Genomic DNA, 57,671 nt, shown 5'->3' on the forward strand with positions numbered 1-57,671 from the left:
GAGCGCGTCACATCAAGTTCGGCAGTCGGTTGGATACTTGGTGGATGTGGCCCGGGTATTTGTAGAGGGAACGAACCGAATTTGTAAGGCTGCATCCGATTTGTAATCGATTGTTCAGTGTGGAAGACCTTTTCGCACGAAGATTGGAACGGATGCGACAACGTAGAGCTGGTTTCCTCGCAAGCGGCGGGGAGGCGCTCTGTCGCTATTCCAGGTTTTATAATTAAATTGCGGGAGTGAAATTCGTGAAGCGAGTGGATTTTGAATTTTATCGTGACTGGTATCCGGAAATCAAAGATCTGAGCGATGGTGAGATCGTCAATCACTGGCGTGCCAGCAATAACCTCACGAGACACGTCCGCAATATTTTCGGGGTTCGCCATCGTGGCAACGGGAAAAGAACACACTCGTCGTTCTCGGATCTGACCGAGTCGCTCAATCTGAGCGTGTCGAATATTCCAAATGATTTTGATTGGAAAAAATACATCCTGCTGAACAGTGATCTGCCTCAGTCGTGGAGTCGTTGGCATGCGATGCTGCATTATCTGCAGTATGGCATCGCGGAACAGAGAAGCTACAGAGAGCAGGGATTCTCCGAGGTAGGTGCCTTTGTCGAGTTCAATGCTGACTGGTATGCCAAGATTTATAATCTGGCAGATGACCAACAACCGGTCCGGCATTATCAGGAGGTTGGCAGGGTCAATTTGCTTGCTCCGAATGCTGAATTTTCGCCGATTAGTTACTGGAAATTCAACCCGGATGTCGCTCACACGTTGACTGACCCTTTGCTACATTATGTGTCACACGGTCATGCGGAGCAGCGGGAGTTTTCCCGAGTGGATATCCCGTTCGAGAAATCACGTAAAATCTACTCTCCGGAAGAAATTGCCGCGGCTCGCCAATTTTTCCAATTCAATTCAGATTTTTATCTCGAAAATAGGCCGGATCTGAAAAATGCCGGTGTGGATCCCTTTGAGCACTATATGGTGTTCGGGGAAACCGAGCGTGCTCAGCCGTCCAGATTTTTTGATCCGTCCTACTACAAGGAAAAATATTCGTCGAGCCTGGAGCGTTGGCCGCATTCCGCGCTTGAGCATTTCCTTTCAATTGGCATGTTGACGGGTCATTTTCCGTCGCAAGCGGTCGCCGCTGGGGCGAGACGACTGAACTATCACTCGGCAATCGAGTGGGTTCGTCATTGGCTGGGGTTGAGTGAGTCAGCCCAGGGCAAAAAAGAGTTGCACCCGCTCGAAGGTGAAGGCGGCTACGCGGAAGCCAAGTACGAAAAATCCGCAAAATCTGCCGGTACGAAAACGCTGAACTGGGTAATTCCGCTGTTCTCGAAGGGGGGAGGCGGACACACGACCATTTTTAGATGCGCTAGAACGTTGGCGCGGCTGGGTTGGAAGTCGGTGTTCTGGGTCGATGACGCGACCAATAGCGCTCAAATCGATGCGCTGTATTCTGAATATATCGGCCATTTTCCGAGTACGAATGTCTCTTTCCGCCTGATGGAGAGCGGGTTCAAGTCGATTGAGAACGAGTTCTTGATCGCGACGGCCTGGACAACCGTATATACCGTTGCCGAGAATGTGAAGTCGAATGTCAGGCTGTATTTTCTGCAGGACAGGGAAAGTCTGTTCCTGCCGGCGGGAACGGATGCACTTCGCGCCGAGTACACGTTCAAGATGGGGTTGGACTTTGTGTGTGCAGGGAATTGGCTTGAATCGCTGATTTCCGATCAGGAAGGTGATCACACGCATTTTGAATTGTGCGCGGAGTCGGTTTTCCAGAAAAAGGATCCCAAACTGGAGGAGCGCGATATCCTCGCAGTCATATACGTCCGCGGGCATACGAATCGACGCTGTTCGGACTTGATGATCGACGTGGCAAATCGACTTTCCAGGTTAGGAATGGGCGAGGTTGTAATTTTCGGCGACGACGAGCCGGGGCCTCGTGTGTCGTCGGCTGTCACGAACGCTGGGATACTGAGCGTTCAACAGATGGCGGAGTTGTTTCAGCGAGCGAAATTTGGCCTTGCGGCTTCGGCGACCAACTATTCGATCTTGCCGGTGGAACTGGCGGCGGCTGGAACAATCGTCATTCAGCCGAGATCCGAGTCGACGCAGAAAACTACCGATATTCACGGGGCGATATCTGTCGCGCCTACGAGCGAAGCAGTCGTCGGGAAAATCCTTTCGTTGGCGAAGAATCTTGATCAATCGAAATTCGATGAGCTCCGCAGTGAGTACATGAACTTCGCACGCTCAATTTCATGGGAAAGCGAATTCGAGAAACTGTCGAGCTGGCTTGATGGAAAATTGAGCCCGAATCATCGCGGCGCTCCCGCTGTCGTTGTGAAAAAGAGTGTCGGTGTCGTCATACCTACGTATTACCCAGATATGGATTTCGAAGGAGTGGTTGAGGCAATACACGGGCAATTGACGTCCTACAACACCGAAATTCAAATTGTCGATACGCGGAAAGGCGGGGAAGTATCTCCGGTCATCGAAAAAATCGAAAGACTCGGTTTGGCGAAGGTTCATGCGATTGATGTGTCGCAGTTCCAGCATGGCGACACTCGCAATCTCGGGGCGGAGTTGCATCAAGCGGATTATTACGCTTATCTGACACAGGATGCGCTTCCGGCAACCGAATATTGGCTGGAATCATTGGTGTCTCCGCTTGCCATGTTGCCGGACTGCGGGTACTCGTTTGGGGCGCATCGGGCCTATCCGCAGCACCATCCGATTTACGATTACGACCTTTCCCAGCATTTCGGCAATATTGGGATGCAGTTTGGCATTTTGACGGACAGAAGGCGCTGGGGCGATCGATATCAAAGCGATCAATTCTTCAGGGCCGGACTGTGCTTCAACAGTGACAACAACGCTGCCTATCGGGGGGATTTGCTCAGGCACTACCGTTTCCCGAGCGTCGAGTTTGCGGAAGATCAAGGGATCGCGAAGCGATTGCTCGATGCTGGGTATTCTCGAGCGTATTGCCCGGGTGCTGTCGTGTTTCATTCCCACGACTACACGAGCAACCCCACGGAGTCGTTCAAGAGAGGGACGGAAGAGGCGGAAGCTTTGTTCCAAAATTTCGGGATCGTGAGATTTTCTTCCGTAAAGGACTATCTGTATTCAATTCGACACATCGAACGGGCAGTCATGATGGATGCCGCTCAACTTGGTCTGGCTCAATCTGATTGCGCCGGGATTATCGAGGCTAAGAAAAAATACATCGACGGGCTGTGGTTCGTTTCGAGAAATCTTCTCGAAAAACGCGACACTGTGAAGATGTGAATTAAATGATTTCGTGTGCGGGGTACGCTCTCCGTGCACGATATCGGGTAGATCCGATATATCGTTAGTTAACTCCGGGGAGTGCTGGGCGGTGAGTCGACGGGCAGGGTGCAAATGAGATGGCGTCCTGTCTTGTGGATGAAGCTGTGAAGCGACGATCGTCGAGGCCATTCGGGATCCAAAGCAAGCCTCGCTTCCCGGACCTTTCACCTGTATGTCGGATTGTCTCCATGAGCCGAACGCAGCAGATTTACCGCGAATGCCAGGTTCGCTCGGGGAACAGGTTAGGCAGGCGCGCAGCGCTCCCGGTCAAACCCTCGCGTCATGTCATGCGACGGCGAGAAGAATACTTGACGACATGAAACGTGGCGCGATCCACAAGCGGATCCGTGCCTCGCTCCATTGGGCGGCGAGCGCTGGATTGCGCTGCGAGTTTCCGCGTACCGCCTTGAGTGCACGGTGGCTGGCGGCCGGGCACAACTTTTCCCTCGCATTTCTCGTCCAGGCGTTTTCATGTGTGCTGGCGCGGGGCATCGTGCCGAGCTTTTCCGCTTCAATGGCCGGCGCTTCGTCACGTGCGCTCAGGCTGCCCTATGGACGTCTTCAAAGTTCATCTACCATATCTCATCGTGGCAGGGTTATCCGGCGAACGCCTTCCACGATGCCCGCGGCTGTGGCGGGAGCGGTCGCTCCGCGATGAACGACTCGATGTCTGCCGCGTGCCACGTCCTGGATATTTTTCCACGCAAGCCTGTACTGCGCCGCGGTCGTGTAATGGCGCCGCATGCGATGGCGCGCGGAAACGGAGTCGAGGTGGCGGTTTCGGAACCAGCGCGGGAACAATGGACGGTAACGCGCCGGGGTGCGCATTCCGCGGTGGCGCCGACTCGTACTTCGACGCACTCGATGGCGCGACAGCTATCGCTGTTCGGAGAGCGACATCGTTGCTCGAAAGCCCCGACGGGTCCGCTGATTTCGGTCGTACGTGGCGGCCGGTGGCCGGGACGAGTCGTGAGACGAGCCAAGCAATCAGCATGACCGTCTGTTCGGCGAAGTGTTTGACTGAAATGAATTTCGGTGAGTGGCAATTTTGTTGATTCAATCTAATGGGAATGTTCGGTGACTAAGATGAGTGGCGCGGGCGATGAAGGACATCTCGTCTCAATAGATCATCTAATGGAGGCGCGCGACGAGCTATTTGTCAGCCTTGCATTCAAGTTGCTGTTCAAGCGGGCGGTGGATGCCGTCGGGCTGGCATATTACTCCGGTCGTCTGCGCAAAGGCCACTCTCGTATGTCGATCCTGGATCAGTTGATCCGATCGGCGGAAGTAAGGCCCGATTGGGAGAGTGTGCCCGGCCTTTCGATTGCGGTTGCCCGCTTTCGCAAATCGCGTCGCCTTGGCGGGTGGCGGCTCGCGCTGTTCGATTCCGAGCTTGGTGTGACGCCCGCTCATCGAAAGGCACGAGCGCGCGCCAATCATGCTGGCAGGCAGCAAAGGGCACCGTCTGTTCCCGTGAATTCCAGGGCGCGTGGTTCTGAAGAAGCAGAAGAATTGGCCGGTTGGTTGGGGGTCGATGAGGAAGAAATTCGAAGCGAACGAAACAAGGTCGAGGGAATATTCGACCCTGACTGGTATTGCATGATGTATCCCGACGTGCAGGAGGGGGGAGTCGATCCGTTATTGCACTATGTGGTCAATGGCACTCGAGAAAATCGAAATCCCGGCCCGAAGTTCGATACGAATTTCTATCTACTCACATACCCAGACGTATCCGGTACTGGATTGAATCCTCTTGTTCACTACATAAAATTTGGGCGACAGGAGGGACGAGCAACCAACGCACGCCAACTTTACGGTGGGCTGGTGGCGGAAGCGCGAAGCGTGATCGTGAAGGAAATGTGCCTCGCGCCTCGTGGCGAGGCCGCGCTTCTTGTTACCCACGCTCCAGCGGGACGATTGAAGCCGCATGTGCTGCCGTATATTCAGCAGTTGCAAGGGGCGGGTTTGAAGGTCCAGCTTGTCGTTGTCGTCTATCGACCACTGGAATTGCGCGATGACGAGGTTGCGGCCGCAGATGGCATCATCGTTCGTGACAACGTGGGCTACGACTTCGGCGCGTGGGCCCATGCGTTCCAACTTTGTCCCAGCCTGTTTGGCGCCAGTTTGTTGGTCATGACCAACGACAGCATCGTTCCTACTGCAGATAGCGCGACCTTCCTCGAGATGATGGACCGCGTCCGCTCTTGCCCCTCCGATATCGTTGGCCTTACTGCGAGTCATGAACATGGCTGGCATGTAGAGAGCCACTTCATGGGTGTCAAACCCAGGGCGCTCAGCTCGTGGGTTTTTCAGCACTTCATACGCGACGTCCGGCGGATCGATAATGAAGGCGATGCGATTCGCGTCTATGAAATGCCATTCGCGATGCAGATGCGAAAGGCCGGGTTAGCGGTGAGTGCACTGTTTAGTGGATCCTCTCCTGTCAATCCGACGTTTTTCAGTTGGCGTGAACTGATCGACCAGGGCTTTCCGTTCATCAAGATCGAGATATTGCTCAAACGATTTGCCGAGGCAACCGACCAGTCCGAAATGCTTCAGGAGATACATGAGAACTGGCCGCAGGTACTTGCGGGAGCCGGCTTTGATGTCAATCTCGTTCGAGCATCACTCCGTGCCGGGGACGTGGCGCGTCAGCCTGCCGATGCCGACGAGGCGCTGCTCGTCAATGCCAGGGAGTACGAGGCGATTACCAACGATCATCCGTTGCGCGTGGCTTATTTCGGTCCTTGGAACTACGAGAACGGTCTGGGGGCGGCGAGCCGAGAAATGCTTTGCACGTTGAGGCACACGAATGTTCAGCTCAACGCCTATCCGGTGACCAAGCCGTTTCATGTTCACCGGCTCATTTGCCCGGCCGTCGAGACACTGGATTTCGTGGGGATTCCTGATATTGCCGTCGTTCATCTCAACCCGGATTCCTGGGAGGTGCTGACGGACGAGCAGCGCGAGATCATTCAGTCCGCCAAGCAGAGGATCGGCTATTGGGTCTGGGAAACGGATCGCATTCCGCCGGCCTGGCAAAAAGAGTTGCACTCGGTCGATCGCATTTGGGCGCCGAGCCGATATTGCGCTGATGTCTTTTCTGCTGAAGTCAAGGTTCCCGTCGACGTCATCCATCATCCGGTTCGTGTGCCGACGCGGATTGCTTCGGGTCGGGATTCGATTCTGCGGCGATTTGGAATTGACCCGGAGAATCGCGTAATTCTTTATATTTTCGATGCGGCCAGCTATCTGATTCGAAAGAATCCTGAGGGATTAATACGCGCCTTTAGGGAATCCGGGCTGGCAAAGCAAGGCTGGAATCTCGTTCTCAAGACAAAGCATCTTTACGACCGCCCGGACGCAGGCAAAGCGCTTTATGCATTGGCCACGAGCACGCCGGGGGTGAAGCTGCTGGAAGTTTCGCTTCACGCGGATGAAGTCACCAGCCTGATGGCTGCCGCCGACATCTATGCGTCACCCCATTGTTCGGAAGGGTTCGGTCTGACGGTTGCGGAAGCCATGGCGCTCGGCAAGTCCGTGGTCGCGACAGATTTTGGCGGTACGCGAGACTTTGTCAATTCGGACTGCGGCTATCCCGTAAAGGCTGCGCCTTGGGTACTGAAAGAGGACCACGGCCACTATCTGGCCGGTCACGGTTGGGGCAAGGTCGACGAAAGCGCTCTCGCCGTAGCGCTTGTCAAGGCCGCGACGGCGATCGCGAAGGGTGATCGCACGATGAACGAGGCCGCTCGAAAGAATATCGAACAGCTTCTGTCGTATGACACAGTGGCACGCGCGGTTGAGGCGAGCTTTGCTGCGTCGATCGCAGCTTCTGCGGCCAGTGCTGCCGGCCCATCCGGTCACTTGGTTGTCGATATTCCGCCGCCGCCGCCGGTCATTTCCGTCAACGTTGCCTCGGCTCGACGCTTCGCGGACTTTGCGCCAGGCGATGGCCTGATTCCTGTCCCATTGGCCGATGACCTCTCATGGTCCGCGGCACCGCTTGCCGATGGCGATCCCGACGACTGGTTGATTTTCGCCCCGGGTGAGGCCCGCATTTCTCCTGATGCCAAACAGGCATTTCTGAGTGCAGCCGCCAACCGCCCCGATGTCGTCGTGTTCTATGCCGATGATGTCGCCGCAGACGAAGATCCACTGGATCGTGTTCGGTTGAAGCCGGATTTCAATCCGACGCTGCTTGTCGCACAGGACTACATTGGCGCACCAGTTTCGATCCGACGCAAAACGCTAACGGCAATCGGAGGGTTGAACGTGCTGCGCGGAACGGCGGTGCTTTATGACGTCGTGCTGCGTGTCGCTGAAGCTGGCGGTGCAATCAGTCGCATCCCCAAGGTCCTGCTCGGCTTCGAGGGCAAGCGTCCAGCCGCGGACAATGGTGCGCGGCTCGCCGCGCTGTCGTCGCTCGAGGGGTTTGCCGATATCGGGCTTTCCGACGAACCAGTGAGCAAATTGCTGTTCCAGCGCCGCCGCTTCGCGGATATCGGCTATCCCCCGGTGACCATTGTCATCCCCACTTGCCGAACCGCTCGGGTCGGAGCGGATGTGAGCTACATCGAGCAGCTGCTGGAAGGTATTTCCGAGGTTCGGTGGGCCATGGACCGTCTGACGGTTATCGTAGGAGATGACATAGCGGGGCGTCCCGACTGGATGAATCGAGCATGGCCGTTCCGGTTGAAACGAATCGAGACGGTACGGGATGCCGGCGAGCCTTTCAACTACGCAGCCAAGATGAATCAGCTGTGGCGGGCGGCAACGGACGAACAGGTCGTCTTCATGAATGACGATGTCGTTCCGGTCGGCAGGGACTGGCTTGCTGCACTGCTTACCTTCGCAGTTGACGAACGTGTCGGCGGTGTCGGCGCGCGTCTCTACTTCGAGAATGGCCATATCCAGCACGCCGGCATGTTCCCGACACTTCGCACCATCGCCCACGCATGGCTCGGATGGCCGGCAGATGCCAAAACCTACCAGAATTGGGCTCTGGCGCAGCGGGAATGGTCAGTCGTTACCGGCGCCGTGTTCACGACGCGACGATCCATTCTCAGCCAGTTGAATGGCTTCGACGAACGGTTCACTCTCGAATTCAACGACGTCGATCTTTGTTTGCGGATTCGAAATCTTGGCTACCGTATCGTTTACAATCCGGACGCGCAATTCACCCATGCCGAGAAAGCTTCGCGTGGAGAAACCATTCCGAATGGTGCGGAGGTGGCGTTGTTCCTTTCGAGATGGGCCCGATGGCTCGATAGCGATCCGGCATCTCATCCGGGACTGGCGCAGAACAGAATGGATCTGGTTGCCGAGCCTGTGTCCAGATCGTGGTACTTTTGACGGCGATTTAAAATTATCAGGGAGTTGCTCAAAGGAGCAATTTCGAAAGCCTTTTTAAATCACAGTGATTGTTGTTCTGCCCACAATTGTCTTGTTATGCTGGTATGGCACCTAAATCTATGGCGCAATTGAATGTTAATAATTCCGGCGACTCTTGTCCGCCGACTCTTATCGTCGTTCTCGGTATGCACCGAAGTGGTACCAGCACACTGACGCGAGCTACCGCCGTGCTGGGAGCGGAATTCGGAAGCAATCTGATGCCCGCGCTTCCCGGTAACAACGACAAGGGATTTTTCGAGGATCTCGACGTAGTTGCGCTCAATGTCGACCTGTTGAATGCGGCTGGGGGAGATTGGCATTCGATGGCCCCTATCGATCTCGGCGTCCTTCAGCCCGAACAGCTTGACCAGTTTCGGGTTCGCGCCATCGATTTGTTGCGTGCGAAATGCCGAGAGAACCGGATCCTGTCTGTCAAGGATCCTCGGCTCGCCAGGCTGCTGCCATTCTGGAAACCGGTCTTCGCTTGCATCGGCGTACGTGTTTTGTATCTCATTGCGGTGCGAAATCCGATCAGTGTCGTGCAGTCGCTCGCGCGGAGAGATGGCTTTCCGGTAGAGAAGTCCTATATTCTTTGGCTCGCCTATGTCGTGTCGGCACTCAATCTGACGCAAGACGTGCGTCGGGTACTGATCGACTACGATCGCCTCATGGACATGCCGCGTCAAGAGCTTGAAAACATATCCGATTTTTTTGATTTGCCATTGATTGAATCTAGACTCGAGGAATTTGAGTCTTCCTTTCTCGACGACAAGCTACGGCACACTCGCTATACCGTTGATGATCTTCAGTTGGTAAATTCGGCGCCTCGACAGGTCAAGGCGTTGTATTCGGCGCTCAGTGAGGCGGCATCCGGGGTCCCTGATTCACCAGCCTGGCAACGCGCCTTTCTGGAAGCCAAAACTTATCTCGACGATATCGCGCCGCTTTTGCGTTACGAGTGGCGTCTGGAGCAGGAGATGAACGATCTTCGCGCGCCCAAGGTAGAGTGAGTTGATGCGAAGAGTACGGCCGGGAAGACCCATCTCGATGTCGGAACCGCAGGATTGAAATAGTGCTCTTTGTCATCTTGTGGTCGAAGCGAAATTGAACTTCACACGACCTCTGCTGTTGTGCGACTTGTGACCTAGGGACGGAAATGAGGTGGTCGCAAGCCGAATTTGAAATGATTTTTGGAATTGTGCGGAGTATATATGCTTCTCGTTACGGGCGGTGCTGGCTTCATCGGCGGAAATTTTATTCTTGACTGGCTTGCCGGTTCCGATGAGCCTGTCATCAACCTCGATAAATTGACTTACGCCGGAAATCTCGACACGCTGAAGTCGCTGGACGGTGATTCGCGGCATCACATTGTCCGGGGCGATATCGGCGATCGACAATTGGTTTCGCAGTTGCTTTCCGAGCATCGGCCGCGTGCGGTAATCAATTTTGCAGCCGAGTCACATGTCGATCGCTCAATCCACGGCCCCGGCGATTTCATCCAGACGAATATTGTCGGAACGTTCAATCTTCTCGAATCGGTACGCGCCTACTGGTCGGAACTTGTGGAAGAAGAGCGTCGTGCATTTCGCTTCCTGCATGTCTCCACCGACGAAGTGTTTGGTACACTCGGCGCGAACGATCCGCCATTCACCGAAACCAATACATACGAGCCGAACAGCCCGTATTCGGCGAGCAAGGCTGCGTCGGATCACCTGGTGCGCGCGTGGCATCATACGTATGGATTGCCGGTGGTGACGACCAATTGCTCGAACAATTATGGGCCGTATCATTTTCCCGAGAAACTGATTCCGCTGATCATCCTGAATGCACTTGCAGGCAAGCCGTTGCCGATCTATGGCGATGGCCAGCAGATCCGTGACTGGCTCTACGTCAAGGATCACTGTTCGGCGATCCGCACTGTTCTGGCCAATGGTGCGCTTGGCGAAACCTATAACGTTGGTGGCTGGAACGAAAAGCCGAATATCGAAGTCGTGCATAAGATCTGCGCGATCCTCGACGAACTGCGGCCGCGTGATGACGGCAAGTCGTATGCGGAGCAGGTCAGCTTCGTGCAGGACCGACCGGGCCACGATCGTCGTTACGCAATCGATGCGCGCAAGCTTGAGCGCGAGCTCGGCTGGAAACCCGCTGAAACCTTCGATACCGGCATCCGCAAGACGGTCGAGTGGTATCTGGCGAATCAGGCCTGGGTGACGAACGTCACAAGCGGCCAGTATCGTACGTGGATCGAACGCCACTACGGAGAATAACAATGCCTCGCATCCTGATTACCGGCTCGAACGGGCAGGTCGGCTTCGAATTGCGACGCGCGCTTGCGCCGCTCGGAGAGGTGGTTGCGCTGACTCGCCGCGACGTGGATCTGGCGGATCCCGCAAGCCTTGTCGCGGCGCTGGACCGTCATCAACCCGACCTGATCGTGAATCCCGCGGCCTACACGGCCGTGGACAAGGCCGAGAGCGAGCCGGAGCAGGCCCGGGCAGTCAATGCAGCAGCACCCGGCGTGATGGCTCGATGGGGGGCGGCCCGAAATGTGCCGCTCGTTCACTACTCGACCGATTATGTATTCGAAGGCATCGGAGTGACGCCGTACGGCGAAGATGCGCCGGTCAATCCTCAATCGATCTACGGTACGACCAAGTGTGAAGGCGAAGTTGCGGTTCGGCAGGCCTTCGCGCAGCATCTGATTCTTCGGACGAGCTGGGTCGTTGGCGCGCATGGCGGCAATTTCCTCAAGACGATCCTGCGCCTCGCCCGGGAGCGGGACCAGCTTCGTATCGTTGCCGATCAGACGGGCGCGCCCACTTCGGCCGCGTTGATTGCCGATGTGACGGCACACCTCGTTGGCCGTTATTTCGCGGATCGCGAACACTTTGAGTTCGGCACATACCACCTCGCGGCCTCCGGCGAGACGAATTGGTGCGAGTATGCGCGTCACGTCGTGGCGCTTGCGGAAGCGCGAAGCCTTGATCTAAAGTTGCGCTCGGCCGATATCTTGCCAATTGCGACGCATGAGTATCCGCTTCCTGCAAAGCGACCCATGAATTCTCGGCTCGATTGCCGCAAGCTGATGTCGACGTTCGGGATTTCGCTGCCCGACTGGCGAAACGGCGTTGATTACGTCTTCGAGCAACTGCACGACTGACACGGAAAAAACAAGCATGAAGCGCAAAGGCATTATTCTGGCCGGAGGGTCGGGTACCCGTCTCTATCCGGCGACACAGGCGGTCAGCAAGCAATTGCTGCCGATTTACGACAAGCCGATGATCTATTACCCGTTGAGCACGCTGATGCTGGCGGGGATTCAGGATATTCTGATCATTTCGACCCCGCAGGATACGCCGCGTTTCGAGCAGTTGCTGGGTGACGGATCTCAGTGGGGAATCAGGCTGCAATACAAGGTGCAACCCAGCCCTGACGGGCTTGCCCAAGCGTTTCTGCTGGGTGAGTCGTTCATCGATGGCGACCCTTCCGCGCTGATTCTCGGCGATAACATCTTCTATGGCCATGATCTCGGCGGTCTTTTGAAGGGGGCGGCCGACAAGACCTCGGGTGCACAGGTCTTCGCATATCATGTCCAGGATCCGGAGCGATATGGCGTTGTCGAGTTCGACTCGGCCGGTAAGGCAATCAGCATCGAAGAAAAGCCCGAGGTTCCGAAATCGCATTACGCGGTGACGGGGCTCTATTTCTACGACGAGCAGGTAGTGGATTTTGCGAAATCGTTGAAACCGTCGCGGCGCGGCGAGCTGGAGATTACCGATCTCAACGCGCTGTACCTGAAGGATGGCTTGCTCAACGTGCAGACCATGGGGCGCGGTTTTGCCTGGCTCGATACCGGCACGCACGATTCGATGCTGGAGGCCTCGCACTTCATCGCCACGATGGAGCATCGGCAAGGGTTGAAGATCGCATGCGTCGAAGAGATTGCATATCGGTTCGGCTATATCGACGATGAACAACTTGAGCGTCTCGCTCAGCCGCTCAGCAAAAACGGCTATGGCCGTTACCTGCAGAACATTCTGAAGGAAGGAAAAGTCCGGTGAACGTAATAGCGACCGCCATTCCCGACGTAAAAATTTTCGAACCGAAAGTATTCGGCGACGCGCGTGGTTTCTTCTTTGAGAGTTTCAACCATCGCGTGTTCGAGGAAGCGGTTGGGCGTTCCGTCGAATTCGTGCAGGACAATCATTCGAAATCGGCGAAGAACGTCGTTCGAGGGCTGCACTATCAAATCAATCACGCACAGGGAAAACTGGTTCGGGTAGTCGCCGGGGAAGTGTTCGATGTCGCGGTCGATATTCGTCGCGATTCGTCGACGTTCGGTCGGTGGGTCGGTGTCGTGCTGTCGGCTGAGAACAAGCGACAACTGTGGATTCCGGAAGGTTTTGCGCATGGCTTCGTCGTCGTTTCCGACACAGCGGAGTTTTTGTACAAGACCACCGATTACTGGTATCCGGACGCCGAACGAGCGATTCGCTGGGACGATCCGACGCTCGCGATCGAATGGCCCATCTCCGGTGAGGCGCTGGTGTCTGGCAAGGATGGCGCTGCGCCCGCGTTCAAGGATGCCGAGTACTTTTGAGCTGCTTTCCGCAAGTCCATGTTTGACTTCAACGCCTTGCGCCTGACGTGGGGGATGCCGTTCCTGGTCGACCGGTCCGATGCCGCGTCGCATGTGTCGGCAGATCGACCGGGATCCCGGGTGTATTGGGTCAACGTCCAGTTGCTGCCGGGTTGGTACATGATCGAGCTTCGCATGAGCGGTCATGCCGCGCAGTCGCGAGCCCGGTTGCGGATGCCCGGCGGGGCATCGTCTGCGACGCTCGCGATGGAGCTCAGCGCACGGCAGGTGAGCAAGCGGCTTGTCCGTCTTCCGACGCGTGGAAAGATCGAAATCGAGATTGATTGCGGCGATCGGGCGGTCGATCGAATCGAAGCGTTCCGCCTTGTCAGGGTCACGACGCGATTTGCACGCTCGCGCATCATGACCAAGCTCGGTGCGCTGCACCCAAGGTACAAACCATGCGGCGACGATTACGACCTGACTGATGGCGGTCATGGTCGTGCCGACATGGCGCAAGCGTGGCGCGATTACTGTTGCCTGTTCGACGAATCGGAACTACTGGTCGGATACGCGGACTGGGTCCGTCACTTCGATACACCGAGCCCTGCCACGTACAGCGTGATGCAGGGCAACCTGCGCTACTTCGACGGTGGCCCGCTGTTCGCGATCGGCATGGAGGTGTCCGGCGCAACTTCGCCACACTGGGAAACGGCAATCCGTTCGATCGCTGCGCAGATTTACCCGCACTGGCAACTTCTGATCGTCGATCGACGTTCCGGCTCCGATCGCACTGCATTGATTCCCAGGGAGTTGCTTGCCGATACGCGCATCCGCGTCATTTCGGCCAGTTCTTCAGCCGAAGCGCATTCGGCGCTTGATCGGGCGCTCACCGAAAGCGGTCGTTGGGTCATGTTCATCGGGCAGCACGATATGCTTCCTCGGCACGGCCTCTACGTCGTAGCTGATGCGATCAACCGTCGCCCCGATGTCGACTTGATCTATGCGGACGAAGACAGTGTCGGCATCGACGGCGTTCGCCACAGCCCGCGCTTCAAGAGCAACTGGAGCGAGGATGTGATGCTCTCGTCGAATCTGTTCACCGGTCTTGGTGTCTACAGGCCTGAAGTATTCGCGTCATCCGGTGGGCGGGACCATCGCCATGGAATCGCGTCGTGCTATGACATGACGCTTCGCTGCCTTGCGTATACCGGTCCCGACAGGATCCTGCACATCCCTCGTGTGCTTTACCACGTCCGCATCCAACCCGAAGCGACTCGGGAACCGGGGGCGCAACACGATGCGCGCGATGCAAGCCGGATGGCGGTCGTACGTCACCTGTCGCGGACGGGCGTCCGGGCAACGGTCTCGTTAACGGAGCATGGCCGTCACATTCGGTATCCGTTGCCGGAAAAGGCACCGCTCGTCACGCTCGTCATCCCGACTCGCAACGGGTTTGCGCTGCTCAGTCGTTGTGTCGATTCGATTATCGAGAAGACACGCTATCGCGCCTTCGAAATCATTGTTGTCGATAACGGGTCCGACGATCCGGAAACCCTCGACTACATGGAGCGGCTTTCAGTCGATCACGGCGTACGCATCCTCCGGGACGATCGTCCGTTCAATTATTCCGCGCTCAACAATCGCGCGGTCGAACTGGCGCAAGGTGAGTTCGTCGCACTCGTCAACAACGACGTGGAAATCATCGACGGAGACTGGCTCGACGAGGTAATGGGACATGCGTTGCGTCCGGAGGTCGGCGTCGTCGGTGTCAAGCTGCTTTATTCGAACGGAACCGTTCAGCACGCGGGTGTCATCGTCGGGCTCAGCGGCTGCGCCGACCATCTGCATCGCGGGCTGGGGCGCGACGAACCTGGATATCTGGCGCGCGCGGTAACGACACAGTCCATGTCTGCCGTAACGGGTGCATGCCTCGTCGTACGGCGATCCCTGTATCGGCAACTGGGTGGGCTGAACGAACGCGATCTCGCCGTTGCATTCAACGACGTCGATTTCTGCCTTCGCGTCCGGCAAGCGGGTTACACGGTGCTCTGGACGCCGCACGCCGTGCTGTATCACCACGAATCCGCCACGCGAGGTCGCGATGATACTGAGGAGAAGATGGCCCGTGCCACTCGCGAGATCGAGTACATGCGTGAACATTGGCATGACCTGATCGCGAACGATCCGGCTTATAACCCGAACCTGTCGCTCGATCGATTCGATTGTCAGCTTGCTTGGCCGCCGCGTGTCGCGTCTCTCAGGCGTCTCGCCCTCGATGTGCCCGGAGCGGTGGCTTCTTGAGTGCAGTGTGTGCAGATACCTGGCAAGCAACTCGTCCAATGCTTACCTTGAGCTGATTTACCCGATCGTCGGCCGTTCGTGCAAGTGCGAGACGGGAACGGTTGCAAGATAGTGTGTAGGCTAGCGAATGGTGCCTGCGGGCCAATCGTGATTTCTCTGTTCGAGATGGCGCGACTCTGCAGTCTGTTTCAGCGGGTCGCCTTGCGCCTTCGTAAAAATTTCCTCCGTGGGGTGGGCCGGGTTCGCGTGTCTGCTCGTCATGCCGTCGATCCGGATCCATCCATTTTCGATCAATATGAAAGATTCTCTCCTGTCGCTAGTTCGCCGAGCCGTTCGATTTAAGGTCAATCCGGTCCAGGATCTCGCCTTGTCGGGAGCGACGCCTTTCGACTGGACGTCGACGGGAGATCATCCGGTTTTCGACCTCGAGCCGGAGGGCAGGGGGGAGGTTGTGCCCTCCGGCTGGGTCTATGTCGAATCCAGGATGATTCGACGGGGCGCACACCTGGTGGCCCGGCTTTATGTGGATACGGGCTCGGGTTTTTCGGATGCGGAATCCTTTGTCATCCCGACGGCCCGCTCGGGAAATATCAAGCAGGTCATCAGGATTCCGCGCAATACGCGCCGTTTGCGTCTGTCGCCAATGCGGGGTGAGGGTGCTGTCAGGCTGGAATTTTTTCGAATAACAAAAATATCAAACGTGGAAAGAGTTGCCAGAATGGTTGAGTGGGCCATTGGGGATATAATAAAATTCAGAGATACCGGGCGCGCGAGAAAATACAATATAACTTTGAGGCGCTTGTTGACGGACCTGAGTGGGGTGTATGCGGATTGTGCAAAACTGCGGTTCCATTCTGCGCCTTTGGATTACAGGTCGTATGTGGAAAAATTTGATGTGCTGCGTCAATCCGATATTGCCTCGATTCGACGACACATCGATTATTTTAAGAAGCGGCCGTTGATTTCCATTCTGATTCGGGTGCATGGAGCGTCCCTCGGGTATCTCGAATCTGCCATCCAGTCGATTTTTACGCAAATTTACGGGAACTGGGAGCTGTGCATTGCTGTCGATGACGTCGATGTATCCGAGGTCGCTCAGTTTTTGAAGTCCATATCTGAAAAAGACGATCGAGTGAAGATCGTTTTTATGAGCTCCGGTGGATATGCATCGATTGCTGTGAATGCGGCACTGGGTCTGGCAACTGGGGAGTTTTCTACGACTCTCGGCCAGAATGACGTCCTTTCACCTCTTGCGCTCTATCTCATTGCCTTGAAAGTCAATGAGGTTGATGATCTTAATTTCATATATTCTGACGACGACGAAATAGACGAGCACGGCATTCGGGGTAACGTGCGATTCAAGAGTTCGTGGAACCCGGATTTATTCTTTTCTTGTGACATGATTTCTCGCTCGGCTGCTTATAGGACGTCGCTCCTGCGCGAGATAGGTGGATTTCGGGTTGAGTATGAGGGTGGTCAGGATATTGATCTCGCGCTCCGCTGCGTGAAAAACAGCACGCCGTCTCAGATTAGCCATGTTCCGCGCGTGCTCTATCATTTTCGTCAATTCGGTGAGACTGGTTTGACCGATACGGATGAAGAAGGTGATGCGTGCAACGCGAAAGAAAGGGCACTTTCCGAATTTTTCGAAGGGCAGCCCGGGGTGAAGGTCTCGCGCGGCGAACTCGCTGGAACCTATCGGGTGCGATACTCGATACCCGCTCCCGCACCCAAGGTCACCGTCATCATTCCGACCCGAGATGGCGGGCCTTTGCTGAAAAAATGCATCTTCAGCATATTCGATGGAACCACCTATGAAAACCTGGAAATCGTTGTTGTAGACAATCAAAGCAAGGGCCGGGAGACGGTCGATTTTCTGCAATCGTTGTCACTGAGAGGCAATGTCACCGTATTGAAATACGATTTTCCTTTCAATTATTCGGCAATTAATAATTTTGCCGAAAAGCATGCGTCTGGTGATGTGTTGTGCTTTCTCAACGATGATGTCGAGGCAATCGGGCCGGATTGGTTGAAGGAGATGGTTTCGCACGCGCTGCGCCCGGATATCGGCGCCGTGGGGGCAAAGCTCCTTTACGCCGATGGGTTCGTTCAGCACGCAGGTGTCGTGATGGGGATCGGGGGCTTCGCGAGCCACGCGCACCGGTTATATCCGTCGACGCACCCTGGATATGCCGGAAGAGCGGCACTTGTTCAAAATTTTTCGGCAGTCACGGGAGCCTGTCTAGTCATGCGTCGGGAAGTGTTTCGTGAGGTCGGTGGTTTTGATGAAGAAAATCTTCCCGTTGCATTTAATGATGTGGATTTGTGCCTCCGTGTACGAGAGGCGGGCTACAGGGTGGTGTGGACGCCATACGCAGTCCTGCATCACTTCGAGTCCTACAGCAGAGGAGACGATCAAATGTCTGCCGAGAAGCGTGCCAGATTTAACAGAGAGAAGAGATTTATGCTTTCGCGGTGGAAGACCGATCAACTGGATGATCCGTACTACAATCAGAATTTGACGCTTGATCGAGAGGATTTTACTATCGCCGATTTTCCGAGAATGTACGCTCCGTGGAGCGCCTGGGCGGCATAAATTTTATTGTGATTCCCTCGTTTATGTTGTGTGGTCTCTTTGAGGTGTCTCGAGGTAGACCGAATAAAGTAACGCGGAAGGAATATTCATGGATGTAAAAAAACGCCTGCTGCCGGGCATTCCACTGATCGAGTCGCCACTTTTCGATACCGAGGTTGCCGAGGCGGAACTGACGTCTGACGAGCGTGAGATTGCGGTTGCGCTTAACCGGAACGGTTATGCCGTGATCGACTTTCCCGATCCAGAGCTCGATGCGCGGATTGCGCGTATTCGGGAGCGCCTGACCTCGCGGTTTGCCGACACGGGATTGGGCGACGATGGCGTGTTCTACGCGGCCGGTCGTATTCAGGATGCGTGGATAAGCGATCCGGATGTCAAGGCGATCGCTACTAATGGTCAGATGCTGGATTTGCTTGGGCGCTTGTATGGCCGCGCTGCATTTCCATTCCAGACGCTCAATTTTCGGGTCGGCACGCAGCAAAAGATGCATACCGATGCGGTGCATTTCTCGTCGATTCCCCAGCGTTTCATGTGCGGCGTGTGGATCGCACTGGAAGACATTTCCCCGGAGGCCGGCCCGCTTCAGCTTGTTCCCGGATCGCATAACTGGCCCATGATCGACAATGCGGTGGCCGGTCGGCGTGGGTTTGGGGTGTCCAGCGAGTCGGCGCAATTGCCGTATCAGGAAATCTGGGACGCGATGGTGGAGGCAAAGGGGGCCAGTACCAAGACGTTCGAGGCGCGAAAAGGGCAGGCGCTGATCTGGTGTGCCAATCTGCTGCACGGGGGGAGTCCGCAGATCAATGCTGCGATGACGCGCTGGTCACAGGTGACGCATTATTTCTTTGACGACTGTGTTTACTACACGCCGGCGTTTTCCGACGAATACTTGGGACGTTTGCAGCTTCGCGACTTGGTCAACATCGTCGATGGATCGCGAAAGCGCAATTCCTATCTGGGGGAGGAGGTCGTATCGCCAGCACGCACCGCGCCGCGTGAGTCGAGAACCCTGACGGGAAGATTGCGTAAGTGGATGACTTCTTCTTGATCCCACTCGGGTGATCGCGTGATTGAATGTGTTTCCTGTAACCGGAAAAAGATCCTGGTTTTGACGCGGAGCACATGAAATGGAGTTCACCCAGCTTCAGCAAACGGTGGCGCCCCACGGGCGCCCATTTCTCGGCATAGTGGAGCCAGTGGTGGTGTCGCCCAGTACCCACCTGTAGCCTTTGCTCGCTAGGAAAGGGCTCCACCGCCGGGAGAGCGAACCGGTGCACCCACTGGCGTGCATAGCTCCCTGCGCTCACATCGGCCCGCTTTGCGATCCGCGGCATGCGCGCTTGCGCAGCAGTTCGATGCCGTTTCCGCTACCTGCTCGCCCCCATTTACCCGGCGCAACCTTGCCTTCTTGCCGCCGTGCCTGCGTCTCCTTTGCTCGCTTGCATTCATCCGGGGTGGGTGCTCGCTCGTGTGTCGCCGCGTAGGCTGGATGGGGGGCAATGAGTGGCACGAGTCCGTAGGAGGCGTCCGAAGCCTCACCGATTGCGCCGTTGAAACCCAGTTTTGCGGTGTTTTGGCGCGGCATGTTCGGCCGCGTGCTGCCATCGTCTCGCTCCAATTCCGACAAACCTTTGGTGTGGCCGCCAGTCCGTTCCTTCAATGTCCGCAGGCGTTTTTCCAAGGGGGCGTCGCTCAGGTTCGGGCCGGCAAATGTGGTTTCGATCCAGCATGGGGCCTTCACGGGCGCAGCATTCGCGAAAAAACCGGAGTAAGTGCGTGCTATCGGCGCCATGTAATTAAACGTAAAAAAATGCGGCTTCGGTGATCGACACCAAACGCGCGAAGACATGTATAAGCCGACTGACTATTCATCCTGAGTTTGAGCGCATTCATCCCGTTTGTCGGGCTGACTGGCACGTGTCAAGTGCACCTGGCAGACATGTCATCGTGCGTGGCTGGATTGCAACAAATGGACCGCGCTTTGTTACGTTTCTTTTATTTTTGTTGAGAAACATTTCTTTGTTGGGCAAATGTATGTAAATTGTAAAGCTCTTCATAGTGAAATCATAAGTCTGTAGGCAACCCGGTTGGTCGGACGGTCGGATTGCTACGGCAACCGAACGGGGGCGAAATCGCGGTGTGCAGCTACGGCCTGCGCGATCGTGACAATCGAGAGATCATGAGCATCAGCGAAATTTTCCGAGTGGTTGGAACTGACATCACCGAAAGCGGGCGGGTTCCAGTCTCTGCTTTGCGAAAGCCCAAAATTTTGAGCATCGGGGGCTGCGTTACCGAAGTTCTCGCCGGGAGAATGAATCGGCTCGCGGATGTCACGCATCTGTGGCGCGTAACTGTGCCTTGCCTGATGTCGAAGAAGGTGGAAGGGCGCACTTACTTCGAATCCGATGACCACCAATTATCCGAGCGGATAAATTTTGAACTGACGAAGCAGGCGCTACGAAAACTCAAAACGGGCGGATACGAATTTCTGATTTTCGATCCAACCAGTGATTTCAACAACGATTATTACGAGAAAGACGGTTGTATCATTTCCGACATGGAGACGATAGGGCTGGCGCCGAACTGGAAATGGCCTGACGGGTTTGTAGGCGCGGGGTGGGTCAAGATTTCGCCGGGGAGCTATCATTATCTTGAGATTTATTTTCATTATCTCAAGGAATTAATTGAGCTTGCCGACGAAATTGGTCTTCCGCTCGTAATTATGAAGCGGCGAACGTGCGTCAATAAAATCACTCACGATGGTGTGACCGGGTTGGGTGACCCCAGTTCGGCGGAAATCAATTGGTGGGTTGACCTGCTCTGGAAGAAAATTGACAGTCTCTTGGGACGGTTGAATGTCCTTGATCTAAATGGTCGGTTCGCGGTCACATCTTTTGATGTGCCGTTTGGTGAAGGTAAATTCCATCCGATCGACGAATTTTATGACTATGCCGCGTACAAGTTAATGGGATTGATGAGATTGGGCGATGATCTGATCTCGGAGGTCATGTTCAACGTATACCGGGATAGAGCAAGTCGCCGTTTAGCTATTCATACCGAGCGAGAAGAGTTGATTCGCGAGCGAGATGAATTGGTTCGTGGAAGAGAAGGCTTGATTCGCGAGCGGGATGGCCTGGCGCAGGATAGGGATACCCTCCGCTTTACTCTAGATAACCTCATGGTGGAGCGAGATTCCATACTGGCTCGCGAGACCGAAAACGCACGTATTGCAAGCGAGGAATATAGTCGGGAGTTGACGGCGCTTTCGGAGGCCCGAGATGCGGCTCTCACCGAAAGTGCGACCAATGCGCTGGCGCTTGGGAATTTGCAGAAATCCTACGAAGAGCTTTCGCGTCAACATGATGAACTGTGTGTTCAACAGAGCCGTCTTTTCAACGATTTAAGGTTGGAAGGGGGGCCAATGGCTTTGCGAGATGTGCTCCCGCTGGCCAGAGCATGGCGGCCGATAATCCGGCGTATTGGGAAAATCAAGCAATTCTTTCGGCGATTGACGGGGCGCAGCAGTGATGAGCCGGCGCATCGTAGCGAACTCCAAGGGCACTAAGGTGCTGCAGGTAATGCGCGATTTCGTTGCCGACGAGGCGCGCTGAGAAAGCACATGCAGCCCAATTGGAAATTGGGCTTGCTACCGATGCCCCTCGGAATTGATGCGAAAGTTGCGCCGAGCGGCAATGGCATGAACTGTGCCCGCCGCATTTTTACAGGTGCGGCGGCGTGCGCGCAGGCGCGTATTTTTGACGCAATGTGGAGTTCTCAATCGCACGATCGTAACGTCCAGGCATTGCGACGACGAAGTGCTCCACGACGTGCCGTGGTATCCGCGATTGTTGATCTGAATGACTCGAGTCGTAGTTGACGGGGTCTCGATTTTCGTGCCCGGTTCGGCCAAGCGCGAAGACCGCAATCCCGCGACCATGCCGTGCGTCAGGGGACCGAGGGGCATCGCATGTCACCGTTGGCGGCATCATGGGTGCAAATGGCCGCTCGATGTCACGCTGGATCACTCTCAGAAATGTGACGTGAGTACGAATCGGGTTCGATAGGCACCAGATGTCGTTTTTTTGACGACGCTGGATATTTCGCATTTGTGTTGCGATGCGGTATCCTCCACTCCTCCGGCGGCCATCGTTGCCTCATTCAGCTACTGAGTCTGGTTCGGAAAATTGCGTTTGTTACATTTTGCTTTCGGCGATATTGCGCAGACATTCCGCTTCCCTCGGACTTCCATTCAATAACCTAGATGCCGCGCTCGTTTCTCGTGCTGCAAGGCACTGCCTCGCTTTTTTTCTATCGGCTTTCACGCGCGCTCCAGGACAAGGGGTTTGCCGTCTATCGCGTCAATTTTTGTGGCGGTGACTTGTTGTATGGCGGGGTGGGGGCCGTCTTGAATTATAGTGGCGAGGTTGGGAATTTACCGCAATGGTATGACGATATCGTGCGACGAGAAGCGATCACCGACGTCATCATGTTCGGTGACTGCCGCGATATCCATCGCGAGATGCTGTCGGTCTCGACGGCACACGGCCTGCGCGTCCATGTATTCGAAGAAGGCTACGTCCGTCCGCACTGGATCACGCTGGAGCGCCATGGCGTCAACGGGCGCTCGCTACTGCCGCGTGACCCCGCATGGTATCTGCAGCAACGCAGCGTGACGCCACCGGCCAAGCAATGGCAGGCCACTGGCTACAACCTGTACGAGCGCGCGTTTCACGACATCACGTATCGCTTTGCGAACACGGTATGCTTCCCCCGGTTTCCGAAGTACCGCAGCCACCGACCGAGGAACGGCTTTCTCGAATATTCGGGGCTCGCCGTTCGGATGCTGCTGCAGCGCAAGCATCGACGCGAAGCGGAGATGGTTACGCGCGAATTGCTCGATGGGGGGCGGACTTACTACCTGTTTCCGCTGCAATTGAATTCGGATGCGCAAATCGTCGTGCATTCATCTTTTGATGGAATTCGCGCGGCGATCCGTCATGTTTTGGAGTCGTTCGCGCGACATGCACCGCAGGATGCGTTGCTGGTCATCAAAAATCACCCGCTCGATACAGGCCTGATCGAGTATCGTAATTTTTCGCTTAAAATTGCGCGTGCCGCAGGCATGGAGAATCGGATCCGTTTCATCGATGCCGGCCATCTTCCGACATTGCTCGAACGCGCACGCGGGGTTGTGGTTATCAACAGCACGGTTGGTCTGTCTGCACTACATCACAAGCGGCCACTGGTTGCACTCGGCTCGGCTATCTACAATTTCAGCGGTCTGACCTGGCAGGGTGATCTCGATGACTTTTGGCTTGGCGGGGTGCCCCCTGATATGGATCTTTATCACGCGTTCCTCGACTACGTGATGCATCACACTCAAATCAATGGTGATTTCTACACCCGGTCCGGTATCGCAATGGCCATTGCCGGCGCGGTCGAGCGGCTAGAGCGTGCGGATGGCTAGGGCGCCGGTCCGGAATGTCGTCGTCACAGGTGCAAGCGCAGGCCTAGGACGTGCGCTTGCGCTTGCGTATGCGCAACCCGGTGCCGTGCTCGGCATCGTTGGCCGGAACGAAGCGCAACTCGAATCGACCGCGGCGGCCTGCCGCGCGCGCGGCGCGACAGTGATCTTAGGTATTGTCGACGTGCGGGACGCCGAACCGGTTCGTGCATGGATGCATCGATTCGACGATCAATATCCGATCGACCTGCTCGTCGCCAACGCAGGCGTCGCAAGTACGCTGTCCTCCGCGTCCGACTGGGAGGACCTCGACCGTACCACTGAAGTAGTCGACACGAATTTCTACGGCGCGATGCACACGGTCCTCCCGGCCGTCGAGCGCATGCGTGCCCGCAAGCACGGCCGCATCGCTGCGGTCAGTTCCCTGGCTGCGCTTCGCGGTATGGCCATTTCACCCGCGTACTGCGCGAGCAAATCGGCGGTCAAGGCTTATGCCGATTCCGTTCGCCCTCTGTTGAAGCGTGACGGTGTCGGCATCTCGGTCATCCTTCCTGGCTTCGTCAAGACTTCGATGAGCGACGTGTTTCCCGGCGACAAGCCATTCATGTGGACTGCCGATCAGGCTGCCGCATACATTCGCAGAAAACTCGATGCCGGCCGCGCGGAAATTGCATTCCCGGGCCTGCTTGCATTCGGCATGCGCCTCCTGACCTTGTTGCCCGTCACGTTGGCCGACACGATCCTCGACAAGCTTTCGTATCTGCCCGGCAAGGAAGACGTAAATTGACGGGCGCAATTTGGCTCACGTTCGCCGTTGCGGCCGGCGTGTCGTTCCTGCCGGACCGGATCGCCGTCCCGCGTGTCCAGTCGCTGCGTCGCGCCGATGCGCTGCTTCTACACGTGCTGACCGTCGTGTTCCTCGCGTCGTTGATGCTGCTTGCCACCGCGCGCCCGATCTTCTCTGCGTCCGTTGCGGTCGCGCTGGTCGGGCTTGTCGCGGTCGTCAGCAACGCCAAATACGAATCGCTGCGCGAGCCGTTCGTTTTTACCGATCTCAGCCTTTTCAGTCAGTTGTTCTCGCACCCTCGGCTCTATCTGCCGTTCCTGAGCGCAGGCAAGATCGTGGCGATCGGCGCAGGGATCGTGCTCGTCATCTTTGGCTATCTCGCCGAGGCGCCGGTCACGCCGCGTCCGGTGCTCGCGCTGGCGGCTGTTGTTGCATTTACATTCTTACTGGCGCGATACATTGCAGCTCGCCTGCCATTGGAGCTCGACGCCGAGGAAGACCTGCGCAGTCACGGTTTTTTCGCAGTCTTCATCGCATACTTGCTGAACGGCATGCGTCCCGCGACATTCGAAGCGTTCCAGCGAGTGGTCGAAGCGGGGCCCTTCGTCTCAGGTACGTCGGTGCAGCACCCCGACGTCATCATGATCCAGAGCGAATCGCTCTTTGACGTGCGGCGCATTTCACCGGCGGTTGCGCCAGCCGTGCTCTCCCAATTTGATCGAGCGCGAAGCGAAGCCGTATGCTACGGCGAGCTTTCGGTGCCGGCATGGGGCGCAAACACGATGCGCACTGAATTCTCGATGCTGACCGGCCTGCCGTTCGAGCGCCTCGGCTACGCGCGCTTTTATCCGTATGCGTTCTTGCGCCGTGCGTGCGCATCGATCGCTAGCTGGTTCGGTCGCGGCGGTTACGAAACGCTGGCGATTCATCCGTACTACGCCGATTTCTTTGGCCGCAATCGTGTCTTTCCGTTGCTCGGATTCGACACATTTCTCGACATCGAATACTTTGCCGACGCGCCGCGTGCCGGTCCGTATATCTCCGATGCAGCCGTGCTGGACGCAGTGATCGCCGCGCTGGAAAGCGAGAGCGAGAAACCGCGCTTCATTTTTGCAATGACAATGGAAAACCACGGCCCATTGCATCTCGAGCAGGTTTTGCCTGGAGAATCGTCTTCGAGGCATACTCTTGGCGAAGATGCCTGCTGGCGCGACCTGACTGCATATCTGCGGCACATTGAAAATGCAGACGCAATGATCGGGCGCTTGCTCGATTATTTGCGTACCCGCGATCGTGAAACAGTCGTTTGTTTTTACGGCGACCATGTTCCCGCATTGCCTCATGTTTTCCAGAAGCTGGGCGTTACCCCGCAACACAGCGACTACTTCATTTGGCGAAATTACGGCACAGACACTCCCGAATGCCGAAATCTGGCAGCCGAAGAGCTCGGTTCGGTACTTTTGCATGTGGTACAAGATGACGGAAATCGTGCGGAAGAGCCGTGCGCATCCGAGAAAGCGACATAAAAGATGAACAGTAAGATTGCAATAATTGGGGTGGCTTGTCGGTTTCCCGGGAGCGCTAACAATCTTGGCGACTTCTGGCAACTGCTGCGCGACGAACGCGACGCAGTGACCGAGATCCCCGCCGACCGCTTCGGTACCGATTTCTACCAGCACCCGTCCAAGCGCGAGCCGGGCAAAAGCTATACGTTCGCGGCCGGCGTGCTCGACAACGTCGCCGGCTTCGACGCCGCATTCTTCGGCATTTCCCCGCGCGAAGCGGCCCAGATGGACCCTCAGCAGCGCCTGCTGCTCGAACTCGCGTGGGAAGCGTTCGAAGACGCGGGCGTGCGCCCGGCCGACATGCGCGGCAGCAACTGCGGCGTCTTCGTCGGCGCCGCCAGCATGGATTACGGCAACCGCAACATGGACGATCTGAACGTGATCGATCCGTATTCGGCGACCGGCAACACCCTGAGCATCGCGTCGAACCGCGTGTCCTACTTGTTCGACCTGCGCGGCCCGAGCATGTCCGTCGACACGGCCTGCTCGTCGTCGCTCGTCGCACTCCACCAGGCCGTCAAGGCGTTGCAGTCCGGCGAAGCCGAGATGGCGCTCGCGGGCGGCGTCAACCTGCTGCTGCATCCGTTCGGCTTCGTCAGCTTCTCCAAGGCGTCGATGCTGTCGCCGCGCGGCCGTTGCCGCGCGTTCGATGCGACCGGCGACGGCTACGTGCGCTCGGAAGGCGGCGCGTTCGTGCTGCTCAAGCCGCTGGATCGTGCACTCGCCGACGGCGACACGATCCATGCAGTCATCGCCGGCTCCGGCGTGAACTCCGTGGGCCATTCGCCGGGCGGCATCAGCGTGCCGGGCGCGGCCGCGCAAGCGTCGCTGCTGCGCAGCGTGTACGCGCGCGCCGGCATCGATCCGCAGTCGCTCGCGTACCTCGAGGCGCACGGCACCGGCACGGCAGTCGGCGATCCGATCGAGGCGCGCGCGCTGATCGACGTCGTGTCGGGCGAGCGCCCGGCGGACCGTCCGCTGCTCATCGGTTCGGTGAAGACCAACATCGGCCACCTTGAAACGGCTTCCGGCATGGCCGGCCTGCTGAAGGCCGTGCTGTGCCTGAAGCATCGCGCGGCGCCGCGCTCGCTGCACTTCGTCACGCCCAATCCCGGCATCGATTTCGACGGCGGGCGCCTGCGCGTCGTCGATCGCTACATGCCGCTCGACGCGGGCGACGCGCCGCTGACGGTCGGCGTCAACTCGTTCGGCTTCGGCGGCACGAATGCGCACGTCGTGCTGACCGAGGCACCGGTCGCAAACGACGTGTCGACGGTAGCGCCCGAGCCGGTTCAAACGCAACTGTCGCCGCTCGTGCTGACCGCGCGCAGCGCGAATGCGATCGCCGCACTCGCGGGCCGCTATCTGGCGATGCTCGACAATGGCGGCGACTGGCAGGCGCTTGCCGCCGCGGCCGCGCGTCGCCGCCAATGGCTCGAACATCGCGCGATCGTCGCACCGGCCGACGTGGCCGAAGGCCGCGCGGCACTTGCCGCACTGGCCCAACCGGCACAGGAAGGCCTGCCGGCCTGCGTCACAACCGGCCAGGCGCCCGCCGACGCGTTGCGCACCGCGCTCGTGTTCTCCGGCAACGGTTGCCAGTGGGTCGGGATGGGCAGCGAGCTCTATGCGGAGAATGCCGTTTTCCGCGCGGCGCTCGACGAAGTCGATGCGCTGTGGTGTGCCGACGGCAGCCCGTCGCTCGTCGACGTGATGCGCGGCGGCCCGAGCGCGGAATGGCTGGCCGGCGCGGGCGCCGAATGGCTCGCCGCGACGGAGAACGCGCAACCGCTGCTGTTCGCGATCCAGGTCGGCATGATCCGCGTGATCGATGCACGCGGGATGCGTTACGACGCGGCGATCGGCCATAGCGTCGGCGAAATCGCCGCGGCGTGGGTGACGGGCGCGCTGTCGCTCGCCGACGCGGTGCGCGTGATCAAGATCCGCAGCCGCGCGCAGGCGATGACGCGCGGCAGCGGCCGGATGGCGGCCGTCGGCATCGGCGACGCGGCGGCACGCGAGCTGATCGCGCGCCACGGGCTCGCGCGCCGGGTCGAGATCGCCGGCATCAACAGCCCCGATGCAGTCACGCTCGCGGGCGAGCTGCAGGGTTTGCAGGCGCTGGAGGCGGCGCTGCGCGGCAGCGGCAAGTTCTTCCAGATGCTGGATCTCGACTATGCGTTCCACAGCAGCCACATGGATCGCATCGAGCCGGTCGTGCTGGCCGAACTGGCCAGCCTGCGACCGCAACCGGGCAACGGCGCGTTCGTGTCGACCGTGACCGGCGGCGCGCTTTCCGGCACCAAGCTCGACGCGCGTTACTGGTGGCGCAATATCCGCGAGCCCGTGCGCTTCGGCGACGGCATCGCATACCTGATCGAGCAGGGCGTCCGGCTGTTCGTCGAAGTGTCGCCGCATTCGATCCTGCGCACGTACGTGAAGCAGGCGTTCGCCGCAGCCGGCGCGACCGGCGCGGTGCTGCCGACGCTCAAGCGCGATCACGGCAGCGCGGCGACGCTGCGGCAGGCGATTCTCGCGGCGATCGCGCACGGCGCGAGCGTCGATCCCGACCGCTTTGCACCGGGCACGTCGCGTGCGGCATTGCCGTCCTATCCGTGGCAGCGCGACCGCTTCTGGCTGACGCCGACCGTCGAAGGCTACGGCCTCGTCAATCGCCGCCGCGAACATCCGCTGCTCGGCTATCGCCTGCACGAACATGCGTTCGGCTGGGAAAACCAGCTCGATCCGGCGAAGCTGCCGATGCTGGCCGATCACGTGGTCGATGGCGGCGTGGCATTCCCGGGCGCGGGTTATGTGGAAATGGCGCTCGCCGCGGCGCGCACGTTCTTCGACACGACGGACGCGGCACTCGAAAACGTCGAGATCCGCACACCGGTCGTGTTCCAGCCGCAGCAGGCGAAGCTGTTCCGGCTCGTGATCGAGCCGCGCACCGCGACCTTCACGATCGAGACGCGCGACCGGATGTCCGACGGCGCATGGACGCTGAACGTGACAGGGCGGATGCTGGAAAGCGGCAGCGCGCTCGGCGCGGCGCGCGTCGTGCCGTCCGGCACGCTGGAGCGCCTGCTCGCGCTGCCGGCCGCCGACGGCGACACGCTGTACGCGAACACCGCGGCGATCGGCCTCACGTACGGGCCGGCGTTCCGCTGGGTCCGCACCGTGCGGGTCGCCGCGGGCGACGATGCGGCGCTGGCCGACGTCTCGGCACCCGCCGCATGCGGCGATGCACGGGCGCTGTCCGCCTATCTGCTGCATCCGGCGCTGATGGACAGCGGGTTTCATCCGCTGTTCGCGCTGCTTGCCGCGCACGCGCGCGACGGCGAACATCCGGCTTACGTGCCGGTGCAGATCGGCCGGGTCGACTATCTGCGCGGAGATACGGTCGCGCGCGTGCTCGCGCGGATCGATCGGCGCAGCCCGCATTCGGTCGTCGCACATTTCGAATTCCTCGACGCGCAGGGCGCGATTGTCGCGCGGCTCGGTGCTTGCCGGTTCCGGCGCGTCGATCTCGTCGGCCGCCGGCAGAACCTGCCCGCGCGCTTCGTGTACCGCCTCGAAGAGGCGCCGCTGCCGGGCGACGTCGATGCCGCCGGCCTGCCGGCGCCCGACGCGCTGCTCGCGCAAGCGGTCGCCCGGCTCGATACGGCCCAAGACGACGGCCGCCGCACGCAGCATCTGACCGAAATCCTGCCGCTGCTCGATGTGCTCGCGAGCCTCTACGTGCTGCGTGCATTCGATGCGCTCGGCGCATTCGCCGCTGCATGGCAGCCGGCGCCCGGGCGCGCGGCGCTGGCGGCACGTCTTGCCGACATGCTCGTCGAAGACGGCCTGGCTCATCGCGACGGCGCGCACCTCGTGCGCGACGACGCGGCGTGCGCGGCGTTGCCGCCGCTCGACGAGCTGTGGCGCGGGCTGCTGGCCGAATCGCCGGGGCACGTGGCCGAGCTGACGTTGCTTGCGCATTGCGGCGCGGCGTTGCCCGACGTGCTGAGCGGCGCGAAGGACGGCACCCGCTGGCTGTCGCCGACCGGGCACAGCCTGGTCGAGCAACTCCTTGCCGCATCGCCGACCTGGCAGCACGTGCACGCACTGCTGACGGCCGGCGTCGAGCAGGCGGTGGACGCGTGGCAGCCGGCGCGCCGGCTGCGCGTGCTCGAACTGGGCGCGACGGACGGCGACGTGCTGCAGACGCTCGGCATGCATCTCGCGGCCGCGCGCTGCGATCACACGATCGCCGCGACGGCCGGCCAGCTGGCCGGGTTCGATACGGACGCGGAAGTGGCGGTGCGCACGGTGGCACTGCAATCGGGCGAGCGGCTGTCGCTGTCGGCCGACGATGCCGGGCCTTACGACCTGATCGTCGCGAACCGTGCGCTGAGCGGCCGTCACGATGTGATCGATGCGCTGAATGCGATGCGGTCATGGCTGGCGCCGGGCGGATTGCTGCTGCTGGCCGAATCGCGCCACGGCCGCTTCTCCGACATCGTGTTCGCCCCGCAGGCGGCGTCGACGGAAGTCGATGCGCCCGCGCCGCTGGCACCGGCTGATCTCGAGGCGGTACTCGCACGCGCGGGCTACGTCGACGTCGTGCGGCATGTCGAGCAGTCGCTCGATCTGGACGGCACGCCGACGTTCGTCGTCGCGCGCAATCCCGCGAGCACGATCGCCGCCCAACGTGGCGGCGACCCGAGCGATCTCGATACGCTGGCACGCAACGAACAATGGCTCGTGATGCACGCGCCGGATGCGCTCAACGGTTTCGCCGGGCAACTGGCCGATGCGCTTGCGCTGGCGGGCTATCCGGCCGATATCGTGGACATCACGCACGCGGCCGACGCGATCGCGTCGCTGCCGGCCGGGCAGCCGGCGCACGTCGTGTTCTGCGCACCGGAGACGCCGCTCGCGGAAGCCGCGACGGGCGACGGCCTGATGGCCGCGCAGCGTTACGGCGCGATCGCGCTGGCGGCACTCGTCCGCGCGCTCGGTGCGCAGCCGCACGCGGCCACGCGATTGACCGTCGTCACGCGCGGCGGCGCGCCGTTCGCCGGGGCCGCGAATGCGCACCCGGAGCAGGCGACGCTGTGGGGCCTCGGTCGCGTACTCGCGAACGAGCATCCCGAACTCGCGTGCCGCCTGATCGACGTCGATCGCGCGGCGGCCGGGATTCCCGATGCGCTGATTCGCGAGCTGACCGGCTCGGCGGTCGAGGAAGAGGTCGTCCTGAGCGCACGCGGGCGGTTGGTGCCGCGCATGCTGACGGCTGCACAGGCAGCAGCTCGCGACGATGGCGCGATCGCACGCGCGTCGGTGCTCGCGTTCGACGCGCCGGGCTCGTTGCGCAATCTCGAATGGTTTGCGTTGCCCGAAAGCGCGTTGGGCGAGGACGAGGTGGAAATCGAGCCGGTTGCCACCGGGCTGAATTTCCGCGACGTGATGTATGCGATGGGGCTCCTGTCCGATGAAGCGGTCGAGACCGGCTTCGCGGGCGCGACGATCGGCATGGAGCTGTCCGGCCGCGTCGTGCGGGTCGGCCCCGCCGTGACCGCATTTGCGCCGGGCGACGCGGTGCTCGGCTTCGCGCCGGCATCGTTCGCGACGCGCGTCAGGACGCGCGCGCAAGCGATCGCGCTGAAGCCCGAACGCCTGTCGTTCGAGGAAGCGGCGACCGTGCCGACCACGTTCTTCACTGCGTATTACGCGCTCGTCGAACTCGCGCGGCTGCGCCGCGGCGAACGCGTGCTCGTGCACGGCGGCGCGGGCGGCGTCGGGATCGCCGCGATCCAGCTCGCGCGCCACTTCGGCGCGGAAGTGTTCGCAACGGCCGGCAGCGACGAGAAGCGCGAGTTCGTGCGCCTGCTCGGCGCCGACCACGTGCTCGATTCGCGCAGCCTCGCGTTCGCGGACGAGATCCGTGCGATGACGGGCGGGCAGGGCATCGACATCGTGCTGAACTCGCTGGCCGGTGAAGCGATGGTGCGCAGCATCGACACGCTGCGTCCGTTCGGCCGTTTCCTCGAGCTCGGCAAGCGCGATTTCTACGAGAACAGCCATATCGGGCTGCGGCCGTTCCGCAACAACATCAGCTATTTCGGCATCGATGCCGACCAGTTGATGGGCGCGTTGCCGGAGCTGACCGAACGCCTGTTCGGCGAAGTGATGGCGCTGTTCGCGGCAGGCGTGCTGCATCCGCTGCCGTATCGCGCGTTCCCCGCCGAACGGGCCGAGGATGCATTCCGCTACATGCAGCAGGCGCGCCAGATCGGCAAGGTGCTCGTGACCTATCCGTCCGGCACGCCGGCGCCGACGCGCGGCGTCGCGGGCGCGGGTTCGCTCGTGCTCGATCCGCACGGCGCGTACCTGGTGGTCGGCGGCACGGGCGGGCTCGGTTTCGCGAGCGCGCGCTGGATGGTCGAGCGCGGCGCACGCCGGCTGACGCTGGCGAGCCGCTCCGGCGAACTCGCCGCCGCGGCATGCGACGAAGTCGCATGCTGGCGCGACGTGCTGGGCGTCACCGTCGACGTCGTGTCGTGCGACGTGACCGATGCCGCGGCGGTCGACGCGATGATTGCCGCGATCGTCCGGCGTGGTGCGCCGCTGAAGGGCGTGCTGCATTCCGCGATGTCGATCGACGACGGCCTCGTGCGCAATCTCGACGATGCACGCATGGCCGCGGTGCTCGCACCGAAGGTGGCCGGCGCATGGAACCTGCATCGCGCGACGCGCGGGCTGCCGCTCGACCTGTTCGTGGTCTATTCGTCGGCGACGACCTATCTCGGCAATCCGGGGCAGTCGAACTACGTCGCGGCCAACACGTTCCTGGAAGCGCTCGTCGAACATCGCCGCGCGGCAGGGTTGCCGGGCACGTTCATGGCCTGGGGGCCGCTCGAGGACGTCGGTTTCCTCGCGCGCCATGCCGATACGCGCGAAGCGCTGCAGTCGCGGATCGGCGGTGCGTCGATCACGTCCGACGAGGCGATGGTTGCGCTCGAGCGCACGCTGGTCGCGGGCGCGGCCGGCGAAGCCGTGGTCCGGCTCGACTGGCACGCGGTCGCGCGCGGCATGCCGGCCGCGAAGGCGCGCCGGTATTCGCTGCTGCAATCGAACGCGAGCGGCGGCGATGCGCGCGACGGCGGCACGCAGCTGCGCGAAGAGGTGCTCGCGTTGCCGCGCGACGAAGCGGTCGCGCTGGTGGCGCGGACGCTGCAGGCGCAGATCGCGCGGATCCTGCACATGACGCCCGATCGCATCGCGCTCGACAAGTCGGTGCTCGACATGGGCATGGATTCGCTGATGGGGATGGAACTCGGTCTCGCGGTCGAGGAAGCGTTCGAGGTCAAGCTGTCGGTGATGGCGATTGCCGAGGGCGCGTCGGTGACGACGCTGGCCGCGCGCATCGTCGATTCGATCGGCGCGTCGGCCGATGCGGGTTGCGATGGCGCGTCGGCAACCGATGCCGCGCACGAGGCCGTCGCGGCGCTCGCCGCGAAGCATGCGATCGACGGCGAAGCGCGCGCGATGCTCGATACACCGCAGGCGCCTGTCGCTGGGCATGCGTCGCCGACGCTCGAGGTCGCGCGGTGAGCGCGCCGGCCGGCTGGGCGGCGCGTCAGGGCACGCTGGCACGCCCGCTGACGATCGACGGGCATGGGCTGCACACGGGGCGCCGGGTGGGTGTGCGGATTCTGCCCGCGCGTCCGGAAGACGGCGTGACGGGCATCGCGTTCCGCCGCATCGAGCACGGGCGCACGCTCGCGACGCTGCCGGTCGATCCCGCGCTGCGCCGTGCGCAGCCGCTCTGCACGATGCTGCGCAATGCCGACGGCGTCGGCGTGCGCACGATCGAGCATCTGCTCGCGTCGCTGCTCGCATGCGAGATCGATCATGCGATCGTCGAGCTCGATGCGGAGGAAGTGCCGATTCTCGATGGCAGCGCAACGCCGTGGGTCGACGCGATCCGCGCGTGCGGCCGCGTCGCGCTCGATGCGCCGAAGCGCTTCATCCGCGTGCTGCGGCCCGTCGTCGTCACGGACGGTGACGGCGACCAGCGGCGCGAAATGCGGATCGAGCCGGCGCCGCGTTACGAGCTGAGCGTGCGCAACGACCTGCGCGGCTTCGGCGACATGCATTGGGACGGCGCGCTCACGCCGGCTGCGTTCGAAACCGAAATCGCGCCGTCGCGCTCGTACGGGCGTGTGAAGTGGGCCGTGCCGGCGATCGTCGCCGGCTATCTGCGCGGTGTGCCGATCCTGCGCGGCGCGCGACCGTCGTGCACCGCGTCCATCGTCGGCAATCGCGTGCTGGGCGGGATGCGGCTGCCGGAGGAATTCGTCCGGCACCGCGTGCTCGACCTGGTCGGCGATCTCGCGCTGGCGGGCGCGCCGCTGCTGGCGCGCGTGAGCGCGTTGCGGCCGAGCCACGAGATGAATTTCCGGCTGGTCGATGCGCTGCTGGCTGCGCCGGACGCATGGCAGTGGGCCGAGTTTTCCGACGCGTGACACCACGCTTTTTAAAAATACGCGGCGTAACATAGCGCCTTTTCGAGATACAGCGAAGGAAGCAATGGCACTGGGAGAGCATCTTCGCCAGCAATTGGCGGCGAAAGCGCTGAAACGGCAACTGGAGCGCGCGACCGACGCCGCGGCGGCGCCGGGCGTGCCCGGCACGCCGGCTGCGCAGATCGCGTCGGCGCGCAGCCGCTTCGAGTCGATGCCGCAGTATCAGCAGGTCCGGATCATGCGCGAGATGGGCGAGAAGCTGCGTGTCGACTCGCCGTTTTTCCGTGTGCACGACGGCGTCGCCGGCGCGACGACGCAGATCGGCGGCCGCGAATACCTGAACTTCGCGAACTACAACTATCTCGGCCTGGCCGGCGATCCGGACGTGTCCGCGCGCGCGAAAGCCGCAATCGACCGCTACGGCACGTCGGCATCGGCGAGCCGGATGGTCGCGGGCGAACGCCCGGTGCAGCGCGATCTCGAACGCGCGCTGGCCACGTTCTACGAAACCGACGACTGCGTCGCGTTCGTGAGCGGCCACGCGACCAACGTGACCGTGATCGGCGCGCTGTTCGGCCCGGGCGACCTGGTCGTCCACGATGCGCTCGCGCACAACAGCATCGTGCAGGGTGCGCAGCTGAGCGGCGCGAAGCGGCTGAGCTTCGCGCACAACGACTGGCAGGCGCTCGACGAATTGCTGTCGCGCGTGCGCCGCGAATACCGGCACGTGCTGATTGCGATCGAGGGGCTGTACAGCATGGACGGCGACTTCCCCGACTTGCAGCGCTTCGTCGACGTGAAGACGCGCCACGGCGCGTTCCTGCTGGTCGACGAGGCGCATTCGCTCGGCGTGCTCGGCGCGACCGGCAAGGGTATCCGCGAGCATTGCGGCGTCGCGCCCGACCAGGTCGACATGTGGATGGGCACGATGAGCAAGACGCTGGCCGGCTGCGGTGGTTTCATCGCCGGCTGCCAGCCGCTCGTCGACATGCTGCGCCATCTGGCGCCGGGCTTCCTGTACAGCGTCGGGCTCGCGCCGACGCTCGCCGAGGCGTCGCTGGCCGCGCTCGAACGCCTGCAGGCCGAGCCGGCGCGCGTCGCGCAGCTGCAGGCGCGCGGGCGGCAGTTCCTGACCGAAGCGCGTGCTGCCGGGCTGAATACGGGTACGAGCGCGGGCTATGCGGTCGTGCCGGTGATCACCGGGAGTTCGCTGAAGGCCGCGCAGTGGGCGAACGCGATGTTCGACGAAGGGATCAACGTGCAGCCGATCTTCTATCCGGCCGTCGAGGAAAAGGCCGCGCGGCTGCGCTTCTTCATCTGCTCGACGCACGAGCCGGAGCAGATCAGCCGGACGGTTAATGTGTTGTCGCGGCTGGCGGGACGCAGCGCATGACGCAGGCCGCCGCGTTTGCGCAAGCGGTCCCGCGCGCCGGTGAGGCCGCGCGGTTTCGCGCGGCCGATGCGGATGATGCGGCTGCGTGCGGGCCGCTCGTGTTTGCGTCCGGCGTGGCCGAATTCGGCTTCTTTCTCGGCGAAAGCGACGCGCGCTGCATCGCGTTCCTCCAGCAGGCGTTCCGGTCGCGTCACGGGCGTTTCTCGTGGCGCCGGCATCGCGTCGCGGTCGACGACGATGGCACCGTGCTTGCCTTGATGGCGATTCACGACGGGCGGCGGACGATGTTCGACGACGTGCATGTCGTGTGGGCACTCGCGCGCTTCTTCGGCGTGCGCCGCACGATCGGCCAGTTGCTGCGCGGGCTGATCCTCGAAACGGAACTCCCGGCGCCGAAGCGTTCGCAGATCCTCGTCGCGCATTGCGCGACTGACGAACGGCAGCGCGGCACGGGTATCTTCAGTGCGCTGTTCCGCGATGCGCTCGATTCCGGCGCGTTGCCGGCCGACGGCAGCCGCGAAGTCGTGCTCGACGTGCTGACCCGCAACGTGCGCGCCCGCGCGCTGTACGAGCGGCTTGGGTTTGCCGCGTTGCCGCGGCGGCGCGCCCGATCGCGCCGGCTGCCCGCCCAACTCGATTCGATCCGGATGCGGTTTTTGCGCCGCGCCTGACGGCGCGTACGGCTGCTGCTGCAGCGCGGACACGCCCGTCATTCGTTTGGGCGGCGGCGAGCCGGAAACCAGGACTCGATGGCTCACATCCGGTGATGTCAGTCGTTCAGCGGCAGTTTCCGGATGATCCTGTCCACGCACTCCGACGGACCGATTTCGGCCGTCTTGACGTGTACGTCGGGGGAGTGCGGTCGCTCGTACACGGAATCGATGCCGGTGAACTGGCGAATCGCTCCTTGCCGGGCCATTGCATAGAGTCCCTTCGGGTCACGCGCTTCGGCGACCTCTAATGCAGTGTCGACAAAGACCTCGATGAACGTGCCCGCGTCAAAGCGCGCGCGGGCCTTGTCACGCGCTTCCTGAAATGGCGAGATCAATGCCGCGATGACGACGAATTCGGCATCCACCAGCAACCTGGCCACTTCGGCGGTACGCCGGATATTTTCATGACGATCGGCATCGCTGAACCCGAGATCTCGGTTCAGCCCCTCGCGCAGACGGTCGGCATCCAGCAGATAAGTGCGAAGTCCGCGTGCATCGAGTTGTTCCTTCAGCAGGTTCGCGAGTGTCGATTTTCCTGCGCCGGAGATCCCGGTCAGCCACACCACAAAAGCTCGATTCTGTTTCGGGCGAGGATGTGCTGATTCACGGTCCGTCGGCTTGACGGGTGGCCAATTCTTGGAATCTTGGGTCATTTCCAATTTGAGGTACGGACAATCGCTCGGTTACTTTGTTCGGAGTCTTGTCGACTTCCGTTGACAATTGTAACGTGCCGGAATGTTTGTAATCCGTTACTTTTTCGGCGAATTCGTTCTTCCGCATACGTTTGGCATCCCCTCCCGACGCCATCAACGGCGCCGCCCGCTACTTATGCCGCGGCGCGAACGGCCGCTGCTGCACATCCGCGCCATGCGCGACGATCGCCATCCCTTCCGGCACTTCCTCCCACGCGCCGCGCAAGTCGACGAGCGGTTCGGACACGACCATGAACGCATCGTCGCCGGCTTCGGCGATGCGCGGGTTATGCGGATACAACTCGTGCAGGTGCTTGAACGACGTGCTGTGGAACAGCGAGCGCGATTGTCGTTCGCTCGAATAGCGCACCGCGATGATTCGGTCGCCGTCGGTCGCGCAGATCGTCATGTTGAGCGGATCGGCCACGCGATGCCGCGCGGCGGTTTCCTCGACCATGCCAACCATCCGTTCGAGCGCCGGCAGCGGCGTCTGTTCGAGGCCGTAGGTCAGCGCCAGACGGAACATCAGCTCGGAATCGGTCGAGCCTTCAAGCGTCGGGAACAGCGCGGGATCGACCTTCATCGTCAGGTCGCGGCGCAGCTTGTGGAAATCCCGGATCAGCCCGTTGTGCGCGAACAGCCAGCGACCGTGGCGAAACGGGTGGCAGTTGGTTTCCTGCACCGGCGTGTCGGTCGCCGCGCGGATATGCGCGATGAACATCCGCGAGCGGATCGCGCGCGCGGCTTCGCGCAGGTTGCGGTCGTTCCATGCGGGATGCACGGAGCGATAGCGGAACGGGAGTTCGTCGGGGCGCCCATACCAGCCGATCCCGAAGCCGTCGCCGTTGGTGGTCGTGGCGCCGAGCTCCGAATGCAGGCTCTGGTCGATCAGCGAATGCTTCGCGCGGAACAGCACGGTTTCCAGATGGATCGGATTACCCGTATAGGCGAGCCAGCGGCACATGGAGCGCTCCTTCACGATGGATCGTTCGCGCATGGTAGCCGACTTCGCAGCGTGTCCGCGTCCGCGCGTGGCGCGAAGGCTGCCGGCGCGAGCACGCCGGCCAATCTTCATACATCGCGAGGCGGATGGCCGCCCGGCCAGGCGGCCGGGCGCCGCGCAGCAGGGCGGCCCGCGACGGCGCCGTGGTGACGGTCAGTCGCCGAGCGCGTCCATCACGCGCGCCGAATAGACGAGCGCCGCGCCCGCATTCAGCGCAATCGCGACGCCGAGCGCTTCCGCCACTTCCTCCTTGGTTGCACCGTGCTTCGCCGCTTCGGCGGTGTGAACGGCGATACAGCCGTCGCAGCGCGTCGTGACGGCCACCGCGAGCGCGATCAGTTCGCGCGTCTTCGCGTCGAGATGGCCGGTCTTGGCGCCGGCGCCTGACAGCGCCTTGTATCCGGCCAGCGTATCGGGCGACAGCTTGGCGATTTCGCCGATGCGCGTCGAGAGTTCCTTCCGGTATTCGTTCCAGTTCAGCATGATGCGTCCTTTTCGAGAAGAGGTGAGGAGGGCGGCGGGCGCCGCGATCTCGGGCGATGCAGACCTATTCTGATCGCTCGCGCTGAGGGTTTCGATACGCTACAGTGTCAATTTTTAGCGCGATCGTCTCATGGATGCATTGAGTCAACTGCTGTCGCTGGGGCGCAGCCACGTCGAACTCGACGTGCGCTGCCTGCTCGATGGGCCATTCGCGATGCCGCACGATCCGCTGCCGCCCGGCGAGGCGGCGTTCCACCTGGTGCTGGCAGGCACGTGCCGGCTGCGCACGGTCGACGGCCGCACGCTGCAGCTCGCCGCAGGCGATTTCGTGCTGCTGCCCGCGGGCGGCGCGCACGACCTGCTCGATACGGGGAGCGGCCGGTCGCAGCCGGCCGTGCCGCTGCGCGACGTCGGCGCCGGCGGCGGCGCGGTGCTGCCGGTCAAGTCGAATCTCGATCCGGCCGAACCGGGCGGCGCAAGCGTGGATCTGCTGTGCGGACGGTTCGTCTATGCGCGCGGCGCGGGCGAGCTGTTGATGCGCACGCTGCCGCAGGTGCTGCACGTCGAATTGCGCGAAACATCGGGGGCCGAGCCGCTGCAACTGCTGACGAGCGTGCTGCGCACCGAGGCGTCGAACGTGCAGCCGGGCGCAGGCGCGATCGTGAACGCGCTCGGCCAGGCGCTGCTCGCGTATGCGCTGCGGGCCTATGGCCGCGGCGCGCGCGTGCCGTCCGGCTGGCTCGCGCTGGCGGCCGATGCGCGGCTCGGCCCGTCGGTCCAGGCCGTGCTGCAGGCGCCGGAGCAGCCGTGGACGGTCGAGTCGCTCGGCAACGCGGCGGCCATGTCGCGTGCGACGTATGCACGGCATTTCCGCGAGAAGGCCGGGATGAGCGTCGGCGCGTTCGTCGCGCAGATCCGGATGATGCATGCGTGCGCATTGCTGCAGGACACGCAGCGCGGGCAGGCGGAGATCGGGCAGGCGGTCGGCTACCAGTCCGAGGCCGCCTTCGGCAAGGCGTTTCGCGCGGTACTCGGCACGACGCCGGGGCGCTGGCGGCGCGCGCAGCGCGGCATGTAAGACTGCAAGTACGACTGTCGTGGCGCGCACCAAAGCTGCTACCATGCGCAAAACGCAGTTCAACGAAAACGATTTCGAACAAGAAGAAAGAGAGGGCAAAGCAATGAACCAGACCACCATCCAGCAGCCGTCGTTCGCGTTCGTGGCCGCGTCGTGGGCCGCGCTGCTCGCCGGCTTCGCGGCCTTCCTGATCGGCCTCTGGAATGCCGGCATGCAACTCAACGAGAAGGGCTACTACTTCACCGTGCTGGTGTTCGGCCTTTACGCGGCGATCTCGTTGCAGAAGAGCGTGCGCGACCGCGCGGAAGGCATTCCCGTCACGGGCATCTACTACGGCCTCAGCTGGATCGCGCTGCTGCTGTCGATCGCGCTGCTGGTCGTCGGCCTTTTCAACGCCACGCTGCAACTGAGCGAAAAGGGCTTCTACGCGATGTCATTCGTGCTCGCGCTGTTCGGCTCGGTGGCCGTGCAGAAGAACACGCGCGACCTGCAGAACGCGAAGCCGCGCTTCACCGACGCAGACTCCGCGCCGTCGATCCAGGAGTGACGTCGCGCAAGGCGGGCGCCTGACCAGGTGGCCCGCCGGGCGACGTGATCCGCGGCGGCCCGCTTTCGCCGGCGCGCCGCTGGCCACCTTCCTGCCGTTTCATCCATGCCGTCGCGCACGACGGTGGAGATATTCCGGATGCCGAACTTCAATGAAACCGCACCGCGTACGCGCGCGGCCGCTCGTTCCGTGGCGGCGAAGGCCGCGTTCGTGCTGGAGACGAACAACCTGCGCGGCGGCGCGGGTCTCGCGCAGGCCGTCGACAGCCTGAAGCGCCTCGTGTCGGCGCTGTCGAGGCAGACCGTGCCGCCGGCGGCACTCGCGCAATGGATCATCACGCACGACGGCCTGCCGGCCGACGCGCGCACGGAAATCACTGCGCTGGCTGGCCGTCCGATCGATTTTGTCGAAATCGGCGCGAGCACCGGCTACTACGATGCGAAAAACGACGGCTTCGATCGCGTCGACGCGGACCGCTGCGACATCGTCGTGTTCGGCGATGCAGATTGCCGCCCGGCCGACGACTGGCTCGAACACCTGCTCGCGCCGTTCGCGCGGGAGTCGGGCGACGCACCCGTCGCGGTGGCGGGGCGCACCAGCTACGCGCCGAACGTGCTCGGCACCGCGCTGACGTCGATCGATTTCATGTATTTCCCGAGTCCGCTGCGCGCCGGTGCGACGCGCAACTTCTATGCGAACAACGTTGCGTTCCGGCGCGATGTATTCGCGCAATTCCGCTACGAGCCGCTCGACGGCGTCTATCGCGCGCATTGCCAGGTGATGGGGTTGCGGATGCAGGCAGCAGGCGTGGCCGTCGAGTTCGTGCCGGATGCACACACGGAGCACCGGCTGCCGGACACGCATTTCGAGTCGCTGAAGCTGCGCTGGATGCGCGGCGAGGACAGCGTCGGGCTGACGCCGTATCTCGTGAACGCGTACCTGCCGCGCCGGTGGCAATGGCTTGGTCGCAGCGGCCCGCTCGGCCCGTTCTGCGTGATGGCGATGCGGCTCGGCTACAGCCTGCGGGCGCTCGATCATCAGCAGTTGCCGCAACTGGGTGCGATTCGCTATCTCGCGGCCGTCGGCGTCACGATCGCCGCGTCCGCCGTCGATACGCTCGGCGCACTGGCGCGCGGGTTCGGGCTCGCAGGGCGAGCGTCGGCCCGGCGCGATCTCGATGCGCTGTCCTATCACCGTCATTGAAGCAGCCCCACGTTACTTCGACATCCTGAATCCATTCCGACGACGACCATGCCTTCATTCGCCACCCGTGTTGCCTGCCTCGCCCTGTTTGCCGCCAGCACCGGCGCCCATGCCGCGTCGATCGATCACGCGGGGCGCGGGATCTATCACTTCGCGTCGCAAAGCGGCTGCCCGTTCGCGAGTGCAGCCGCGACGGACTGCAACCGCATCGCGCTCGATGCGCCCGACGTTCACGCGAGCATCGATACCGATGCGCACGCGATCGTCTTCTCGAGCGATGCGAACCGCCGCACGAAGGACGTGCTCGGCGACGTGCTGCTGCAGGGCACGGGCGTCGACGGCGACGGCCGGCGCGTGCCGCTGAGCGTGCACGTGCTGCTGCGCCGCGACGGCGCGAAATGGGACCGCGACGTGTATGTCCACGCGCCCGTGCGCGGCAAGTTCACCGATGTGCGGATCGATCCGTACCGTGTGCGCGTGAAGGAGGGCGACGGCGAGCGCGACGTGCTGACGCCGGATGAAACGCTCGCGCTGTTCGCGCATCCGTCGCTGGCGTCGCGGCTCGCGCGGCATCTCGTGAAGGTGAGCGCGACCGATCCGAAGCGGCCGTCCGCGGACGACATCACGATCGCGCTCGGCGTCGGCGGCCTGACGAAGTCGGTCGCACGTGCGAGCTTCACGTCGAATGCACCGCGCGATGCGGACGTCGATCGCGCATTGGCGTCGGGCACGTGGTCGATCCGTTTCGACGCACTGAGCAATCACATTCCGGTGTGGGTCGCGCAGCGCGAGTTGTTCCTGTTCGGTCTCGACGGCAGTGCGCTGCTGAAAGACGTGCGCGAGCGCGGTTTCAAAAAGAACGACCGGATCGAATTCGGCGCGCGCGACGGCAACGGCTATCTGCGCGTGAACGGCCATGAGGAAGCGTTCGCGGGCGCCGCAGCGTCCGCGCATGCGTTCATGCAGGAAAGCTTCGTCGGCCTGATTCTCGGCTGGCGTCGCGATCCGGCCGCCGCGGCGGCTGCTGCGACGAAATCCGTGTCCGCACGGAGTGTGCCGGCATGAGTGCGGCAGGCGAACTGCACGCGTCGCCGCAAACGGCGGACGGCGCGTGCTTCGACTGTCTCGATGTACCCGTGCCGCAGGGTGCGGCGCGGGTGCGTGCGTATCTCGTCGATCGCATCAAGCGGGCGGCGATCCGGCGGCTGCATCGCAGCGCGCACGGCGAGCGCTGGATGCTGCGCATGTACCTGATCGGCGAAGAGGCGACCGAGTGCGCGTTGCATGAAGACTGGACCGGACAGCCGCCGGCCTGGCTCGCGCCGCGGATCGAGCAGCATCTCGCGGACGAGCGCCGTCACGCAGCTGCATTTGCCGATGCGCTGCGCCGGCGCGGCGCCGAGGCGTCGGCCGGGCCGCACGAACCCGACTGGCTGAGCCGGCGCAAGATCATGAGATGGCGAAGGCTCGCGCAGCGCCATGCGCCGCATTTTGCGCAAGGCGTGCTCGTGCCGGCCTATGCGACGGGCCTGTGCGCGGAACAGATGGCGATGCGCGTGCTCGCACGCCACTGCGCGACGATCGGCGACACGCATCCGCTGCGTCCGTTGCTCTCGCGCGTGCTCGCCGACGAGACGCGGCACGTGCGGCTCTGTTCGGATACGTTGCGTCGTCTCGTTGCGCCATCGGAGGCCGCGCATCTCGCCGCGTTGCTGCGCGAAATCCGCGCGATCGAAGCCGGGTTCGGCGTGACGGGCGCGCTGGCGATGTACGCAGCCGGCTGGATCCAGTCGCTTCGTCCGCGCACATGATGCCGCGGATCGTCTATCTCGCGACAGCCGATGCGCGCGGCCACCTGATGCGCGCGCAATTGCTCGTGCATGCGTTGCGTGCGGCCGGCGCGCAGGTCGACGTGTTGACGACGTCCGATGCGGGACAGGCGTTCCTGGCCGCATTCGGCATCGATGCGCCGGTGCTGTCCCGTCACTACGCGGTGCAGTTCGACGAGCGGCAGAACATGCTGCGCGACGCGACCGACCGCAACGTCGCGCACTACGTGTTCAGGCCGACGCGGATGCTGCGCGACATCGTGCGGCTGCGTGCGATCGTTCGCGATGCGGATCTCGTGATCAACGATTCGTTTCATCCGGCGCTGCTGTTCATGGGCGCGGTGCCGGGCTGGCGCCGCCGCGTCGTTCACGTGTATGGCGGCAGCCTGCGCCGTGCGTTGACCGGGAATTTCGATGCGCGGCTGCCGCGCATGCTGGCGCGTGCATTCGCGCGGATTGTCGACTGGCAGATCGATTCGGCGCTGGGCTGCATCGAACACGATTTTGCGTACGACGCGGCCGACGATGTGCCGCAATCGCGCGGACACTACCGGCTGCCGACGCCGTTGCCGGTTGTCGCCGAACTGCCGGCGCCGGAACAGGCTGCCGCGGCCGTTTATCTGAATCCGCACTTCCGCGACGTCGCGCTCGCCGATGCGCTGTCGGCCGGCATGCGCGACGCGGGGCTTGCCGCGCATCGCGTGGGCGAGGGCTACGCCGGGCACGACGGCTGGACCGGTGTCGATGCCGACTGGGTGACGCGCGCCGCGCATGCGCCGCTGATCGTATCGGCGCCCGGCATGGCCGCGCTGTCGATCGCGCGCGTCTATCGCCGCCCGATCCTGCTCGTGCTGACCGATCAGCCCGAGCAGGCGAGCAACGCTGCGCGCGCGGCGCGGCTGCAACTCGTGCACCGCGTCGTCACGTGGCGTGGCGATGCTGCGGCATTCCGGCAGGCGATCGGGCAGGCCGTTGCCGACCTGATGCGCAATCCGGGCACGCCGGCAGGAACGCGCGCCGGACGCGAGCAGGCGCGTGCGCGCGTGGACGCATGGACGTCGCGCATCCTCGCACTGCGGTCGCATGCGCGGCCGGCCGACGCGGAAACCCGATGCGAGGCGCCGGCACCGCGATGAAGACGTTGACGCTTCATGACGATCGCCGGCTCGATGTCCGGCAGATGCTGGCCGCGGCGTTCGGCATGGCTGCCGGCCTCGCGATCTTCTTCGTGCTCGAGCGCGGCGTTACGCCGCGCTACGTGCTGGCCACGGCGATCGATGCGCGGATTCCGTTCCTCGCATGGTCGTGGTTCGTCTATGTCGCGTTCTTTCCGTTCGTGATCGTGCTGGCCGCCTATGCACGGCCGCCCGCGTTTGTTGCGTTCAAGGAGGCCGTGCTGATCGCGTTCGTACTCGGTGTCGTCTGCTTCCTGCTGTTTCCGGAAGCCGTGCCGCGGCCCGACGTCGCGGAAATCGGCAACGCGTTCGTGCGCCATCGTCTTGCGCGCATGTGGCAGCTCGATCTCGCGGCCAACGGATTTCCGAGCCTGCATGTCGCGGTGACGTGCCTTGCGTGCCGGACGCTGGTGGACCGGCGCCGGATCGTGGCAACTGCGGTCGGGCTGCTGATCTGCGTATCGACGCTGACGCTCAAGCAGCATACGGTGGCCGATGTCCTCGGCGGCGTGGTGCTCGCGATGGTCAGTGCGATGTGGGTCGAACGGCGTTCGCTGCGCAGGAGGTTCGCGTGACGGCTGCCGATCTTCGTCAAGGTGTGCCGAATGAGGAGCTTGCGCGGTTCGAGCCCGATCCCGCGTTGTTTCGCGTGGATGCATCGCGTGTCGCGATGGCACTGGCCGGCGACTGGTTGATGATTGCCGCGGCGTTCGCGGTGGCGATCGTATTGCCGCATCCGTTCGTGTACGTGTGTGCGGCGATCGCGATCGCGCGCAGCCAGCTTGCGCTCGCGGTCATGATGCACGAAGGCGCGCACGGGTTGCTGGCGAGGAATCGGCGCATCAACGACTTGCTCGGACAACTGTTCGCGGCCGGTCCGTTGTGGCTGTCGCTGCGCACGTACCGTGCGGGTCATCTCAAGCACCATCGCGCGCCGATGCAGCCGGACGATCCCGTCGCGCTGCTGTTCGGCGTGCACGACTATCCGGTGACGCGCGGGCGGTTGGTCGGCCGCCTGCTCGCTTATGCATGCGGAGTCGGCTACGTGACGAGCATCGTGAAGCTCGCGCGCGGCAAGTTCGCGCATGCGTTGCCGAAAGTGGAAAAATCGCGCGCGTATGCAGCATGGGAGATCGTGTCGATGCTGGCCTGCAACGGTTTGCTGTTCGGTGCGCTCGCGTTGGCTGGACATCCGTTGCTGTATGTCGCGTTGTGGATCGTGCCGTCGGTCACGCTGTTGCCGCTTGCCGGGCAGGTGCGGGCGATCTTCGAGCACGCGGGGTTGCCGGCCGGCGAGGACCAGAGCCGCAACGCGCGCACGATCGTCCGGCGTTCGTGGCAGACGTTCCTGTTCGGTCCGCATGCGATTCATTTCCATATCGAACATCACCTGTTCGCGCGGATGCCGTTCCATAGCCTGCCGGTCGTGCACCGGCAACTCGCGCAGCGGCAGTTGCTGCCCGACGGCAATCTGTACGCGGGATACGGGGCGGTGCTGCGGGACGTGAGTGTGCGCTGACTGCGCGTCTGGCGCCGCGCGCGACTGGGCGCGTGGCGCGCATCGTCGATGCATCCAGGTTCGAACGGCCAGAAGACAGACGCAAAAAAGCCTCCGCTTGGGAGGCTTTAATTTGCACTATCAAAGATAGTTGGTAGGGTGGGAGGGACTCGAACCCTCGACTCTCTGATTAAAAGTCAGATACTCTAACCAACTGAGTTACCACCCCACGTTCTTGAAACCTGTTGGGTTGTTGCTTCAACAACTTTGGAAGCGACCCAAAGAGCAAAAGATTATAGCGACGGGTTGTCAGGGTGTCAACAGCCCGCCGCGATAATTATTTGATCGTTTCGAGCTTGCCCTGCGCCGTCTGCGCCGCGTTCGATCCGGCGTACTGCGACACGACCTGCTCGAACGTCTTCTTCGCGGCCGCCTTCTGGCCTTGTTCGAGCTGGTTCGTTCCGATCGCCACGAGGGCATCGGCCGCGCGCGGATGCTGCGGGAACTTGCTGACGATCCCTTGCCACGTCGCGGTCGAGCCGCGGTAGTCGCGCAGCGCGTATTGCGCATTGCCGTACCAGTACTGCGCGGTCGGCTGGTAAGGGCTCTGCGGATACTTCGCGATGAACGCGCGGAACGAAGCCGCGGCCGCCTTGAAGTTGCCGTTGCGGAACTGCTGCTGCGCCGCGCTGAGCGCATCCGTTTCACCCGGCTGCACGGTGCCTTCGACACCATCGATCGTCGTCTGCTGCGGCTCGAACTTCTTGAGCCGCGTGTCGAGATCCTGGTAGTACTCCTTCTGCTGCCGCTCGAGCGTCGTCAGCCGGTTCGTCAGATCCTCGTTTTCGCCGCGCAGCGTCGCGACCTGCTGGTTCAGCTGGTCGAGACGGCCGGATTGATCGAGGATCGTACGCTGGGCGGCCGACAACTGGCTCGCCAGGTTGTCGGTTTTGCTGCGCAGATCGAGCACGGCGCGGCGCGCTTCGTTGTCGTCGAACACGCCGGCGTGCGCCGGCGCGGCCGACCACGCCGCGCCGGCGACGCAGAGAGCTGCGGCTGCACGCAGCCAGGTTACACGGTGCGTCATACGGCGATTCTTCCGTTACTTACTGTTGGTAGACGAGGTCGGCGCGACGGTTCTGCGCCCACGATGCTTCGTCGTGACCTGCTGCCTGCGGCTTTTCCTTGCCGAGGCTCACGGCTTCCATTTGCGAATCGTTCACGCCGAGCAGTGCCATCGCACGACGGACGGCTTCCGCACGCTTCTGGCCCAGCGCGAGGTTGTACTCGCTCGTGCCGCGTTCGTCGGTGTTGCCCTGGATCAGCACGTGACGCTGCGGGTGGCTCTTCAGGTACTGAGCGTGCTGCTGCATCAGCGGCTGGTACTCGTCCTTCACCGAATAGCTGTCGAAGTCGAAGTAGATGCTGCGCTTCGCGAGCGGGCTGTTCGGGTCGTTCAGCGGATCGACGTTCACTTGCGCGACGTTGTCGGCGCTCGGCTGCGTGCTGACTGCGCCCGCGTTGTTCGCCTTGTCGTCGAGCTTCACGCCCGACTTACATGCGGCGAGCGCGCTGATCATCATCACGGCCAGGGCCAGACGAGCTTTATTCGACATCATGGTTACTCTCCTTGTGGTCATTGCATGAAGGGCCCCCACGACGGCTCGCGAACGGAGCCGCCCTGGACGGACAGGATTTGCGGCGGCGCGCTGCCGTCGGAGGGCACTGCAGCCAGGACATTGCGCCCACCCGACTGGGTAGCGTACAGAAGGTACTGGCCGTTTGCCGCGAAGCTCGGCGATTCGTCGTGACTGGTATTCGTGACGGCGTTCGCCGCGCCGGATTGCAGATCCTGAACGTACAGCTTGAAGCCCCCACCCGTGCGGGAGATGTAAGCGAGCAGCTTGCCGTCCGGGCTGATACGCGGACTCGTGTTGTAGCTGCCGGTGAAGGTCACGCGCTGCGCGGCACCGGCGCTTTCACCCTGTGCGGGCATCCGGTAGATCTGCGGCGCACCGCCGCGATCGCTCGTGAAGTAGATCCAGCGGCCGTCCGGCGAGTAGAACGGCTCGGTGTCGATCGAGCTGCTCTGCGTGAGGCGGCGCAGGCCGCCGCCCGTCGAGTTGACCGTATAAATTTGCGTATTGCCCGTCAGCGACAGCGCAACGGCGAGCGTGTTGCTGTCCGGCGACCAGGCCGGTGCACTGTTGTTGCCCTTCTGGTCGGAGACGATGTAGCGGCGGCCGGTCGGCAGGTCGTGGATGTAGACGATCGGCTTCTTGCGCTCGAACGAAACGTACGCGACCTTCGTGCCGCTCGGCGACCACGACGGCGAGATGATCGGTTCGGTGCTCGACAGCGCGATGCGCGCGTTCTGGCCGTCCGAATCCGAGATCTGCAGCTGGTAGCGGTTACCGGTCTTGATCACGTACGACAGGCGCGTGGCGAACACGCCGCGCACGCCGAGCAGCTTCTGGTAGATGTAATCGGCGATCTTGTGGCCGGCCGTGCGCAGCGTGGTATCGGTGGCCGTCAGCGACAGGCCGCCGAGGCTTTGCTGCTTCACGGTGTCGTACAGGATGAAGTTGACCTTGTACTGGCCGTTCGCTTCGCGGTTCACGCTGCCGGCGACGAACGCATTCGCGCCCTTGGCCTTCCATGCGCCGAGATCGACCGACGCGGTCTCGGGCACGGGCGTGCTGCCTGCGTCGACGTTGGTGAATTTGCCGCTGCGGGCGAGGTCGGCACGGACGATCGACGTGACCTGCTGCGGCAGGCCCGCCTCGTTCGCGAAATTCGCCGTGGCAATGGGGAACTGGGTCGACCCGACACCGGTGATCAGCACGTTGACCTGGGCGTTAGCGGCGCTGCCCGCCGTAATCAGACACGAGGCCACGAGTGCCCTGAAACCTAGCTTTGTCATCAAACTCATGCTTCTTGCTTCCCGTATGGCTTGGATCGCTGCGCAACCGCAGAGACAGTAAAAATACCCGATTCGTTCCCGTCTGACAGCGACGCCGGGAGTGTAAGCGCATTTCCGCTCACTCCGCTGCCTTGAAGGTAATCGTAATGTCCGACGGGGTACGACCGTTAGAATCGGGCGGCAACGGGACCGATGCGTGGATCGCATTCACCACGGCTTGATCCCACCCCGAATTCCCGCTCGAGCGGGAGACCGATGCGCTCAATACGTCACCGGACGGCGTGCACCGAATCTTGACGACGGTGGTCAGGCCTGCTCGCTCGCCGCCCCAAACGATGTTCGGTTTGACGCGGCGGCGCACCTTGTCGGCATAGCCGGGCGTCGCGGCATTGCCGCCGGAACCCGTGCCCGTGCCGCTTTTCGCGAGGCCTTCGCCGCCGCCTTCACCGGCGCCGGACAGGCCCTGCATCTGTGCGAGACGCGCGTTGCGCTCGCGGTCGAGCTTTGCGTTCGCCGCCGCGCTGGCCTTCGCGCGCGCCGTGGCTTCGGCCTTCGCCTTGGCCTGCGCTTCCGCCTTGGCCTTCGCGGCCGCGTCGGCTTTTGCCTTCGCCGCCTGCTGCGCTTCGAGCTGCGCCTGCTTCTGCTGCTGGAGTTTCTGCTGTTCGAGCTTCTGCTGCTCGGCGAGCTGCTGTTGCTTGAGCTTGTCGGCCTGCTTCTGCCTGTCGCGCTCCGCGGCCTTCTGCGCGGCGAGGGCGGCGGCCTGCTGGGCCGCGAGCTGCGCGCGCCGGGCTTCGTCTTCCTCCCGGGCTTTCAGTTGCTGCGCGCGGCGTTGCTGATCGAGCAGCGCTTCGCGCGCGGCCGCTTCCTGCTGGCGCTTCTTCTGCTGCAGCGCGATGTCGGCCTGCTCGTCGCGCACCGGGGGAGCGGGCGGCGCGACCTTCGCGGGCGGCGTCACGACGGGCCGCGGCGCGGCGACGTCGGGCACCTCGGTCCACAGCTCGGCTTCGGCGCCGGCCGGCGTGCTGTTCTGCCACTGCACGCCGTGATAGAGGAACAGCGCGAGCAGCACGTGCATCAGCGCGGCGAGCGCGAACGCGCGCCAGGTGCCGCGCTCGCGGGGAGGCTGAGGCGGGTAGGCGGAGCTGCGCGTGGATTGCTGCCGGTTCATTGCGATTTGACGAGGAGGCCGACGCGCTTGACGCCGCGCGCCTTCAGATCCGACATCACGGTCATGACGGCATCGTACTGCACGGTCTTGTCGGCTGCGATCACGACCGGCTGGTCAGGGTGATCGGCCTGCCGGGCCGAGATGAAGCTGTCGAGCTCGGCCTTCGTCATCGTGTCTTCCTGGGTCGAGCCCGAGTCGCCCTTGTACTTGACGCTCATCGTGCGGTCGGCCTTGATGTTGACGACGACGGGCGGCGTCTGCTCCTGCGGCGCGGCATTGCCGACGGTCGGCAGGTTGATGATCGACGGGGCGACGAGCGGTGCGGTGACCATGAAGATCACGAGCAGCACCAGCATCACGTCGATGTACGGCACGACGTTGATGTCGGCCATCGCACGGCGCGAGCGGCCGCCGCGCATGCTGGATCGGATGGGACTTCCTGCCATGGCGCGCTCCTTACTGGGCCTGACGCTGCAGGATGTTCGAGAACTCTTCGATGAAGGTCTCGAAGCGGATCGCGAGGCGGTCGATGTCGTGCGCGTAGCGGTTGTACGCGACCACCGCCGGAATCGCGGCGAACAGGCCGATCGCGGTGGCGACGAGCGCCTCGGCGATGCCCGGCGCGACGTTCGCGAGCGTGGCCTGCTGCACGTTCGCGAGCCCGCGGAACGAGTTCATGATCCCCCAGACCGTGCCGAACAGGCCGATGTACGGGCTGACCGAGCCGACCGACGCGAGGAAGGCGAGGTTCGCTTCGAGCACGTCCATCTCGCGCTGGAACGACGCACGCATCGCGCGGCGGGCACCGTCGAGCACGAGGCCCGGATCGCTGATGCGCTTTTCCTTCGCCTTCAGGAATTCGCGCATCCCCGATTCGAAGATCCGCTCGAGCGCGCCGATCGTGTGGCGATTGTTGGCCGCGCTCTGGTACAGCGCCTGCAGGTCGCCGCCCGACCAGAAATCCTTCTCGAAGCGTTCGGTCTGCGCGCGCGCGCGGCGGATCGCGAACCACTTGCGGAAGATGAAGGTCCACGACATCAGCGACAGCAACAGCAGCAGTCCCATCACGGCCTGGGCCAGCACGCTCGCGTTGAGGACGAGGGAAATGATCGACAGGTCTTGAGAAGTGTTCATAGAGGTTTGAGTAACGGCCCTTCGGGGCGCCCGGTATGCGTGCGGCGCGGCGCGCCGGCCATGCCTGACGCCGAACCTTGCTTAGTATCGAATCAGAACGGCAAGTTCATAGGCTTTGACTAAACGGCGCTCATGCGCGCTTCGTTGACACTGGAGTGTGCCCGGCGTCGATGACGGGCCCGCGTTGCAGCGCGTCGAGCACGGCCGGCGGGATGGCCGCGGGCCGGATACCGTTACGGTCGACGCAGCCGAGGCGAATGTGCCCGGCTACGAGCAGCGTGTTGCCACACCAGGCTTCCTGCGTGAATTCCACCGAGGCGCGGCCGATGCGTCCGGGCCGGCTCGTGATCGTCAGCGTGTCGTCGAGTCGCGCCGGCGCGCGGTAGTCGAGCGACGTACTGCGGACGATGAAGATCGCGCCGGTATCGTCGGCGAGCTGACGCTGGTCGATACCGCACGCGCGTAACCACTCGGTGCGGGCGCGCTCGAAGTACTTCAGGTAGTTGGCATAGAAGACGATGCCGCCTGCGTCGGTATCCTCGTAGTACACACGCACCGGCCAGGTGAAGCCGGAAGGCGCTTCCGGGGAGCGGGTAGGCTGAGTCATGGCGCGCATTCTACCGGAAGGCAGGAAGCCGATTCGTAACCGATTCGTAACGGAATGTAGTATGCCGTAGCACACCGCGGGCCGGCCGGAGGCGGGCCCGCGGCTGCGGGCTGTGCGTCAGCCGCGATGGATCGTGAGGCCGGCCGGGGCTTGCGCGACCGGCATCATTTCGATCGTATTGATGTTGACGTGCGCGGGGCGCGTGGCGATCCAGTAGATCGTGTCCGCGATGTCCTCGGCCGTGAGCGGCTGGACGTTCTGGTAGACGTTCGCCGCCTTTGCATCGTCGCCGCGGAAGCGGACGTTCGAGAACTCGGTACCACCGCACAGGCCCGGCTCGATGTCGGTTACGCGCAACGGCGTGCCGATCAGGTCGGCGCGCAGGTTCAGGCTGAATTGTCTGACGAAAGCCTTGGTCGCGCCGTATACGTTCCCGCCCGGATACGGATAGGTGCCGGCCACCGAGCCCAGATTGAAGATATGGCCGCGACCGCGCGCGATCATGCCGGGCAGCAATGCGTGCGTGACGGTCACGAGGCCCGAGCAGTTCGTGTCGATCATGGTTTGCCACTCGTCGAGGCTCGCCTTGTGGGCCGGTTCGACCCCGAGCGCGAGGCCGGCGTTGTTGACGAGCACGTCGAGCGCCGCGAATTCGGCGGGGAGGGCGGCCGGCACGGCCTCGACGGCCGCGCGGTCGCGCACGTCGAGTTCGAACGGCAGAAGGGCGTCGCCGAGTTCGGCGGCGAGCGCGTCGAGACGGTCCTTGCGGCGCGCGGTTGCGACGACGCGATGGCCGCCCTTGACGAAGGCTCGGGCGATGGCGGCGCCGAAGCCGGCGGACGCGCCTGTGACGAACACGATCATTGCTGCTCCTGGTCGATGACAAAATAGCGGGTAGTATCCCGCAAGCCTACTGAGATTGCCGCACCGCGGCAAGGCGGCAAAGCGTTTCGGCACGGGCACGTAGAGTCTGGCCCCAATTGCATCCGGCGCACTGCCGTGCGGTTGCCTATTCATGACGCATCCAATACACTAACGCGCTCATCACCCCTGCGTGACTGGCGATAGAACCCGTTCGGGTTCAAGGTGGAGCATCCCACCGTGAAGCGCGGGGCGCCGTTTTTGCCGTTCGCCTGGGCAGCCGTTGTGCGCCGTCGCGTGCATCGCCGGTGGCTGTCCTGCCTCGCGTCATTCGGATTCTTCCGCCACGTCGAGCTGGTCCCGCCAGCAGCGCACCGTACTCGGCCACTCCGGTCAACCTGTACACACTTAACGGAAACCGTATGTTTGACAGAGCCCAAAGCACCATCGCGAACGTCGATCCCGAAGTCTTTGCAGCGATCGAGCAGGAAAACCGCCGCCAGGAAGATCACATCGAGCTGATCGCGTCGGAAAACTACACGAGCCCGGCCGTAATGGCCGCCCAAGGCTCGCAGCTCACGAACAAGTACGCGGAAGGTTATCCGGGCAAGCGCTACTACGGCGGCTGCGAGTACGTCGACGTGGTCGAGCAGCTCGCGATCGACCGCGTGAAGCAGCTGTTCGGCGCGGAAGCCGCGAACGTGCAGCCGAACTCGGGTTCGCAGGCGAACCAGGGCGTGTTCTTCGCGATGCTCAAGCCGGGCGACACGATCATGGGCATGAGCCTCGCGCACGGTGGTCACCTGACGCACGGCTCGCCGGTCAACATGTCGGGCAAGTGGTTCAACGTCGTGAGCTACGGCCTGAACGAAAACGAAGACATCGACTACGAAGCGGCCGAGAAGCTTGCGCAGGAACACAAGCCGAAGCTGATCGTCGCGGGCGCGTCGGCGTTCTCGCTGAAGATCGATTTCGAGCGCCTCGCGAAGATCGCGAAGTCGGTGGGCGCGTACCTGATGGTCGACATGGCGCACTACGCGGGCCTGATCGCGGCCGGCGTGTACCCGAACCCGGTGCCGCACGCGGATTTCGTGACGACGACGACGCACAAGAGCCTGCGCGGCCCGCGCGGCGGCGTGATCCTGATGAAGGCGGAGTACGAGAAGCCGATCAACTCGGCGATCTTCCCGGGGATCCAGGGCGGCCCGCTGATGCACGTGATCGCGGCGAAGGCGGTGGCGTTCAAGGAAGCGCTGTCGCCGGAGTTCAAGTCGTACCAGGAAAAGGTGGTCGAAAACGCACGCGTGCTGGCTGAAACGCTGGTGAAGCGCGGCCTGCGGATCGTGTCGGGCCGTACGGAAAGCCACGTGATGCTGGTGGACCTGCGCGCGAAGAACATCACGGGCAAGGCAGCGGAAGCAGCACTCGGTGCGGCACACATCACGGTGAACAAGAACGCGATCCCGAACGATCCGGAAAAGCCGTTCGTGACGAGCGGCGTGCGCCTGGGTTCGCCGGCGATGACGACGCGCGGGTTCGGCCCGGCGGAAGCGGAGCAGGTGGGCAACCTGATCGCCGACGTGCTGGAGAACCCGGAAGATGCCGCGACGATCGAGCGCGTGCGTGCGCAGGTCGCCGAGCTGACCAAGCGTTTCCCGGTCTATCGCTGATCGCCGATGCGCTGCCCGTTCTGCCGGCATGACGACACGCAGGTCGTAGACTCGCGCGTGTCCGAAGATGGCGCCGCGATTCGCCGGCGCCGTCGCTGTTCGGCTTGCGACAAGCGCTTCACGACGTACGAGCGGGTCGAGCTGTCCCTGCCGTTCGTCGTGAAGAAGGACGGCAGCCGCACGGAATTCGACCGTCGCAAGATCGTCGCCAGCATGCAACTCGCGCTGCGCAAGCGGCCGGTTGCTGCCGACGCGATCGACGCGGCGGTCGCCCGCATCGAATATCAACTGCTCGCGACAGGCGAGCGTGAAGTGCGTAGCGAGAAGCTCGGCGAACTCGTGATGAACGAGTTGCGCGGCCTCGATACGATCGCTTATGTGCGCTTCGCATCGGTGTATCGCCGGTTCGAGGACGTTTCCGAATTTGCCGACGTGATCGAAGAGTTCCGTCGCGCCTCTCCCGCCAAGACTCCGCGTAAGCGCTGACGCGCTGCGTTCGTTCATCGTCTTCTCCGTTGGTTCAGTTCGCGCCGATTGTGTCGGTCGCGACCGGATGTCGCCAGTCGGCCGTTCGGCAAATGGCGCGAGTCCGCACGCATCGCTACAGTCGTCTCCTCACTCTGGTGGAGGACGATGGCGATGGGGCTGCGCGCTCAACCTTTGAAAAATCCATTGGCAGGCTCGGGCGGGTTCACGCTCGTCGAGCTGATGGTTGCGCTCGCGCTGGCGGCCGGGCTCGCGCTCTACGCGGCGCCCGCGTTCGACCAGTGGCGCATGCGTGAGCGTGTGGATGCACGCTCGCGTGCGTTGCTCGGCGCGCTTTCGTTTGCGCGTACCGAGGCGACGCGTCTTGGCACGCGTGTCACGCTGTGCCGGGCCGGGAACGGCGGCACCTGTCTGCGTGCCGGCGAGCGGTGCGATGCGGCCGAATGGTCGTGCGACTGGATCGTCAGCGGGCAGGTCGACGGGCAATCGCGCGTACTGCGACGCTATCCGCGCGATGCCGAAGTGGCCGTCGCGGGCGCCGCGCACGATCTGGCTTTTGCGCCGCCGGCCGGCCAGGCGATCGGCGGAATCCGGCGGTTCGAATTGCGTCCGCGGCGCGGCGTGTCCGACGCGGAAGACGCACGCGTGTCGCGTTGCGTGAGGATTGCGGCGGGCGGCCGGGCGCGGGTGGTCGCCGGCCGCTGCGGCTCGGCGTGATCGCGATGCGCAACGCCATGCGCGGCACGTCGCTGATCGAGGCGACGCTGGCCATCGCGCTGCTCGCGACCGTGATGCTGGCCGTGGCCGGCAGCCAGCTCGCGATGGCGCGCGCCCAGCGGGCGACGATCTGGCGCGAGCGTGCGCTGTGGCTGGCCGACGCGCGTATCGAGCGCCTGTACGCAGGTGCCGGGACAGACGATGGCCTTGCGGCGCTGGCGGCTGCGTCGCTGCCCGGCGGTGCGATGACGCTCTACGACGGGCCGGGCGGCGTCCGCTATGCGGTCGTCGGCTGGCGTAGCGGCAACGCGGCTGCGTCGCCGCGATGCGAAGCCGCGGGTGTATCGGGGCAGCCGCCCACGTGCGTCCGGATTCCGTTTCGGGAGACCGATGCCGATGCACGCTGATCGTCGTATGCGTGCACACACGCTGCTCGAGGTGCTGATTGCGATGACCGTCGGTCTCCTCGTGCTCGCAGCGGCAGGCGCGCTCTATCACGCGCAGCGCATTGCGCAACGGCGTGCGGAAGATGCATTCCGGATGCGCGATGCGGCAGGCACCGCGCTGATGTTGGTCGGCCAGCAGATCCAGATGGCGGGGTTCCGGCCGCTCGATATGGAAGGCGCGTCATCGTTGCCGCCGGTGTTCGGCTGTTCGACGGCGCGCGTGCGGGGCGATGGCGCACAGGTGCGGTGCGAGTCGGTGCGCGCTGCGTCGGATGCGCTACTGGTCCGGTATGTCGGTGATGCGGTGTCGACGTGGTCGACGGTGAGCGGCCAGGCGTCGGATTGCCTCGGGCAAGGTGTCGGCGCGCCTGGCGAGCGGCCGTTGGTGGAGAACCGCTTCGATGCGCATGTCAGTCCGTCGACGGGGGAGCCCGAGCTGTATTGCGAAGGGAGCGGCCGTCCGGGCACGCCGCAGCCCGTCGTATCGGACATCGATCAGTTGCGCGTGCGCTATTTGCGTCGCGGCGGCGCGCAATTTGTCGACGCCGATGCGATGCGTGTCGAAGACTGGCGCGATGTCGTGGCCGTGCATGTCTGCGTGCGGGCGCGCGGCGAACCGATGCGCGAGCCGTCCAGCCATGTCGACTGCAACGGTCTTGCCGCCGTTGCACAAGACGGACGTGCACGTTTGACGCTCGATCGCATCATCGCGTTGAGAAATTCAGCGCCCGGCTTCGACGCTACGTCGCCTGATGCAGCGCGTACACGCGAGGTGTGGCGATGAGCGGGGCAGGTCGGTCCGTGTGGACGAGATCGCAACGGGTTGCAGCAGGCAACGCGCACGGGCCCATCGCCGCGAGCGGCGACGATCCGCAACAGGCTGCGTGCACGAGCGCCCTGGCGACGAACCCGTGCGAACCGCGTATGCGCTTCCGGTCGGCATGCCGCGCCTGGCGTCGCGACGCAGGGCTCGCATTGCCGGCAGTCATCGCGGTCGGTGCGGCCGTTGCAGCGCTGACAGGCACGTGGTTCGAAGCCGCGCTGACGGAATCGCGTCGCACGCGAGCACTGTCCGATCGGCTGATCGCATTCCACGCAGCCGATGCCGCGCTGGCGGCATGCACCGCGCGATTGCTCCGCGGCGCGGCGCCCTATGTGAGCGAGCGTGAATCGTACGTGGAGCCCGCCACCTGGCGGCGCATGCCGCCGCTGGCGGCCGCCGAAGCATTCACGCCGTTCGCCGGATGGCCGATGGCCGCGCAGCCGCCGCGATGCCTGATCGAGGCGTGGCGCGGGGCAGGGTCGCCCGGTAGCCATGCTTACCTCGTCACCGCGCGTGGCGTCGGTGCGCATGCATCGAGTGCAGTCTGGCTGCAGCACCAGGTCGCGATACGCGACGAGCATATCGTCGTGCTGCGCTGGCGTCGCGTTGCGGCGGTGCTCCGGTGAACGGCCGTCCTTCCGTATTCCGATCGACGGGATTCACGCTG

The 57,671-nt window shown here is 62.6% G+C and carries 45 protein-coding genes, 1 tRNA gene and 1 riboswitch (1 of these 47 only partly in view); of the genes, 33 read left to right on the plus strand and 13 right to left on the minus strand.

Annotated elements, in window-relative coordinates; genetic code table 11:
- Positions 1–245 precede the first annotated feature (245 nt).
- From U5798_RS10015 to U5798_RS10060, 10 genes are all read left to right on the plus strand, one after another.
- Positions 246–3,305, plus strand: coding sequence for a hypothetical protein (locus U5798_RS10015; RefSeq protein ID WP_322081935.1), 3,060 nt, complete (start codon positions 246–248; stop codon positions 3,303–3,305).
- 1,128 nt (positions 3,306–4,433) lie between these two features.
- Positions 4,434–8,702, plus strand: a complete 4,269-nt coding sequence (locus tag U5798_RS10020; RefSeq protein ID WP_322082066.1) for a rhamnan synthesis F family protein — start codon at positions 4,434–4,436, stop codon at positions 8,700–8,702.
- A 257-nt stretch (positions 8,703–8,959) separates the two neighbouring features.
- Positions 8,960–9,751 carry a hypothetical protein gene (locus tag U5798_RS10025; protein WP_322081936.1) on the plus strand — a complete coding sequence of 264 codons (792 nt, stop codon included), beginning with the start codon at positions 8,960–8,962 and terminating at the stop codon, positions 9,749–9,751.
- Positions 9,752–9,952: 201 nt separating this feature from the next.
- Positions 9,953–11,011 carry a dTDP-glucose 4,6-dehydratase gene (rfbB, locus tag U5798_RS10030; protein ID WP_322081937.1) on the plus strand — a complete coding sequence of 353 codons (1,059 nt, stop codon included), beginning with the start codon at positions 9,953–9,955 and terminating at the stop codon, positions 11,009–11,011.
- A gap of 2 nt (positions 11,012–11,013) precedes the next feature.
- Positions 11,014–11,904, plus strand: coding sequence for a dTDP-4-dehydrorhamnose reductase (rfbD, locus tag U5798_RS10035; RefSeq protein ID WP_322081938.1), 891 nt, complete (start codon positions 11,014–11,016; stop codon positions 11,902–11,904).
- Positions 11,905–11,920: 16 nt separating this feature from the next.
- Positions 11,921–12,805 (plus strand): glucose-1-phosphate thymidylyltransferase RfbA, encoded by an 885-nt coding sequence (gene rfbA, locus U5798_RS10040; RefSeq protein WP_322081939.1) that lies wholly within the window; start codon positions 11,921–11,923, stop codon positions 12,803–12,805.
- Positions 12,802–13,344, plus strand: coding sequence for a dTDP-4-dehydrorhamnose 3,5-epimerase (rfbC, locus tag U5798_RS10045; protein ID WP_322081940.1), 543 nt, complete (start codon positions 12,802–12,804; stop codon positions 13,342–13,344). The genes rfbA and rfbC overlap by 4 nt, the downstream gene beginning before the upstream one ends.
- Before the next feature lie 18 nt (positions 13,345–13,362).
- Positions 13,363–15,627, plus strand: coding sequence for a glycosyltransferase family 2 protein (locus U5798_RS10050; protein ID WP_322081941.1), 2,265 nt, complete (start codon positions 13,363–13,365; stop codon positions 15,625–15,627).
- A gap of 295 nt (positions 15,628–15,922) precedes the next feature.
- Complete coding sequence (locus U5798_RS10055) at positions 15,923–18,223, plus strand: glycosyltransferase family 2 protein (RefSeq protein WP_322081942.1); 2,301 nt, start codon at positions 15,923–15,925, stop codon at positions 18,221–18,223.
- Positions 18,224–18,311: 88 nt separating this feature from the next.
- Positions 18,312–19,271 carry a phytanoyl-CoA dioxygenase family protein gene (locus U5798_RS10060; protein WP_322081943.1) on the plus strand — a complete coding sequence of 320 codons (960 nt, stop codon included), beginning with the start codon at positions 18,312–18,314 and terminating at the stop codon, positions 19,269–19,271.
- 255 nt (positions 19,272–19,526) lie between these two features.
- Here the strand turns inward: U5798_RS10060 and U5798_RS10065 are convergent, their stop codons facing one another.
- Positions 19,527–20,072 carry a hypothetical protein gene (locus U5798_RS10065; RefSeq protein WP_322081944.1) on the minus strand — a complete coding sequence of 182 codons (546 nt, stop codon included), beginning with the start codon at positions 20,070–20,072 and terminating at the stop codon, positions 19,527–19,529.
- 330 nt (positions 20,073–20,402) lie between these two features.
- Here U5798_RS10065 and U5798_RS10070 point away from each other — a divergent pair, with 330 nt between their 5' ends.
- From U5798_RS10070 to U5798_RS10105, 8 genes are all read left to right on the plus strand, one after another.
- Positions 20,403–21,788 carry a hypothetical protein gene (locus U5798_RS10070; RefSeq protein ID WP_322081945.1) on the plus strand — a complete coding sequence of 462 codons (1,386 nt, stop codon included), beginning with the start codon at positions 20,403–20,405 and terminating at the stop codon, positions 21,786–21,788.
- A gap of 696 nt (positions 21,789–22,484) precedes the next feature.
- Positions 22,485–23,690 carry a capsular biosynthesis protein gene (locus U5798_RS10075; protein WP_322081946.1) on the plus strand — a complete coding sequence of 402 codons (1,206 nt, stop codon included), beginning with the start codon at positions 22,485–22,487 and terminating at the stop codon, positions 23,688–23,690.
- Positions 23,683–24,474 (plus strand): SDR family NAD(P)-dependent oxidoreductase, encoded by a 792-nt coding sequence (locus tag U5798_RS10080; protein ID WP_322081947.1) that lies wholly within the window; start codon positions 23,683–23,685, stop codon positions 24,472–24,474. Before U5798_RS10075 ends, U5798_RS10080 begins: the two co-directional genes overlap by 8 nt.
- Entirely contained in the window at positions 24,471–26,000 is a 1,530-nt protein-coding gene (locus tag U5798_RS10085; protein ID WP_322081948.1) for an LTA synthase family protein, read from the plus strand. Before U5798_RS10080 ends, U5798_RS10085 begins: the two co-directional genes overlap by 4 nt.
- Positions 26,001–26,003: 3 nt before the next feature.
- Entirely contained in the window at positions 26,004–33,641 is a 7,638-nt protein-coding gene (locus tag U5798_RS10090; RefSeq protein WP_322081949.1) for an SDR family NAD(P)-dependent oxidoreductase, read from the plus strand.
- Positions 33,638–34,555, plus strand: coding sequence for a UDP-3-O-acyl N-acetylglycosamine deacetylase (locus U5798_RS10095; protein WP_124449315.1), 918 nt, complete (start codon positions 33,638–33,640; stop codon positions 34,553–34,555). The genes U5798_RS10090 and U5798_RS10095 overlap by 4 nt, the downstream gene beginning before the upstream one ends.
- A 64-nt stretch (positions 34,556–34,619) precedes the next feature.
- Positions 34,620–35,948, plus strand: coding sequence for an aminotransferase class I/II-fold pyridoxal phosphate-dependent enzyme (locus tag U5798_RS10100; protein WP_322081950.1), 1,329 nt, complete (start codon positions 34,620–34,622; stop codon positions 35,946–35,948).
- On the plus strand, positions 35,945–36,619 hold the full coding sequence (locus U5798_RS10105; protein ID WP_322081951.1) for a GNAT family N-acetyltransferase: 675 nt from the start codon (positions 35,945–35,947) through the stop codon (positions 36,617–36,619). Before U5798_RS10100 ends, U5798_RS10105 begins: the two co-directional genes overlap by 4 nt.
- Before the next feature lie 98 nt (positions 36,620–36,717).
- Here U5798_RS10105 and cysC read toward each other — a convergent pair whose 3' ends face one another.
- From cysC to U5798_RS10120, 3 genes are all read right to left on the minus strand, one after another.
- Positions 36,718–37,314, minus strand: a complete 597-nt coding sequence (gene cysC, locus U5798_RS10110; protein ID WP_322081952.1) for an adenylyl-sulfate kinase — start codon at positions 37,312–37,314, stop codon at positions 36,718–36,720.
- Positions 37,315–37,483: 169 nt separating this feature from the next.
- Positions 37,484–38,317, minus strand: a complete 834-nt coding sequence (locus U5798_RS10115) for a class II glutamine amidotransferase (RefSeq protein ID WP_124449517.1) — start codon at positions 38,315–38,317, stop codon at positions 37,484–37,486.
- Between the two features lie 192 nt (positions 38,318–38,509).
- A complete protein-coding gene (locus tag U5798_RS10120; RefSeq protein WP_043189451.1) occupies positions 38,510–38,839 on the minus strand; it encodes a carboxymuconolactone decarboxylase family protein in 330 nt (109 codons plus the stop codon).
- A 130-nt stretch (positions 38,840–38,969) separates the two neighbouring features.
- Between U5798_RS10120 and U5798_RS10125 the strand changes: the two genes are divergently transcribed.
- The 8 genes from U5798_RS10125 (at position 38,970) to U5798_RS10160 (ending at position 46,190) form a co-directional block, all read left to right on the plus strand.
- Positions 38,970–39,917, plus strand: coding sequence for a cupin domain-containing protein (locus U5798_RS10125; protein ID WP_124449309.1), 948 nt, complete (start codon positions 38,970–38,972; stop codon positions 39,915–39,917).
- Positions 39,918–40,020: 103 nt separating this feature from the next.
- Entirely contained in the window at positions 40,021–40,464 is a 444-nt protein-coding gene (gene yiaA, locus U5798_RS10130) for an inner membrane protein YiaA (protein ID WP_124449307.1), read from the plus strand.
- A gap of 138 nt (positions 40,465–40,602) precedes the next feature.
- Entirely contained in the window at positions 40,603–41,667 is a 1,065-nt protein-coding gene (locus U5798_RS10135; RefSeq protein WP_322081953.1) for a glycosyltransferase family 2 protein, read from the plus strand.
- 48 nt (positions 41,668–41,715) lie between these two features.
- A complete protein-coding gene (locus U5798_RS10140; RefSeq protein ID WP_322081954.1) occupies positions 41,716–42,732 on the plus strand; it encodes a hypothetical protein in 1,017 nt (338 codons plus the stop codon).
- Complete coding sequence (locus U5798_RS10145; RefSeq protein ID WP_322081955.1) at positions 42,729–43,478, plus strand: ferritin-like domain-containing protein; 750 nt, start codon at positions 42,729–42,731, stop codon at positions 43,476–43,478. The genes U5798_RS10140 and U5798_RS10145 overlap by 4 nt, the downstream gene beginning before the upstream one ends.
- Positions 43,475–44,632, plus strand: coding sequence for a hypothetical protein (locus U5798_RS10150; protein ID WP_322081956.1), 1,158 nt, complete (start codon positions 43,475–43,477; stop codon positions 44,630–44,632). Before U5798_RS10145 ends, U5798_RS10150 begins: the two co-directional genes overlap by 4 nt.
- Positions 44,629–45,246, plus strand: coding sequence for a phosphatase PAP2 family protein (locus U5798_RS10155; RefSeq protein WP_322081957.1), 618 nt, complete (start codon positions 44,629–44,631; stop codon positions 45,244–45,246). The genes U5798_RS10150 and U5798_RS10155 overlap by 4 nt, the downstream gene beginning before the upstream one ends.
- The gene (locus tag U5798_RS10160; RefSeq protein WP_322081958.1) at positions 45,243–46,190 is read left to right on the plus strand and encodes a fatty acid desaturase family protein; all 948 of its coding nucleotides are present in this window, start codon (positions 45,243–45,245) and stop codon (positions 46,188–46,190) included. Before U5798_RS10155 ends, U5798_RS10160 begins: the two co-directional genes overlap by 4 nt.
- Positions 46,191–46,321: 131 nt before the next feature.
- On the opposite strand, the gene U5798_RS10165 is transcribed toward U5798_RS10160, so the two are convergent.
- The 9 genes from U5798_RS10165 to U5798_RS10205 all read right to left on the minus strand — a co-directional run bounded on the left by U5798_RS10165 (position 46,322) and on the right by U5798_RS10205 (position 52,865).
- Positions 46,322–46,398, minus strand: a tRNA-Lys gene (locus tag U5798_RS10165).
- Between the two features lie 108 nt (positions 46,399–46,506).
- The gene (gene ybgF, locus U5798_RS10170; RefSeq protein WP_124449297.1) at positions 46,507–47,256 is read right to left on the minus strand and encodes a tol-pal system protein YbgF; all 750 of its coding nucleotides are present in this window, start codon (positions 47,254–47,256) and stop codon (positions 46,507–46,509) included.
- Positions 47,257–47,275: 19 nt separating this feature from the next.
- Positions 47,276–47,788 carry a peptidoglycan-associated lipoprotein Pal gene (gene pal / locus U5798_RS10175; protein ID WP_011351072.1) on the minus strand — a complete coding sequence of 171 codons (513 nt, stop codon included), beginning with the start codon at positions 47,786–47,788 and terminating at the stop codon, positions 47,276–47,278.
- A 17-nt stretch (positions 47,789–47,805) separates the two neighbouring features.
- Complete coding sequence (gene tolB / locus U5798_RS10180; protein WP_322081959.1) at positions 47,806–49,101, minus strand: Tol-Pal system beta propeller repeat protein TolB; 1,296 nt, start codon at positions 49,099–49,101, stop codon at positions 47,806–47,808.
- A 109-nt stretch (positions 49,102–49,210) separates the two neighbouring features.
- The gene (tolA, locus tag U5798_RS10185; protein WP_322081960.1) at positions 49,211–50,260 is read right to left on the minus strand and encodes a cell envelope integrity protein TolA; all 1,050 of its coding nucleotides are present in this window, start codon (positions 50,258–50,260) and stop codon (positions 49,211–49,213) included.
- Positions 50,257–50,706 carry a protein TolR gene (gene tolR, locus U5798_RS10190; RefSeq protein ID WP_124449291.1) on the minus strand — a complete coding sequence of 150 codons (450 nt, stop codon included), beginning with the start codon at positions 50,704–50,706 and terminating at the stop codon, positions 50,257–50,259. Before tolR ends, tolA begins: the two co-directional genes overlap by 4 nt.
- Positions 50,707–50,716: 10 nt before the next feature.
- The gene (gene tolQ / locus U5798_RS10195) at positions 50,717–51,394 is read right to left on the minus strand and encodes a protein TolQ (protein ID WP_021157170.1); all 678 of its coding nucleotides are present in this window, start codon (positions 51,392–51,394) and stop codon (positions 50,717–50,719) included.
- A 130-nt stretch (positions 51,395–51,524) separates the two neighbouring features.
- Entirely contained in the window at positions 51,525–52,010 is a 486-nt protein-coding gene (ybgC, locus tag U5798_RS10200; RefSeq protein WP_322081961.1) for a tol-pal system-associated acyl-CoA thioesterase, read from the minus strand.
- 108 nt (positions 52,011–52,118) lie between these two features.
- Positions 52,119–52,865, minus strand: coding sequence for an SDR family NAD(P)-dependent oxidoreductase (locus U5798_RS10205; RefSeq protein ID WP_175668721.1), 747 nt, complete (start codon positions 52,863–52,865; stop codon positions 52,119–52,121).
- A 180-nt stretch (positions 52,866–53,045) separates the two neighbouring features.
- A riboswitch (ZMP/ZTP riboswitch) is annotated at positions 53,046–53,147 on the plus strand.
- Positions 53,148–53,284: 137 nt separating this feature from the next.
- Between U5798_RS10205 and glyA the strand changes: the two genes are divergently transcribed.
- The 7 genes from glyA to U5798_RS10240 all read left to right on the plus strand — a co-directional run.
- Positions 53,285–54,532: a serine hydroxymethyltransferase gene (gene glyA / locus U5798_RS10210; protein WP_124449287.1), complete on the plus strand. Its 1,248-nt coding sequence runs from the start codon at positions 53,285–53,287 to the stop codon at positions 54,530–54,532.
- Positions 54,533–54,538: 6 nt separating this feature from the next.
- Positions 54,539–55,018, plus strand: a complete 480-nt coding sequence (gene nrdR, locus U5798_RS10215; RefSeq protein ID WP_006476792.1) for a transcriptional regulator NrdR — start codon at positions 54,539–54,541, stop codon at positions 55,016–55,018.
- 153 nt (positions 55,019–55,171) lie between these two features.
- A complete protein-coding gene (locus tag U5798_RS10220; RefSeq protein WP_322081962.1) occupies positions 55,172–55,735 on the plus strand; it encodes a GspH/FimT family pseudopilin in 564 nt (187 codons plus the stop codon).
- Positions 55,736–55,740: 5 nt separating this feature from the next.
- Complete coding sequence (locus tag U5798_RS10225; RefSeq protein ID WP_322081963.1) at positions 55,741–56,142, plus strand: hypothetical protein; 402 nt, start codon at positions 55,741–55,743, stop codon at positions 56,140–56,142.
- Positions 56,126–56,965, plus strand: coding sequence for a PilW family protein (locus U5798_RS10230; protein ID WP_322081964.1), 840 nt, complete (start codon positions 56,126–56,128; stop codon positions 56,963–56,965). Before U5798_RS10225 ends, U5798_RS10230 begins: the two co-directional genes overlap by 17 nt.
- 140 nt (positions 56,966–57,105) lie before the next feature.
- The gene (locus U5798_RS10235; RefSeq protein WP_322081965.1) at positions 57,106–57,630 is read left to right on the plus strand and encodes a hypothetical protein; all 525 of its coding nucleotides are present in this window, start codon (positions 57,106–57,108) and stop codon (positions 57,628–57,630) included.
- On the plus strand, positions 57,627–57,671 hold the 5' portion of the coding sequence (locus U5798_RS10240) for a type IV pilin protein (protein WP_322081966.1). Its footprint extends 402 nt past the window's final position; 45 of the gene's 447 nt are visible here — the first part of the coding sequence; the start codon lies at positions 57,627–57,629; its stop codon lies off the right edge, out of view. The genes U5798_RS10235 and U5798_RS10240 overlap by 4 nt, the downstream gene beginning before the upstream one ends.

The sequence above is a fragment of the Burkholderia sp. BCC1972 genome (genome assembly GCF_905339605.1).
GTDB lineage: Bacteria > Pseudomonadota > Gammaproteobacteria > Burkholderiales > Burkholderiaceae > Burkholderia.

What these genes read in the sequence shown, in the direction of transcription:
- U5798_RS10220 (WP_322081962.1), top strand. Translation starts at nt 55,172, where the DNA reads ATGGGGCTGCGCGCTCAACCTTTGAAAAATCCATTGGCAGGCTCGGGC.
- rfbA (WP_322081939.1), top strand. Translation starts at nt 11,921, where the DNA reads ATGAAGCGCAAAGGCATTATTCTGGCCGGAGGGTCGGGTACCCGTCTC.
- U5798_RS10070 (WP_322081945.1), top strand. Translation starts at nt 20,403, where the DNA reads ATGAGCATCAGCGAAATTTTCCGAGTGGTTGGAACTGACATCACCGAA.
- tolQ (WP_021157170.1), bottom strand. Translation starts at nt 51,394, where the DNA reads ATGAACACTTCTCAAGACCTGTCGATCATTTCCCTCGTCCTCAACGCG.
- yiaA (WP_124449307.1), top strand. Translation starts at nt 40,021, where the DNA reads ATGAACCAGACCACCATCCAGCAGCCGTCGTTCGCGTTCGTGGCCGCG.
- pal (WP_011351072.1), bottom strand. Translation starts at nt 47,788, where the DNA reads ATGATGTCGAATAAAGCTCGTCTGGCCCTGGCCGTGATGATGATCAGC.
- U5798_RS10080 (WP_322081947.1), top strand. Translation starts at nt 23,683, where the DNA reads ATGGCTAGGGCGCCGGTCCGGAATGTCGTCGTCACAGGTGCAAGCGCA.
- U5798_RS10100 (WP_322081950.1), top strand. Translation starts at nt 34,620, where the DNA reads ATGGCACTGGGAGAGCATCTTCGCCAGCAATTGGCGGCGAAAGCGCTG.
- tolR (WP_124449291.1), bottom strand. Translation starts at nt 50,706, where the DNA reads ATGGCAGGAAGTCCCATCCGATCCAGCATGCGCGGCGGCCGCTCGCGC.
- cysC (WP_322081952.1), bottom strand. Translation starts at nt 37,314, where the DNA reads ATGACCCAAGATTCCAAGAATTGGCCACCCGTCAAGCCGACGGACCGT.
- U5798_RS10140 (WP_322081954.1), top strand. Translation starts at nt 41,716, where the DNA reads ATGCCTTCATTCGCCACCCGTGTTGCCTGCCTCGCCCTGTTTGCCGCC.
- U5798_RS10150 (WP_322081956.1), top strand. Translation starts at nt 43,475, where the DNA reads ATGATGCCGCGGATCGTCTATCTCGCGACAGCCGATGCGCGCGGCCAC.
- U5798_RS10055 (WP_322081942.1), top strand. Translation starts at nt 15,923, where the DNA reads ATGAAAGATTCTCTCCTGTCGCTAGTTCGCCGAGCCGTTCGATTTAAG.
- U5798_RS10145 (WP_322081955.1), top strand. Translation starts at nt 42,729, where the DNA reads ATGAGTGCGGCAGGCGAACTGCACGCGTCGCCGCAAACGGCGGACGGC.
- U5798_RS10125 (WP_124449309.1), top strand. Translation starts at nt 38,970, where the DNA reads ATGGATGCATTGAGTCAACTGCTGTCGCTGGGGCGCAGCCACGTCGAA.
- U5798_RS10135 (WP_322081953.1), top strand. Translation starts at nt 40,603, where the DNA reads ATGCCGAACTTCAATGAAACCGCACCGCGTACGCGCGCGGCCGCTCGT.
- U5798_RS10075 (WP_322081946.1), top strand. Translation starts at nt 22,485, where the DNA reads ATGCCGCGCTCGTTTCTCGTGCTGCAAGGCACTGCCTCGCTTTTTTTC.
- U5798_RS10105 (WP_322081951.1), top strand. Translation starts at nt 35,945, where the DNA reads ATGACGCAGGCCGCCGCGTTTGCGCAAGCGGTCCCGCGCGCCGGTGAG.
- U5798_RS10120 (WP_043189451.1), bottom strand. Translation starts at nt 38,839, where the DNA reads ATGCTGAACTGGAACGAATACCGGAAGGAACTCTCGACGCGCATCGGC.
- rfbB (WP_322081937.1), top strand. Translation starts at nt 9,953, where the DNA reads ATGCTTCTCGTTACGGGCGGTGCTGGCTTCATCGGCGGAAATTTTATT.
- U5798_RS10020 (WP_322082066.1), top strand. Translation starts at nt 4,434, where the DNA reads ATGAGTGGCGCGGGCGATGAAGGACATCTCGTCTCAATAGATCATCTA.
- U5798_RS10050 (WP_322081941.1), top strand. Translation starts at nt 13,363, where the DNA reads ATGTTTGACTTCAACGCCTTGCGCCTGACGTGGGGGATGCCGTTCCTG.
- U5798_RS10065 (WP_322081944.1), bottom strand. Translation starts at nt 20,072, where the DNA reads ATGTCTTCGCGCGTTTGGTGTCGATCACCGAAGCCGCATTTTTTTACG.
- tolA (WP_322081960.1), bottom strand. Translation starts at nt 50,260, where the DNA reads ATGAACCGGCAGCAATCCACGCGCAGCTCCGCCTACCCGCCTCAGCCT.
- U5798_RS10090 (WP_322081949.1), top strand. Translation starts at nt 26,004, where the DNA reads ATGAACAGTAAGATTGCAATAATTGGGGTGGCTTGTCGGTTTCCCGGG.
- rfbD (WP_322081938.1), top strand. Translation starts at nt 11,014, where the DNA reads ATGCCTCGCATCCTGATTACCGGCTCGAACGGGCAGGTCGGCTTCGAA.
- glyA (WP_124449287.1), top strand. Translation starts at nt 53,285, where the DNA reads ATGTTTGACAGAGCCCAAAGCACCATCGCGAACGTCGATCCCGAAGTC.
- U5798_RS10225 (WP_322081963.1), top strand. Translation starts at nt 55,741, where the DNA reads ATGCGCAACGCCATGCGCGGCACGTCGCTGATCGAGGCGACGCTGGCC.
- ybgF (WP_124449297.1), bottom strand. Translation starts at nt 47,256, where the DNA reads ATGACGCACCGTGTAACCTGGCTGCGTGCAGCCGCAGCTCTCTGCGTC.
- tolB (WP_322081959.1), bottom strand. Translation starts at nt 49,101, where the DNA reads ATGAGTTTGATGACAAAGCTAGGTTTCAGGGCACTCGTGGCCTCGTGT.
- ybgC (WP_322081961.1), bottom strand. Translation starts at nt 52,010, where the DNA reads ATGCGCGCCATGACTCAGCCTACCCGCTCCCCGGAAGCGCCTTCCGGC.
- U5798_RS10060 (WP_322081943.1), top strand. Translation starts at nt 18,312, where the DNA reads ATGGATGTAAAAAAACGCCTGCTGCCGGGCATTCCACTGATCGAGTCG.
- U5798_RS10235 (WP_322081965.1), top strand. Translation starts at nt 57,106, where the DNA reads ATGCGCTTCCGGTCGGCATGCCGCGCCTGGCGTCGCGACGCAGGGCTC.
- U5798_RS10155 (WP_322081957.1), top strand. Translation starts at nt 44,629, where the DNA reads ATGAAGACGTTGACGCTTCATGACGATCGCCGGCTCGATGTCCGGCAG.
- U5798_RS10025 (WP_322081936.1), top strand. Translation starts at nt 8,960, where the DNA reads ATGCCCGCGCTTCCCGGTAACAACGACAAGGGATTTTTCGAGGATCTC.
- U5798_RS10230 (WP_322081964.1), top strand. Translation starts at nt 56,126, where the DNA reads ATGCCGATGCACGCTGATCGTCGTATGCGTGCACACACGCTGCTCGAG.
- U5798_RS10205 (WP_175668721.1), bottom strand. Translation starts at nt 52,865, where the DNA reads ATGATCGTGTTCGTCACAGGCGCGTCCGCCGGCTTCGGCGCCGCCATC.
- U5798_RS10115 (WP_124449517.1), bottom strand. Translation starts at nt 38,317, where the DNA reads ATGTGCCGCTGGCTCGCCTATACGGGTAATCCGATCCATCTGGAAACC.
- nrdR (WP_006476792.1), top strand. Translation starts at nt 54,539, where the DNA reads ATGCGCTGCCCGTTCTGCCGGCATGACGACACGCAGGTCGTAGACTCG.